This is a genomic window from Natrinema salifodinae, from assembly GCF_900110455.1.
Classification (GTDB): Archaea; Halobacteriota; Halobacteria; order Halobacteriales; family Natrialbaceae; genus Natrinema; species Natrinema salifodinae.
Genome location: NZ_FOIS01000001.1, coordinates 511,070 through 566,368 on the forward strand (window position 1 = coordinate 511,070; position 55,299 = coordinate 566,368).

Below are 55,299 nucleotides of genomic sequence, written 5' to 3' on the forward strand. Positions count from 1 at the left end.
GATGCACGCCAACTCCCTCGAACTCGGCGTCGTCCTCGTCATCCTGCCCGTGCTGCTGGGCGACCGGCAGGACCGGATCGGCGAGGAACTCGCCGACATCGCGGCACTCGTCGACGACGGCGCCGTCGAACCCGTCATCGACGAGCGGTTCGCCTTCGACGAGGTCGCGGAGGCCCACCGGCTCGGCGAGTCGGGCGACTTCCGCGGGAAGCTGCTGTTAGTCAACGAGTGAGCCGATCGCGGGACGGTTCCGATCCGGTCTCGCTCACTCCGACTCGATCTTGCCGACCGTGTGGATCTGATCGTACCGGACGCTCCCCTCGCCGACCGGTCGTCCGTCGATCTCGACGTACCCCGGCTCTATCCCCGTCACCTCGCCGGTGACGTCGACCGGATGGTCCTCGGTTCGCTCCTCGCTGCGGATCTCGACGACGTCGCCGATCTCGACGTGATCTTCGATGAGCCGCCTGGCCTGGTCCTCGTCGGCGTCCGGCGGAATGGTGATATCGGTCATCGCTCCGTCGGCGCTACCACGTCGACGCCAATAGAACCTCAGTCGGGAGACGCAACGTCACGCCCGCTCGTTGCCGCTCGTCGGCCCCGTCCGGCCCGTTCCGGACGACGGTTTTTGTGTGAACGGGCCGAAGTGCACCCAATGAAGATCATCAAGGACAGCGTCCACGACCACATCCAGGTCGACGGCGTCGCCCGCGACCTCCTCGATACCCCCGAGATGCAGCGGCTTCGGCGCATCAGCCAGCTCGGGACCGTCTCTCTCGTCTATCCGTCCGCCAACCACACCCGCTTCGAACACAGCCTCGGCGTCTACCACCTCGCCTGCGAGGCCCTCGACCACCTCAACGTCGAGGGTCGCCAAGCGGAGCGGGTCCACGCTGCGGCCGTCCTCCACGACGTCGGCCACGGCCCGTTCAGCCACAACCTCGAGTCGCTCACCCACCGCCGGACGGGCCGCTACCACGACGACGTCCACGACCTGCTCGCCGACGGCGCCGTCGGCGACGTGCTCCGCGAGCACGACCTCGACCCCAATGCGGTCGCGGACCTGGTCGCCGGCGAGGGCCGGTTCGGCCAACTGGTCTCGGGCGAACTCGACGTCGATCGGATGGACTACCTGGTGCGGGACGCCCACCACACCGGCGTTCCCTACGGGACGATCGATCACGGTCGCCTGGTCCGCGAACTGACGTTTGTCGACGGCGAACTGGTCCTCGCGGAGGGGAACGTCCAGACCGCCGAGAGCCTGCTGGTCGCGCGGGCGCTGATGAACCCGACCGTTTACAGCCACAGCGTCGCCCGGATTAGCAAGGCGATGCTCCGGCGGGCCGGCGAGCGGCTTCTGGACGCACCCGAGACGGGCGTCGACGCCGAGACCCTCCAGCGGATGGACGACTACGACCTGATCGTCGCCCTGCGATCCTGCGAGGCGACCGGCGAGTTCTCCCGGCGCCTGGACCAGCGGGATCTGTTCAAGCGGGCGGTCTGGGCCGAGATCGACGACGTGCCTGGCGGGATCATCGAGGCCGATCACGAAACGATCCGCGAATTCGAGCGCGAGATCGCCGACGAGGCAGACGTCGATCCCGAACACGTCATTCTCGACGTTCCGAGCCGCCCGTCGATGAAGGAGTCCACCACGCGCGTCGTGGTCAACGGCGAGATCCGCCGGCTAGGACAGCAGTCGGCGCTGGTCGAGGCGCTGCGGGCGGCCCAGTACTCCCAGTGGCGCCTGGGCGTCTACTCACCGCCCGAACTCCGCGATCGGGTCGGTCGGGCGGCCGTCGACGTGCTCGGCCTGAACATCGACGGCGCGCTGGTTCGCGAGGTCCGCGACGGGCTGGACGCGACCTTAGATCAGTTCGTGGACTGAGTCCGGCTCCGACTCCGCTCCGGGCCAGCCGACCCCGAACCGTTGAAGGAACTGCCCGCGAACTCCTCTGTATGGAGCGAACGGGAACGATTCTCCGCGGCCGCGAGTTCGAGCCCGTCGAGGGACGGGTCGTCATCGGCGACGACGGCCGGATCGAAGCCATCGAGGAAGCGTCGGTCGAGAGCGACGACATCATCGTCCCGGCGTTCGTCAACGCCCACACCCACATCGGCGACTCGATCGCCAAGGAGGCCGGCGGCGGCCTCTCGCTCGAGGAACTGGTCGCACCGCCGGACGGCCTGAAACACCGGCTGCTTCGCAGCGCCGACCGCGAGGAACTCGTGAGCGCCGTGGAGCGATCGCTGGGGTTCATGCAGCGGGCGGGAACCGCCGCCTGTCTGGACTTCCGCGAGGGCGACGTCGAGGGCGTTCGCATGCTCGAGGACGCCGCCGCGGGCCGCGAGATCGACGCACTCTCGTTCGCCCGTGGCTCCGTCGACGCGATGCACGCCGGCGACGGGTTCGGCGCCAGCGGCGCCAACGACGACGAATTCGGCGACGAGCGGGAAGCGACCCGCGAGGCCGGCAAACCCTTCGGCATCCACGCGGGTGAGGTCGACGCGAGCGACATCGACCCGGCGCTGGACCTCGAGCCGGACTTCCTCGTGCACATGGTCCACCCTGAACCGGACCACTTAGAGCGAGTCGCCGAACAGGCGGTGCCGATCGTCGTCTGTCCGCGCTCGAACCTGGTCACCGACGTCGGCCTCTCGCCCTACGAGGAACTCCACGAGCGGACGACCCTCGCGCTCGGTACGGACAACGTGATGCTCAACTCCCCGTCGATGTTCCGCGAGATGGAGTTCCTCGCGAAGCTCTCCGATCTCTCCGCCGCCGAAATCCTCCGGATGGCGACGGTCAACGGCGCCGAGCTGGCCGACCTCGACTACGGCCTGATCGAACCCGGCCGGGCGGCCCGCCTGGTCGTCCTCGACGGCGACTCGGACAACCTGGCCGGCGCGCGCGATCCGGTGCGGGCCGTGGTCCGACGCGCGGGCGTCGACGACGTTCGCGAGGTCGTCTACGGCTGAGCGGTCGGTCAGTCGAGCCGTTCGGACGTTTCCGCGTACTCTTTCGAGAGTTCGACGTAGCGGTCGGCGGTCGCCTTCAGGTCCGGATCGTCGATTTCGGCTTTCGGTTCCGCGGGCGCGCCGGTGACGAGCGTCGACGGCGGGACCGCGGTGTCTTCCGTGACGACGCTGCCGGCGGCGACGACCGCCTCCTCGCCGACGTGCGCGCCGTCGAGGACGACCGCGTTCATCCCGACCAGCGCGCGCTCGGCGACGGTCGCATCGTGGACGATGGCGCTGTGACCGACCGTCGAGTAGGGCTCGAGTTCAGCCTCCTCGTGGAGGACGGCGTTGTCCTGGACGTTCGCGCCCTCGCCGACGACGATCCGCCCGTGATCGCCGCGGAGCGTCGTGTTCGGCCAGACGCTGGCGTCGTCCTCGATGACCACGTCGCCGATGACGACCGCGGCCGGATCGACGTACGCGGAGTCGGCGACCTGCGGTTCCGTCCCATTGATCGAGCGTAACATACCACGTCCTGTTTCGAGATGTCCCTTCAAACTGCCCATCCGGGCAACTCGATCGCGGACGGTTCGGTCGGCGTCGTCTCCCCTCCCGATCGAACCGGCGTTTTCGTCGGGATCGACGGACGCGAGCGGGAATTCCGGGCTTCGTGTGTTACCAATCCCAATACACTTTGGCACCACGGCTAATGCGGGATCGCTGCTAACCGTCATATGGCGGTGCACCACCGTCCCTGCGGACGCCCGCGCACCGCCGTGTCATCCCCCCGGACCTTCCACGGTTCGGCACCCCTCTCCCCTTCGTTCCCGACGCTTCGCTTCCAGCCGCCTCGCCTCCGTAGCTCTACTTACTCGTCCGGTAATCGCTCGGAGAGCCGATCGAACCGCTCTTGGGCGGACTCCCGCCGCTCGCGTTCCTCGTCCTCGCGGTACGTCGCCTCGCGTAGCGTCCCCTCGTCTCGGTCGACGCGCACCTCGAAGACCGCCCCCTCGTGTCGTCCCTCGTCCGGTAGCGCGTCGACGTCGAGCGCGAGTTCGTCGACGACGTCCCCCGCTTCCTCGAGCAGGAGCACCGCCGTCTCGCCGTCGACGATGCGATCGAGGACCGCGGTGTGCGTCTCGGTCTCGGGCATGGTCATCGGGCCGCAGTACGGGCGGGAGCACCATCAATCGGTGGCCGATCGGTGTCGGTGCCGGCGTCGATCGACGCCCCTCCCCCTGACCGCGGCCGTTCGATCGTCGCCGGGGCGTCGAGCGCTGATTGGGCCTCGTACTTCCGCTCGAGCACGTCCTCGGGATCGGTCGACGCGTCCGTTTCCGTCTCGACGGCAACGTCGGTTCCGTCCGTCGCGAGGACGATATCGCCGTGGACGCCCGTCCAGTAGGTCTCGATCCCGCGGTCGGCGAAGGCCTCGAGAATCTCGTCGTGCGGGTGACCGTACTGGGACTCGAGCGCGCTCGAGATGACCGCGATTTCGGGGTCGACTCGCTCGAGGAACGCGTCGCTCGAGGACGTCGACGAGCCGTGGTGGCCCGCCTGGTAGGCGTCGGCCGCGAGGGCGTCACCGTGGTCGTCGACCAACCGCGCTTCCGTGCTCTGGTCGGCGTCGCCGGTCGTCAGGTAGGAGAACGCGCCGTACTCGAGCGCGAGGACGATCCCGTTCCCGTCGACGTCTTCGCCGTCTCCGTCTTCGGGCGGGTTCAGGATGCTCGCCTCGACGCTCTCGCTCTCGACCGGTAGGCTATCGCCCGACTCCACGCGGATCAGGTCGACGTCGTGCTCCTCGATCGCGTCGAGGTAGTCGTCGTACGTGGCACTCGTGTGCGCGACCCCGGAGTCGTAGGCCGCGCCGACCCCGTCGCCGTTCTCCTCAACGTACTCGATGACGGCCGGGTGGCCGCCGATGTGATCCGAGTGGCCGTGGGTCGCCACCAGGTGATCGATCCGATCGATGTCGTGTGCGTCGAGGTAGTCGATCACGGCCTGGCCGTCGTCTCGCCAGTCACCGGTGTCGATCAGGATCGTCTCGCCGTCGGGCGTGACCACGAGCGTCGAGTCGGCCTGGCCGACGTCGATGTGGTGGATCTCGAGGTCGCCGTTTCCGCCTGGTCCGTCCGCGTCGATATCTTCGCCGTCGTTCGTACCGGTACCGAAGCCGCCGGCACACCCTGCGAGGGCGACCAGGCCGGCGACGACGACGAGACACAGCGCTCGGCGCATTCGTATGCCGTTCGATGAGGGCGTGCGTTATGTGGGTTCGGACCGTCAGTATTTCGAGACAGTTCATTTCGATAACGTAGCTGTTCGAACCGGGAACGGAGTATCGGCGCGTGCACTGCTCGCGGTCGCGTTCGACGGATCTCGTATCACCTTGAAAAATGAGTTCGAATGCTATCGATACGCGTCGATTTCCGTCCGCTTCCGGGCGTTAGAACGCGTCGCCCTCGAAACTCGCGTCGGCGTGGAGGCTGTCCTTCAGCGCGTCGTGGACCTTGCAGAGTTCGAAGGCGCGCTCGATGATCTCCTTGCCGGTCTCGTCGTCGACGTCGGCCTCGACGCGGATGTCGAACTGGATCGACTCGAGTTTGTCGTCGTCGTTGAGTTCGCCGCCGGTCTCGATCTCGATCCGTCCGAGGTCGTCGGCGCCGCGCTGCTGGCCGCCGACGCGCAGTGCGGGGACGTAACAGGAGCCGTAGGCCGCCAGCAGCGTCTCGAGCGTGTCTGGGGCGTCCTCTCCGTTGGCGTCGATCGTCGTCTCGAAGTCGCGGATCTCGTTGGTGGCGCTGTACCCTTCGTCGGAGACGGTAGTGACTTGCTTCGCCATGGCAGTCGGGTGGTCCACGGGCGGCGCTGTAAACGTTGTTCTCGCAGCGGGGACGATTCGAACGGCTGACCGAAAATCGGCGGTCGAACGTGGTCGTCGGCGGCGCGGTTCGGCGATGCGCGACGCGAACGGGCCGCGAGCGCGGATGCCGCGCTCGGTTCAGGCCTCGAGTTCGAACGGCTCGTCGGCCTCGAGGGCGTGTACCTCGGCGTTGCTGCCGGTGCCCGCTACTTCGCTGGCGAAGTCCTCGGGGTCCTGCTCGATCGGCGGGAAGGTGTCGTAATGCTGCGGGAAGGCGTGATCGACGTCGAGCCAGTCGACGGCGATGGCGGCCTGCTGGGGCCCCATCGTGAAGTGGTCGCCGATCGGCACCGCGGCGGCGTCGGGTTCGAGGTACGGGCCGATGACCTCGCGCATCTCGGTCATGAGGCTGGTGTCCCCGGCGTGATAGAACGTCGTCGATTCCTCGTCGCTGACCTGCGTGGGCTTGGTGTCCGAGACGACGAAGCCGGCGGGCATCCCGCCGCTCTGGCCGTTCTCGGTCATGATCCCGTTCGTGTGGTCGGCGCGGACCATGCTGACGTACGCGTCGCCGCACTCGACGGTGCCGCCGAGGTTCATCCCCATGCCCCCGACGGCGTCGTCGAAGCCGAACTCGTCCTCGCAGTAGGAGACGAGCTCCGGCGTCGCGACGAGCGTCGCGTCCGAGAATGCCCCGGCGTCGGCGATGTGATCGGCGTGGCCGTGGGTCAACAGCACGTAGTCCGGCGCGTCGACGTCTTCGGGCTCGAGATCGGTCTTCGGATTGTCGAAGAATGGATCGATCAACAGCTCCGTCTCGCCTACGGTGACGTGCCACGTCGAGTGGCCGTGCCAGGTGAGTTCCATAGCGTGCGATGAGTTGGTGCGAATATGACTTAAAACTGGGCGGGCCGGCGACTTCGCGTTGCTGCGTCGCCGCGTCGTCCTCCGATCTTGGACCGGAACACGCACGACAATAGCCGATCGCGTTCCGTCGACGAACCGTACTAGCACCAACGCTTATACGTTCCCTTTCGCTACGCTCGAACGCCGCAGGCGAACTGACACACCACGCATGCGGTCCGGGATTGCACCCGGTTTTGCCACAGTACAGCGTGATTCCGGTGCGAGCGTCCACGATGACACCGACGTCTCGCCCCCTGATCTGCGATCTACCGCCGGGATCACGGCTCGTCGCCGCCATCACGTCCGGCGGCGATGCCGTGTCGTTTTTTATCCTCAGTGCGTACGGCGACTATGCTCGCACTCACGCTCGAGGAGTTCATGGTCGAGTTGAACGACGGCGCGATCAAGAACGTCGGCCCGAACAACAAGGCAGCAACGGTCAAACTGTTCGACGTCGACTCGGCCGAAGCCAGGGAGTTCGGGGACAAGCGCGTCAAACTCGTCTTCGAGGACGAGGAGGAGAACGAAATTCAGGTCTCGCTGTTCCCCGAAGACGTGCGCGCGCTCGTCGACGATATCGAAGAACTCGAGGAGGATTCGCCCGTTTTCGAGTGACTGCGCCGCGGTCGCGACGTTGCAGATGCAACGATCCGTGCGAACGCATTTCGACAACCGTTTTAGGGCGAAACCGCTTGGTCCGACTAGATGGGTAACTGTATCATCTGTGGCACTCCCGTCGACGGCGAGATCTGTGAGAGTCACGAGGAGGATGCCGTGTTCGAATTTCGCGGCACCGCTCCCTCACAGCTCACCCCCGGTCGCTACTACCGGGGAACCGTCGACGGCTACGCCGACTTCGGTGTCTTCATCGACATCGGAGACCACGTCACTGGCCTGTTGCACCGAAGCGAACTCGACCGCCGACTCGAGAGTCTCGACTGGGAACCGGGCGACGACGTCTTCGTCCAGGTGCTCGACGTTCGGGACAACGGCAACGTCGACCTCGGCTGGTCGATCCGCCAGCGCGAACGCGAGTTCCGCGGCAAGCTGATCGAGACGCCCGACGGCGAGTACCAGCCCGAGGAGTTCGAAGACGACGCGACCGACGAAGAGACGGCTGAGACGGAGACCGACGACCTCACCGACGATAGAGCCGAAGAAGCCGGCGAGTTGCAGGCGACCGCCGAGGAGACCGATCCCGAGTCGGAGACGGACGCCGAGCCCGCGACCGCGGAAGCGAGCGCCGTCGCGAGCAGCGGTTCCGTCGCGACCGAGACCGCGGCCGCGTCGGCCCCGGCGACCGACGACGCCGAACCCGAACCCGAGTCCGAGCCCGCGCTCAAGCGGACGACGGTCGACGCCATCGACAACCAGGTCGGTAGCGTCGTCCGGCTCGAGGGCGAGATCATCAGCGTCCGCCAGACCAGCGGTCCGACGGTCTTCGAACTGCGCGACGAGACCGGCACCGTCGAGTGCGCCGCCTTCGAGGAGGCCGGCGTCCGCGCCTACCCGGACGTCGACGTCGACGACATCGTCGCCCTCGAGGGCGAGGTCGAACGCCACCACGGCGACCTGCAGGTCGAGACGGAGTCGCTCGAGATCCTCGACGACGAGGAGCGCGGCACCATCGTCGACCGCCTCGAAAGCGCGATCGAACGCGAGGCCAGGCCGGCTGACGTCGAGGCGCTCGTCGAACACGACGCAGTCGCAGCCGTCGAAGACGGCGTCGCCGACGCGGCGACCGCGATCCGCCGGGCCGTCATGGAAGCCCGTCCGATCGTCGTCCGTCACGGCGCGACCGCCGACGGCTACGTCGCCGGCGCCGCCATCGAGCGGGCCGTACTCCCGCTGATCCGCGAGAAGCACACGCGCGAGGACGCGGAGTACCACTACTTCGAGCGCCGTCCGCTCGACGGCCGCGTCTACGACATGGACGCCGCGACCGACGACGTCACCTCGATGCTCGAGGCGCGCGACCGTCACGGCGAACAGCTCCCGCTCGTCGTCTTAGTCGACGCCGGCTCGACCGTCGAGTCCGTCGACGGCTACGACCTGCTCTCGCTGTACGGCGCCGACGCGCTCGTGATCGACGACAGCCGCGCCGACGACGAGATCACCGACGCGGTCGACGTCGCCGTCGCCCCGTCGCTCGCCGGCGCCGACGTCGCCGATGTCACCTCGACTGCGCTCGCGGCGAACGTCGCCGCCCACGTCAACGAGGACGTCCGCGACGATCTCGAACACCTCCCCGCGGTCAGCTACTGGGAGAACGCCCCCGAAGCGTACCTCGAACTCGCTCGCCAGGCCGGCTACGACGAGACCGGTGTCTCCGAGCGCCGCGAGGCCGTCGCGCTCGAGGCCTACTATCAGTCGTACAAGGACAAGCGCGAACTCGTCACGGACCTGCTGTTCGACGACGACGGCGACCTCGCTGCGCACGTCTCCGAGCAGTTCCGCGACAAACTCGAGACCGAACTCGAGACGGCTCGCGAGAACCTGACCACCCGGGAGGTCGGCGACGTCACCGTCTCCGTGCTCGACACGGACGCCTTCACCCACCGGTACAACTTCCCGACGACGATCCTGCTGCTGGACGCGCTCCACCGTCGCGAACGCGAGGATGCTGAGCCGTCTGTCATCACGCTCGGCATCGGCGACGACGAACTCCACGTCCGCACGACCGACCGCGTGAACGTGCGCGATCTCGGCGACGCGATCGCCGAGGCCGTGCCCAACGCCGGCGTCCGCGTCGTCGGCGGCCGCGACGGTCACGTCGAGTTCCTGCCGGGCGAACGCGACGCGGTTCGCGAAGCTGCGCTCGACGCACTCGGCGAGACGCTCGCGTAAGACTCGTTCTCCTCCGTCGTCCCACGCGCCGCGTAGCGGCGCCACCGTTTCGCTCGCGCGGTCGTTTCGCTCGAACGCCGACCGGCAACGTATATCTGTTTTCGAGCGGACACGACACACATGGACGGACGTGCGAGCGAGGGCGGGGGAGACGATCGCGAGCGGCCCGAGGACGATCCGCGGACTCGCCTCCGCGAGAACGCGACGAGCATCGCGTCGGTGCTCGTGACGGCGATCTGGCTCGGTGCGATGTTCACCGGACAGTCGTGGTGGCTCGCCGCGCTGCTTGTGGGGTACGTCGCCGTCGTGCCGGTAGTCGCGATGCTGTTCGGCGACGAGGACGACCGCAGCGAGTGGGTAGACGAGGATACGAACGCCACCCACACCGGACCGGCGGAGACGAACACGGGCGCAGACACCCGCGACGCCCTCGAGACCCTTCGCGAGCGGTACGCCGCCGGCAAGTTGACCGACGAGCAGTTCGAGCGCAAACTCGAGCGATTACTGAACACCGAGACGATCGAAGACGCCCGGACGTGGGCGCGAGATCGGGATCGGAATCGGGACCGCGACCGTGAGCAGGAGCAAGAGCAAGAGCGGGTCTCGGCCCGAGAACGGGACCTCGAATACGAACGCTGAGCGGTACGGAATGCGGAAACAGCACCGCGCTAGCGCTTAGTCGTCGGTCTCCTCGGCGCGTTCGGTTCGCTCGACCGCCGACGGATCCGGCCAGGTGACGCTCCCGAGGAAGGGGATGCCGATCTTCTCGGCAGCGCGGGCGATCATGTGCGCGCCGGTCGGAACGGTCAGGAAGAGGAAGCAGATCCCGATGAGCGCGGTCAGTCCCTCCTGACCGGGGCCGAAGTGGACGAACCCGGCCAGAAAGATCGCCGCCGTGCCGAGCGTCGTGGGCTTGCTCGTGGCGTGCATTCGGTTGTAGACGTTCGGCAGGCGAAGCAGACCGATGGTCCCGACGGTCAGGAAGAACGCGCCGACGACGATCAGCGCGATCACGACGGCGGTGTGTATCATTCGATCACCTCCCCTTCGGTGACGAACTTGGCGACGGCGACCGTCGCGATGAACCCGATGATTGCGAGCACCAGGCTGACCGTCATGAACAGGCCTCGGTCGGTCAGGAGCGCGAACAGGACCGCGATCGCGACGACGTTCGTCGCGATGGCGTCCAAGGCGACCACCCGGTCGGGGTTCGTCGGGCCGCGGATCACGCGGTAGCCACAGAGGACGCAGAGCGCGCTGACGAGGATCAGCCCGCCATGGATCGCCATCTCGAGGACCGCGGGGTCGCTCTCAGTCATCGTCGATACCTCCGGTTCCCGGTTCGCGGTCCGGCGCCCTGTCTCTTTCCCCGCCGGAGACGACGATTTCCGGCGGCGGGTCCGACGGCGAGGCGTCCTCGTTGAACATTTCGAGCGTGTAGTCCTCCCAGGTGCGAATCGGCTCGGCGATCGCCTCGGGATCGCGGCCGTTGACGCCGTGGACGTACAGGGCGTTGGTTTCGGCGTCGTAGTCCAGCGTCACCGTGCCCGGCGTGATCGTGATGCTGTTGGCGATGACGGTGATCGCGACGTCGGACTCGACGCGCAGCGGGACCAGGATCACCTCCGGCTCGATCGGCATCCCCGGCGAGAGCACGCGGTAGGCGACGTCGACGTTCGCCCGCAGGAGTTCCCGGATGAACGCGCCCAGGTAGAGCCCGGCGTAGGGCAGCGCCCGCAGTCCGCGGCCGAGATCGAAGTACTTGCCGTACAGCCGCCGGAAGACGAACGCGACCGGCAGCCCGACGACCAGGCCGCTGATGAGCCCGCCGGCGAGCGCCGACGGCGCGAGGGGCAGTCCGCGAACGAACACCCACAGCACGGCGAAGACGACCCCGACGACCGGCCAGGTCCGGACGCGCATCAGTGATCACCTCCGCTCTCGCTCGGATCGCTCAACTCGCTCTCCTCGAGGGGATCGACCGCGTCGACGTAGCCGTCGGTGTCGAGCGCGGCCTCGGCGGCCGCTTCCGCGAACTCGTAGACGAATTCGAACCCGATGCCGACCGTGAGAATCGCCGCCGCGAGGGCGACGAGGACGGCCACCTGAACGGAGTCGATCGCCGCCGTCTCCACGGCGGGCGTCCGCGCGCCCCAGAAGCTCCGGTTCCACATGCGGGTCGCGTAGGCGATCGTCAGCAGCGACCCGGCCAGCAGGAGCGCGATCACCCCGCCGGCCTCCGCGCGGGCCGCGGCGTCGAAGACGAGGAACTTGCCGAAGAATCCCGACAGCGGTGGAATCCCGACGAGCGCGAGCGAGCCGACGAACACCGCGATCGCCGTCGGCGGCGACCGGCCCGCCAGGCCGCCGAGGTCGGCGAAGCGACTCGTCCCCGTGGCCGACCTGACGGTCCCGACCGCGAGGAAGAGCAGGCCCTTCGCGAGCGTGTGGTTGAGCGCGTACACCAGCGCGGCGACGATCCCGAGCCGGCGCAGCGTCGGACTGGTCGTCATCGCCGCGATCGCGACGGGGAGGGCGATGAAGCCGACCTGACCGATGCTGGAGTAGGCGAACACGCCCTCCATGGAGTCGCGGCCGACGGCGCCGATCCCGCCGACGAGGATGCTGGCACCCCCCATGAGAAACAGCGCGGCGCCGACGAACGGTAGCGGCGAGTCGCCGGCGATCGGCCCCGGCAGGGAGACGCCGACCTGCGCCCCGGCGAAGACGGTAAAGGAGAGCCGGATGATGGCGTAGATTCCGACCTTCTTGGTCGCGCCGGCTAACAGGGCGGTGATCTGTGGCGGCGCGGCCCGGTAGGCCGTCGGGATCCAGAACTGGAAGGGGACCAGGCCGGCCTTGATCGCGAACACCGACAGAAGCAGGCCGAGCAGACCGACGACCGGGACGGGATCGAGCCCGTAGGCCGCCGGATCGGCGAGCCGCTGGGCCAGATCGGCCATGTTGAGCGTTCCCGTCGTGGCGTAGATCCCGCCGACGCCCAGCAGAAAGACGGCGCTGGCCAGCAGGTTGAGCGTGACGTACCAGAACGCGGCGCGGGTGTGTTGGGGTCCGCCGCTGTAGGCGACGAAGACGTAGCTCGCCATCAACATTACTTCGAACCAGACGAACAGGTTGAACAGATCGCCGGTGAGGAAGGCCCCCGTCACGCCCAGCGCCAGGAAGTGAAAGAGCGGGAAGTAGTAGCTGCGGCCCTCGCCGCCCGGGAGGTGGCGGGTCGAGAAGACCAGCGACGCGACCCCGAGGATCGCGACCATGGTCAGCATGAACGCCGACAGCCCGTCCGCGACCAGCGTGATGCCGAAGGGGGCCGGCCAGTCGCCGACCTGGTAGGTCGCGATCCCCGGCGCGTCGGGCGCGAGAACGACGTACCAGTCGATGGCCGCCACCGCGCCCGCGTAGGCCAGGCCGGCCGCGAGGCTCACGGCCGCCCGCGTTCGCGGTCGCCGGCCGAGCAACAGCGTGACGGCGGCCGCGACGAGCACGATCAGCATCGGCGCGATCACCAGCTGCGATTCCGTTCCGATCGGTACTGCCGTCATTCGTGATCACCCAGGTCCGTCACGTCCAGCGTGTCGTGTTCCTCGTAGACCCGATACGACAAGACGAGCGCGAACGCGGTCATTCCGAAGCCGATAACGATCGCGGTCAGGACCAGCGCCTGGACCAGCGGGTCGGCGGTCTCCGGGACGTGATCGCCGTGACCGGCCAGCACCGGCACCGATTCGGCGGTCGCCGGTGCGATCCCGCCCATGGCCAGCAGGTAAACGTTCGCCGCCTGGCTGATGATCGCCAGGCCCCAGACGACGCGGATAAGGTCCCGCCGGAGGAGCAGGAAGGTCCCGAGGGCGAACAGCGCGCCGACCGCGGCCGCGAGGACGATCGCCGTCATTCGGCACCCACCACCGAGAGGATCGTCAGCAGGCCGCCGACGACGACGCAGTAGACGCCGAAGTCGAAGGCAAGCGCGCTCGCGACCTCGAGGTGGTCGTAGATCGGGAGTCCCTCGAGGATGACGAACGTCTGGGAGAGGAACGGTCGGTCGAAGACCAGCGGTGCGAGCCCGCTGGCGACCGCGATCGCGAACCCGTAGGCGAACAGTCGGCGGTAGACCACGACGACGCGGTCCCGCGAGGGCTCCTTGCCGGGATCGACGTCGCGGCCCAGAACCCCGCGCTCGAGGAAATCGAGCCCGAAGGCCATGTAGATGACCGCGAACGCGGTTGTCGTGAGGACGCCGCCGATGAATCCGCCGCCAGGGAGGTTGTGCCCCTCGACGAACAGCGAGATCGCGACGACCAGAATGATCGGCACGATCACGCGAGCCGTCGTCCGCATGATGACCGTCGTCACTCGTCATCACCTCGCGGCTCTCCGTCGGTATCCCCGTCACCGTCTCGCTCCGTTGCCGGGCCGCCGTCGCTTCGGGTTCCAGTCGCTCCGTTCGGCCCGTCGCCGGCCGAGTCGGCACCTCGTGTGCCGGTTCGGTCGATCCCGCCGCGACCGCGCATGACGACCAGCGTCAGGATCGAGATCGCGGCGAGCGCGACCACGGCGAGTTCGCCGAGGGTGTCGAACCCGCGGAAGTCGACGAGCGTCACGTTGACGATGTTGGTCCCGCCCCCCTCGGGGACGGCCCGCTCGGCGTAGTAGCGGGCGATATTCGTGCTCCCGCCCGGGCGGGCGTCGGTCGTGACCAAAACCGTGATGAAGGCGGTCGCGCCGACCGCCAACGAGACGACGGCGTCGCGGACAACCCTCCCGAGCCCGATCTCGTAGTACTCGGGGATCTCTTCGATCACGAGCAGGAAGATGACGAGCACGAGCGTCTCGACGACGAGCTGGGTCAGCGCCAGGTCGGGCGCACTCGCCAGAATGTAGAAGATGGCGACCATGAATCCGAGGATCGAGAGGGTGAGGACGCCCGCGACGTGAGATTCTGAGAGAACGACCGCGAGCCCGCCGACGACGGCGACGAGCAACACGAGCGCAATGACGGGCGTGACGTCGAGGCCGAGATCGGTCGGGACGATGGCACCCGCCGCGACGAAGCCGGCGAGCGCGAGGGCGCAGGTCGCGCTGAGCGTCCAGGTCGCGTACGTCCGGAGCAGTCCGTTGTGCACCGTCGCGGCGAACTGCCGCCCCTCGTCGGTGAGCCCCTCGACGACGACGTCGTACCACCAGTTCGCGGCGACGGGCGGCACCGCTCGCGGGATCGCGCGGATGCCGTCGTGGAGCCGCCCGTAGGCCGGGAACGCGAGCACGCCGGCGCCGATCGCGACCGCGCTCATCCCCACCGCGGGCGAGTACGACGTCGGGATCCCGACGTGCATCTCGTGGGGATCGACCGCCGTCGCTTCGAGGCCGGCCTGAACGATCACGTCGACGGCCAGTTCGGGATCGACGCTGACGACCGCGGCGAGCAGCGCCAGCAACGCCGGCGGGACGAGCAGCGTTACCGGCGGCCGGTGAACGTGACCGAGTGCGTCAGGGCGGTCGCCGAAGAACAGCGAGAGGAACCGCAGCGAGTACAACACCGTAAAGATGCTCCCGAAGACGGCCACGGCGGGGTAGAGCCAGCCCAGAATCCCGATGTCGTGGTGGTGGCTCGCCTCGACGGCGGCCTCGAAGAGCAGTTCCTTCGAGTAAAAGCCGTTGAACGGCGGGATCCCGGCCATACTGAGCGCAACGACGGTGGTGATCGCCGCCGTCACCGGCAAATCGCGGCGCAATCCGCTGAGCTTCGCGATCTCGCGGGTGCCCGCCTCGTGGGCGACGATCCCGGCCACGAGGAACAGCGCGGCCTTAAACAGCGCGTGGTTGAGAAGGTGGAAGACACCGGTCTCAGCGCCGTAGACTGACGTAAAGCCGAAGCCTGCGATCATCAGTCCGAGGTGGCTCGCCGTCGAATAGGCGAGCAGTTCCTTGATGTCCGTCGATGCGACCGCCATGATCGCACAGATCGTCATCGTCGCCAGGCCGAGCGTCGCGAACAGGAGGAGCCACTCGGCCCCGACGAGCATCGGGCGGACGCGCCCGACGAAGTAGACGCCGACCTTGACCATCGTCGCGGAGTGGAGGAACGCGGAGACGGGTGTCGGGGCCGCCATCGCGTTCGGCAGCCAGAAGTGAACCGGGACCTGAGCGGACTTGGTGCCCGCGCCGACCGCGAGCAGGCCCAAGACCGGCAGGAACAGCCCCCGCTCGCGCAGCGCCGACTGCATCGCATCCGGGCGCTCGAGCATCGCGGCGAGATCGAACGCGGCCCCGGGACCGAGGACGTCGCCGGCGACGACCGATAGCAGGAGGAGGCCGACTAGCAGGAAGAGCCCGCCGCCGACGGTGATGAGCATGGCCATTCGGGCAGCGTACTGCGAGGAGTCGTCGGCGGTGTAGTAGCCGATTAACACGAACGAACAGAGGCTGGTGAGCTCCCAGAAGAGGAAGATCGCGATCAGGTCGGCGGCCAGCGCGACGCCGATGATCGAGCCCATGAAGGCGAGCAGGGCGGCGTAGTACCGGACCAGGCCGGACTGGCCGTGGAGGTACGCCGGCGAGTAGGTAAACACGAGCGCGCCGATGCCACTCGCCAGCAGCGCGAACAGCAGCGCCCAGCCGTCGACGTAGAACCGGAGTGCGATCTCGAGCGAGGGAATCCACTCGAGCGCGACGGTCCCCTCCTCTCCGTACTGGGTGGCAAGCAGTCCGAACGAGAGCAACGCGACGAGCGTCCCGGCGAAACCGGTTCCTTCGCCGAGGACGCGAAACAGTAGCGGCGTGAGGACTGCGGCGACGAACGGCAACGCGACCGCGGCGCCTACCGTCGCCAGGTCGGGAGACATTCGGTATGCCGATGGTAGGGTGAGAACATCCTTAAACGGTAACCCTTCGGACGGCGGCAATACGTGAGTAATCGACAGCGGGCGACCGATCGGCCGCGGACCGCACGCGGTGCGGCGGCGAGCGCGACCGGTCGACGCCGGTGGTAGCGGCGCCCGAGAGTCCGACACGCTTATTCGCGAACGGCGACGAATCACGTGTAGTGAGTACCGAGACGCCCGAACCGACCGAAACCGAAGCGTTCGAGCAGGTCTGCAAGACGCTCGTCGAGCGAATCGTCAACGACGAGATCGAGCGTGACGAGGTCGAGAAGGCCAAGCTCGAGGCCTGTTCGGAGCACTCGGCGCCGAAGGTGCCGAAGAACTCCGAACTGCTGGACTACGCGCCCGACGAGTACCGTGAGGACTTAGAAGCGGTGCTCCGGCGCAAGCCGGTCCGCACGGCCTCCGGCGTCTCCCCGGTCGCGATCATGACCTCGCCCGAGCGGTGTCCCCACGGGAAGTGCCTCTACTGTCCCGGCGGTCCCGACTCGGAGTTCTCCTCCTCGCAGAGTTACACGGGCGAGGAGCCCGCCGCCGCGCGGGGGGTCCAGAACGACTACGATCCCTACGGCCAGGTGACGCTGCGCCTAGAACAGTTGCGCCAGATCGGCCACCCCGTCGACAAGGTCGAACTCATCCTGATGGGCGGGACGATGACCGCTCGAAGCCACGACTACCAGGAGTGGTTCGTAAAGCGGGCCTTAGAGGCGATGAACGACTACGACGTCGACAAGGAACCCGAGCCGGCCGAGGGCGTCAGCTTCGCAGAGGAGCCCGAGGAGTACGAGTGGAAGTATCTCGAAGACGTCATCGCGGAGAACGAGACCGCAGACGTTCGCAACATCGGGACGACGTTCGAGACCAAGCCCGATTGGTGCGATCCGGAGCAGATCGACCGGATGCTCGACCTCGGCGGAACGAAGGTCGAGGTCGGCGTGCAGACGACCTACGAGCGGATCAACCGGGAGATGCACCGCGGCCACGGCGTCCAGGCCTCCGTCGAGGCCAACCAGCGGCTTCGCGATTCGGCGTTCAAGGTCGGCTTCCACATGATGCCCGGACAGCCCGGGATGTCCAAGGAGATGTGTCTGGAGGACTTCCGACGCATTTTCGAGGAGGAGCAGTGGAAGCCGGACTACCTGAAGATCTATCCGACGCTCATCGTCCGCGGCACGGCGACCTACGACTGGTGGCACAAGGGCGAGTACGAGCCCCTCGACAACGACGAGGCCGCTGATCTGGTCGCCGAGATCAAGGACATGATCCCCCGCTACACGCGACTCCAGCGGGTCCAGCGCGACATCCCCGCGGACTTCATCGACGCCGGCGTCTGGAAGTCGAACCTCCGCCAGCTCGCCCGACAGCGCATGGCCGACCACGGCTGGGAGTGCGACTGCATCCGCTGTCGCGAGGCCGGAATGAACGACGAGGAGCCCGAGGACGTCGAACTCGACGTGATGACCTACCAGGCCTGCGGCGGCACGGAACACTTCATCTCGTTCGAGGACTTCGACAAGGACCTGCTGGTCGGCTTCTGTCGGCTCCGGTTCCCGAACGATCCCGTTCGCCCGGAACTCGAAGATGCCGCGCTCGTCCGCGAACTCCACGTCTACGGCTCGGAGGTCGCGGTCGGCGGCGAAGGCGAGACCGACCAGCACCAACACCAGGGCTACGGCCGCCGCCTGATGGACCGCGCGGAGGAACTCGCCGCCGACGCCGGCTACGACAAGGTCAGCGTGATCTCCGGCATCGGCGCCCGGGAGTACTACCGGAACAAGCTCGGCTACCATCAGGACGGGCCGTACGTCAGCAAACGTCTCTGATTCGGCACGCCCGCTCGCCTCGGCCTTCGGTCGTGACGGAATCGTGTAGCTTCCAGTCTCCGATCCCCTCCCCACGGCCATCTTGGGAGTAGCCCGGGACGAAAATTAGACGTTGTTCGCAGCGGTATTCTGTCGCTCAGCGGCCATCGAACCTGCGATCGGCATCCTTCACTGAGCGACCTGCTTTGGTCGCCGTTCGAGACCCGTCAATTCAAGAGTAAGTGTTATGTTTCCGCCATCAAAATGAGGTATAAATGCCTCAGAAGGAATGTACTCACTGCCCGGTCACCGGTCAGACCGGAATGGAGGGGCGGTAGATGGGTTCGAAGAAGCGACGCGAACGAGCGACGGAGTCGTCGGAGACGAAGACGGAGACGGCGACCGAGTCGACGACGGTCCAGCGAACGAGTCACGGGGCGGCGGCACGCTCGACTGAGACGGCCGCGGGCTCGCAGGCACACGCGGTGAATAGCGGCCGGCCTGACGTGGTCGACGTCCACGGACCGAACCCGGACGAGTTGTACGGCGGGAACCCAATGGCAGCGTGCGACATCGGCGGGACTGCGCCGGCACCGACGCCCAGCGAATACAACGTCCAGCGCGCTCTCAATGGGACCGACACGACCAAAGACGAGGTCCCGGACACGGTTCTCGAAGTCCTCGGACAGGGTGGCAAACCGCTCGAGACACCGATCCAACGCGCCCTCGAAGAGGGTCTGGACGCGGATTTCTCGAACGTCCGCATCCACACGGGTGCGACCGCCGCCGAAGCTGCCGACACGATCGACGCGAAGGCGTTCACCTGCGGGAACGACATCGTCTTCAATGCCGGCGAATACGATCCGGAAAGCCCGGAAGGGCAGTTCCTGCTGGCCCACGAGTTGGCCCACGTCCGCCAGCAGACCGGTGCGGCGATCAGCATGATGCCGAAGTCGAATGCCGATCTCGAGATCGATCCCGATCCCCAATTAGAGCGCGAGGCCGACCAGGCGGCTGCGCAGGCAGTGTCCAGTGAGGACCCGCTAACCGTGAATCGGCTTGGGACGGACGTGCACATCCAGCGGATGCCGACCGAGGCGCAACTCGACCAGGCGCGTGCGGAAGTCGAAGAACGCTTCGGTACGAGCGTTTCTGCAAACCCCGAGAGCCTTGCCAAAGAGGTCGAGCGGCTCAGAGCAAACCAAGAAGAGATGATGGAGGTCCTCGTCGAAGCCAAACCAGGGGCAGCCACGGACGGGCCGGACGTCCTCGAGGCAGCGAGCAAAGGACTGGCCGGGGGAGTCACCGGTGCCGTCGTCGGATCGCTTCTCGGACCCGGTGGGACCGCAACTGGGTTCGCCGCCGGACTCGCGAGCAGCGTCGCTACGGACGTCTCGAAAGAGGGGACGGAGTGGCTGCTGGATAACAGTCCTGGCAGTTCCGCCCTCGAACTCGAAGCCAGAATCGAGTCGCTCGAAAAACGGCTCGCTGAATTACGAAACGAACAGCCCTGGCATGATACCAGTGGATTAGTCGAATTCTAATCATGAAGGCAGAAATAAAGAAGGAAACCGAAGACGGATTCGGTCTACTAGTTGTTGATAATAATCGGTCCGAACACAAAATCGGGATTAGATTTGACGGGAGGATTGACGGCCACCTCTGTGATGCTTATGCTGACGATCCGAATCACCGCACCGAAGAAGAGAACGAGCACAACAACCAGGCTCGCCGCTTCGCCAAATACTTCGTCTACGCCGAACGTGGCTACGACATCGTCGAACGCACGGAGAATCCGGATTCCATCGAGGCAGTCCGACAGGCGATTGCCGACCTGTCATCCGACGCTTTCGAGGAGTTTTTCGGTCCGATCCACCAGCAACTCCGGAGCCATCACGATGCGACCGTCGTGCGCCCCCGCGCTTTGCCCGCCGCCGTCCGGTATCCGGACGACGTGATCTACAAGCAGGATCTTTACCTCGGGAGAGACCCCCGCGAGAGTGCGTTCGCAGACACTGCGCGAACGATCGCCGCCGAGACCGGACTCGATCTCGACGACGCCATGCGGCCTCGAGTGCTCGCTGACATTCCATCCCATGACCTCGACCAGTGGCAGGAATTCACCGAGGAGTTGGCTGATGAGATCGACACGGACGCTGTAGACGCCGAACTACAACTCGAAGAGGGGGCCGTCTCGGGCATTCACGTCTCCTATCCGGACCGGAACGGAGAACTCGTTACCGATGACGCCGACGATCCACTCGACCGCCAGCCGGACGCCCGACTCGAACTAGTAACGGCCGATCCTGGGTCTCTCGACGACTTCAAAACGTACCTCGATCACCACCTCAAGTGCCAGGTGCGTGACTGCCTCGTCGGGATGGGCCTGGTCCCGCCCAAGAAGTACCGCGTGCTCGGTCCCGGCAAGTTCATCTACACCCGCCGATACAACCACTACGACATATATCCGGAACTGCACAGCAGTCGTACCGAACCAGAGCGACTGTTTGGGCGAGTGCGGCGCGCACAATCATATTTGTGGAAGCTGATATAAGGACGTTCGAAGACAGTCAAGAGAATTGATATCCTCCCGCCCAGAAGGGCGAGGAGTTCCGCGAGTACGTGGATCATCACCACCGATGTCAGGTGCAGGATTGCTTCGTTGGAATGGGCCTGGTTCCGCCAGAGCCCTATCGCGTCGTCGGCTTCGGGAAGTTCATCTACATCCGTCGATACGATCACTACGATCTTTACCTGCAGTTTCACTTGCGAGACGGGGACCACGAAGCTATCATTCGGTAGTCCGCTCCGGTGAGGACGATCCCGACAATGGAGAGGGGCCAGTTCCTGCCGGCGCACGAACTGCCACGGTCCCAGCAGACTGACGCGGCGACCAGTCACAAGCTATCGAGGGCTCGCTTTTCGTCCCCATCCGAACAGCATCAGTCGGAAGACACGAAAGACAGATAAAAGACCCCGCGCTGTGAATAGACAGATATGGACGTTCCGTACGACCTCACCTCGTACGTTCGGGTGTTGAAATTGGCGGAGACACCCACTACTGAGGAGTTCCTCCAGGTGTCGAAAATCGCTGGTGCGGGCATTTTGTTCGTCGGACTCATCGGGTTCCTCATCGGCGCAATCATGCTGTTCCTGACAGGTGGTGGCCTCTAATGGGCATCTACGCTGTCAAGACGACGGCGAGCCAGGAGCGCACCGTCGCGGACATGATCATCAACCGCGAGGAGCCGGAGATCCACGCGGCGCTCGCACCCGACTCGCTGACGTCGTACGTGATGGTCGAGGCGGACGGCGACGCCGTTCTGAACCGCGTCCTCGAAGATATTCCGCACGCGCGAAGCATCGTCCCCGGCGAGTCCGATATCTCCGAGGTCGAGCACTTCCTCTCGCCCAAGCCGGACGTCGAGGGGATCGCCGAGGGCGACATCGTCGAACTCATCGCCGGTCCGTTCAAGGGTGAGAAGGCGCAGGTCCAGCGCATCGACGAGGGCAAAGACCAGGTGACGGTCGAACTGTACGAGGCGACGGTCCCGATTCCCGTGACGGTGCGGGGCGATCAGATTCGCGTCCTCGACTCCGACGAACGGTAGAGCGTCGAGTCGCTCACCGCGCACGCTACGCGCGGCGAGCGCGTTTCTCCATAGTGGCGTCTTCTCGAACACTGGTGAGTCCGAATTCGGTCGCGCGGTTCGATGGACCGCTCCGCGCTACCGGACCGAGCGTGCGCCGTCTCCGCTGGCCCGGCTATTTACTGCACAATATCTATACAAAAATAAATACTATCCGTACGTCCGTGAAACGATCTCCCGTTCGCGTCACAGACGCGGATGATACCAATGCCATCGAACGGATATCCGAATTCGACGGCGAGGAACAGTGCTTCAACGGACGACGGCTCGGTCTCGAGACGGCGGCTGCTCGGAACCGCGGCGACGGCGGTCGTCACGGGCGCCGGGCTGAGCGCCGCGTCGGGCTCGGCCGCGGCCGAGCCCGACGAAATCATGGAGATCGACTTTCGAGACGGCGTCCCCGACGTCACTGACGCGCCGCAGAACGAAGCCGAAGTCGTGTTCAAGATCCACGGGTACACGAGTTCGTCGGCCAGCGTCGAGCGGGCCGCGACGTTCCGGGACACGGCCAGGGCGGTCGGCTACGACGGCGCCGTCACCGCGGTCACCTGGGACGACAGCGGCCTGCCGTCGTCGGCGATGCAGCGCGCCAGGGACACCGGCGACCCGTTCGCCGTCTGGCTAGCCGACTACACCGACGCGAACCCGTCGACGACGATCCGGCTGCTCGGCCACTCGATGGGCGGTATCGTCCAGTTGGAAACGCTCGCGGCCATCGACGGCGCGTTCACGGTCGCGACGGCCGATAGCATCGGCTCGTTCGCGGCGTCCGACGCGCCCTGCGGGGACGGCGCGTTCTTCGACGCCATTCGAGCCTCTGCCGGGACGGTCCACAACTACTACTCGACGAACGACGGCGTCGCTAGACTGGGGAGCGGCCCGGCAGACTGCGGCGGCTGGTTCGGTGACGGCACCACGCCGGACAACTACGACGACGTCGACGTGAGCGATTCGGTCTCGAATCACTCCGCTTACAGGGCGGAGACCGGCTGCGTGTCCGCGATCGTCGACAATTACTGACGGCGCGCCGTCCGGTTCGCTGACGGCAAGCGACCGGGTTTTACTCCTTCAATACGCGCTGATCGCCGGTCGGTGTCGGAAGCGGACGCCGCCAGGCGGGGACGCCGTGGGCGAGAGCGTGCGCGAATCGATCGTCGAGTTCGTGGAAAAAGACGGCGAGCGGAGAGTAGACGGGCCGGGCGCGCGGACGCCTACCGTTTCAGCTCCGCGGCGATCGTCTGCATGTCCGCGACCGATTCGATCTCGTCGAGCAGCTCTTCGCGTTCGCGGACTTCCTCGGAGCTGGCGCCGTAGGCGCGGACGTACTCGGCGCGGCTGTGTTCGGTGAAGGTGTGGCGGATCGCGAGGTACCCGTCGGGGACGACGGTGCCACAGACTTGACACTCGCGGCGCTGGTGATCCGTCGCCTGGTGGACGACGGCCGACTCGACGTCCTCGAAGACCGATCCGCAGCCGGCGATTCCGCATTCCCAGGCCATTTGATACCGACACTCGATCGGCCGCCCTAATGATCTTTTCGCAGCGACGCGTCTCGGCCGGCGCGGTGGGCGCCGACAGTCGTCGATTTCCAGGGCTAACGGCCGTTCGTCGCGATCGACCCGGAGCGGCCGGTCGTGCCGGTCGCCGACGTGATCGAGGCCGCCGTCGAGTAGCCACCAAATCAGAATTCATAACTCGACTGTACCGAAACTACCGCTCGTGACCGATGGAGACGGAGGCGGCGAAGCGCCGTTCCGAGTTGACTGCCACGTGAAGGTCCTCGACGACCGCATCGTCGAGCGGGCCAGGCGGGCCGGCCTCGACGCGATCGTCTACGCGCCCCACTTCACCCGCCTGCCGGAGATCCGCGAGCGAGCGGCGGCCTACTCCAGCGAGGACCTGCTGGTGATCCCCGCCCGCGAGGTCTTTACCGGCTCGTGGCACAACCGCAAGCACGTCCTCGCGTTGGGTCTCGACGAGCCCGTCCCCGATTTCATTCCGCTCGAGGCGGCGATGGCCGAGTTCGAGCGCCAGAACGCGACGGTGCTCGTGCCCCACCCCGAGTTCGCGACGGTGAGCCTCTCCGAAGCGGATATCCGTCAGTATGCGGATCTGATCGACGCCGTCGAGATCTTCAACCCGAAACACCTGCCGGCGAACAACCGCCGCGCGAGTGATATCGCCGAGACGCTCTCGATACCGCCGTTTACCTCGTCGTACGCTCACCTCCGGCGGTCCGTCGGCATCGCCTACACCGCCTTCGATGCGCCGATCGAGAACGAGGCCGACCTCGTCGCCGCGCTCGCCGACGGCGTCGCCCGTCGGGTCGTCTACGATAACGGCCTCGATCGAGTCCTGGCGACCTCGACCGAACTCGCCCACCTGATCTACGAGAATACCTGGGAGAAGGTCGACCGACTCTTCCTTTCGGGGACGGAGCCGACCCATCCGCAACACATCGCCTACGACGGCCGGTTCGACGACGTCGCGGTCTATTAGGGTCCTCGTGGCGGTTCGAACCTCGGTGGAAACGCGTCCCTCGTAGTCACGCGACTCTCGAGAGCGTCTCCGCGACCCGGTCCCAGTGACTGCCGCGCCAGAAGTACTGACCGCAGTCGCGGCAGACCCAGATCTCGGTTTCGGCCGGATCGGGTGCGTATTCGGGCGTCGATACGTCGGAATCGACGCGGTCGAGCGGCCCGTTACAGCGCCCGCAAAACGCGGGATCGGCCGCCAGCGAGAGGTCGACGCCCGCCGCAGCGAGTTCCGCGAGTTGCGCCTCGACGTCGCGGGATTCGAGCGAGATCGACGCCGCGGCTCGATCGGCGAGTTCGCCGTCCCTGGTGACGATCGTCCGGTCTTCGTTCCGGGCCGCGGCGAGCACCGCATCGTCGGCCTCGAGTCCGCGATCGCCGGCGTAGGCGGTGTCGTGGTTGCACATCCGCAGGTACGCGATCAGGCCGCCGCACATGACGTCGAGGAGGAGGCGCATAGTAGGTCGGTGGAGGTGGTGGTTGGAGGTGGTAACGGGACGCTCGGAACCGGATCCGTTCAGTGGAGGAACTCGCGGACGTCCTCGAGGTCCCAGGTGTTGATCACGTCCGACGGCTCGGCCCAGCCGCGGCGCGCGGTGTGGACGCCCCAGCGCATATACTCGAGCGTCGAGGGCTGGTGGGCGTCGGTGTTGATCGAGATCGGGGCGCCCGCCTCGACGGCCGCCTGGACGGCGCTGCCCCACAGGTCGAGCCGCCGGGGGTTGCTGTTGACCTCGAGGGCGGTGCCGTGTTCGGCGGCGGCCTTTCCGAGCGCGGTCGCGTCGAACTCGAGGCCGGAGCGCTCGTTGAGCAGCCGCCCGCTGGGGTGGCCCAGGATGTCGATCGCCGGATTCTCGACGGCGGTGACGAGCCGCTCGGTGGCCGTTTCCGCGTCCTGATCGAGCGCACTGTGGGTCGAGGCGACGATCACGTCCAACGCGTCGATCACTTCCTCGGAGAGGCCGATCTCGCCGTCGGCGTCGACGTTGGCCTCGATCCCGGCGAAGACCGCGATATCGGCCGCGGCGCCGACCTCGCGGATAGCTTCGACCTGCTCGAGGATCTCGGTATCGGATAGGCCCATCCCGCCGACGATACCGGGGCCCTCGGCGTGGTCGGCGACGCCGTAGTAGTCGTACCCCATGTCCGCGGCGGCCTCGACCATCGCCTCGATGTCGGTGTTGCCGTCGGACCACTCCGTGTGGCTGTGGAAGTCGCCGCGGATATCCTCGCGCGTGATGAGATCCGGCAGCTCGCCCTTTTCGGCGGCGGCGATCTCGCCGCGATCCGTTCGGAGTTCCGGCGGGATCCACGGCAGCCCGAGGGCCTCGTACATGCCCTCCTCGGTCTCGCCCGCGACGCGCTCGCCCACGCGCTGACCCGCCTCCTCGTCCTCGACGTCGCTGACGTCGAAGGCGCCGTACTCGTTTAACTTCATCCCGCGGTCGATCGCGTAGTTGCGTAGGGCGACGTTGTGGTCCTTGCTCCCCGTAAAGTACTGCAGGGCGGAGCCGAACTCCCCGGGGACGACCACGCGCAGGTCGACGCGACTCTCGCCGACGCGGACGCTGGCTTTCTCCGGCCCGGACTCGATCTCGTCGTCGACCGAGTCCCAGGCGACGAACGCCTCGACGACGTCCTCGCCCGCGTCGGTGGCCGCGAGCACGTCCACGTCGCCGATCGTCTCGCGCCACCGGCGGATCGAGCCCGCGACCTCGCAACGTTGGACCGCGTCGATCGATTCGAGGAACGCGAGCACGTCGTCGGCGAGCGGCCTGGCCTCGCCGAGTAGCTGGCGCTGGCCGACCGTGCGAGCGAACTCCAGATTGTCGAGGATGTTCTGTTCGGTCTTCGGGCCGAACCCCTTGACCTCCTGAACCTCGCCGGCCTCGGCGGCCGCCTCGAGATCGTCCAGCGTCTGGACCCCGAGTTCGCGATAGAGCTTGCCGGCGGTCTTGGGGCCGACGCCCTCGATGCGGGTGATGTCGGCGATGTCGATGGGGAGATTCTCGCGCAGCTCCTCGAGTTCGTCGATCCCGCCGGTCTCGACGTACTCGACGATCTTCGAGGCGATGGCGTCGCCGACGCCGTCGATCTCCTCGAGGACCGCCTCGTCGCCGGCCTCGACGCGATCGGCGATCGGCGACGGATGCGTGCGGACGTTCTCGGCCGCTCGCCGGTACGCCCGGGGTTTGTACTCGACGTCGTCGGCCTCGAGCAGGTCGGCGAACTCCTCGAAGCGGGCCGCGATCTCGGCGTTCGTCGCCATCAGCGCCCCCTCCGCGCGTTCGCGTCGTCGTCCTGGCCCAGCGCCTTCTGCAGGAAGGACATCCAGCGCTTGCGGTCGGCGGCCTGCTGGGCCTTCTGCTCGCGTTCGAGGTCCGTCGGCCCGAGGCTCTCTAAGGCGTTCAGCGCCCGGTCGATCCCGATAATGCTCTGGGCGAGTTCCTCGCCCTCCGACCGGGTGATCGCGCCCTCCTCGATCCGCTCGAGTCGGTCGAGTCGCTCGCGCCGCAGGTTCTTTTTCGCCTGCTCGACGCGCTCGCGCTCGCCTGGCGGGACCGTCTCGCGGCGCTTGATCTCGAAGACGAACGTCCGGAGGTCGATCTCCTCCCCCTGGACGGTGATCGTCTCCGGGATGTCCGCGCCGACGGTCGCGCCCTCGCGCTCGACGCGCTCGAGCAGTTGCTTGCGCTCGTACTCTTGCACATCGTGATATGGGGGGCGGGGACGCAAAAATGTACAGTCCGCCGGGGGTGCGTCGCGTCGAATGCGGACACTTCAAAACCCCAAACCCCTTAGCGGCTCCGCACATACCCCCGCGCAATGGCCAAGTGCGACGTGTGTGGGAAGGACGAAAACATGCCGTACAACTGTCGGCACTGCGGCGGCACCTACTGTGCCGACCACCGGCTTCCCGAGAACCACGACTGTTCGGGGCTCCAGAACTGGAACGACCCGCAGGGCGTCTTCGACAGCGGGTTCGACGACAGCGTCAACGGCGGGAGCACGTCGCGGGCCTCGAGCCTCGCCGACAAACTCCCGATCGACACCAGTCCGGGCGGACCGCTGGCGTACTTCCGCGGGAACATGGCCTACACGTTCCTCGCGCTGATGTGGCTGACGTTCTTTAGTCAGTTAGTCCTGGGTCAGTTCCTCAGTTACGAGGCCTACAACTCGATATTCGTTCTCAGACCGTACCATCCGGAGTACGTCTGGACGTGGTTCACATCGATCTTCGCACACGGCGGTTTCGGCCACATCGTCGGCAACAGCATCGTGTTATTCTTCTTCGGACCGCTCGTCGAGCGGTATGTCGGTTCGCGGAAATTCGCAATTTTGTTCCTCGTAAGCGGTGCACTCGCCGGTCTCGGACAGGTTTCCATCCAAATATTACAGGCCAGTACGGTGACGCCGTTTACGCCGGGCGTCGTCGGAGCTAGCGGTGCTGCACTCGCGGTTCTCGGCGTCCTCACGATTCTGAACCCCGGTCTCAAGGTCTACCTCTACTTCATTCTCCCCGTCCCGATCTGGGTTCTCACCGGCGGATACGCGGTGTTCAGCATCTTCTTCGTCAGTACCGGCGGCGGCGGTAACATCGCACATATGGCCCACCTGGTCGGCCTCGCCATCGGCTTAGCCTACGGCGAGTACGTCAAGCGCAACCGGAACGTCCGCGCGCCGAACCAGCTACAGTTCGGCGGTGGCGGTCCCGGCGGCCCTGGCGGCCCCGGCGGTCCGGGCGGTCGCCGCCGGTTCTGACGCCGGTCGTCCCGCGCCCCGCTCGTTTCTCCCTCCGTCCCACCGTCGCGATTCCCGATCCCGCAACCCCGCAACTGATTGTTTCGCGGCGCCTACCACGACCGACTCGATGAGTTCCCCTCGTCCAGATCTCGCACCCGACGCCGCCCTCTCGCGCGAGGAGATGGAAGCCCTCCAGCGCGAGATCGCCGACGCCGCCGTCTTCGCGGACGACTTTTCGTTCGATCCCGCCACCCTCTCGAACCCGCTCGCGACGACGTCGAGCGGCGGCGATCCCCCGGTCGTCGTCGGCGTCGACCAATCGTTTCTCACGAACGAGGCCGGCGATCAGGACCGCGCCTTGAGCGCCGTCGTCGCCCTTCAAGGCGGCGAGGTCGTCGAGCGCGTCCACGCGGTGACGCCGCTCGAGATCCCCTACATCCCCGGGCTCCTCTCCTTCCGCGAGGGCCGCCCCATCCTCGCGGCGCTCGACGAATTGTCCGTCGAACCGGACCTGATCCTGTTCGACGGCAGCGGCCGCATCCACTTTCGCCAGGCCGGCATCGCGACGCACATGGGCGTCGTCCGGGACGTGCCGAGCATCGGCGTCGCAAAGAGCCTGCTCTGCGGGACCCCGCGGGGGAACACCGAGAACCTCCCCGCGGGCTCGACGGTCGCCGTCGAATCGAACTCGCGGGTCGACGCCCCCGACGGCACCCTGCTGGGCTATGCCGTCCAGACGCGCCAGTACGACTCGCCGGACCGGTACATCAACCCGCTGTACGTCAGCCCCGGCCACCGCGTCGGTCCCGAAACCGCCGCCGACGTCGCCCTCGAGCTCGCCTCGTCGTACAAGCTTCCCGACCCGGTCCGCCTAGCGGACACGTACGCGGACGAAGCCAAGCGGAGCCTCGACGAGTAGTTCGGCCACGTTCTAGCGGCCGATTATTCGACTCGCGATTCTCCCATCGATCAAAAAATTACGATGAGCGCGACAAACCGTCGATACTTAGGTATCGTCTCCCGAACCGGTCACGTATGGCCACCGCTGAGGACGTCGATGGGACAGCCGATGACGGGCCGGACGGCACCGTCGTCGACGACGCGGACGATCTCGAGGCGACAACTACGACCGACGAGGACCGGTACACGCGCAAAAAGTCGGTCCTCATCACCGGCTGCTCGTCCGGAATCGGCCGCGCGACCGCCCGCGCGTTTCTCGACGAGGACTGGCTGGTCGTCGCGACGGCGCGAAACGTCGACGACATCGCGGATCTCGCCGACGCCGGCTGCAAGACCCTCGAGTTGGACGTCACCGATCCCGATCAGGTCGCGTCGGTCGTCGAGCGGACGGTCGACATCGCCGGCTCGATCGACTGCGTCGTCAACAACGCCGGCTACGCCCAGATGGGGCCGCTCGAGGACGTTCCGACGGTCGACCTCCACCGGCAGTTCGACGTCAACGTCTACGGGCCCCACCGGCTGACCCGCGCCGCCGTACCGCACATGCGCGCCCAGAGCGAGGGCCGGATCATCAACGTCTCGAGCGTCGCCGGGCGCATCTCGTTCCCCGGCTCCGGCGCGTACTCGGGCTCGAAACACGCCCTCGAAGCGATGAGCGACTCGCTGCGCGCCGAGGTCGACGAGTTCGACATCGACGTCGTGCTGATCGAGCCTGGCCCGGTCGAGACGGACTTCACCGAGCGCGTCGACGAGGAACTGCCCGAGGAAGAGCGGACGCCGGCCTACGAGTCACTGTACGAACTCTACGACGAGGCCCAGTTAATCGGCGGCGGGAGCGGCGGTCCCTTCGCCTCCGAACCGGAAGACGTCGCGGCGGCGATCGTCGAGTCCGCGACCAGTCCCGAACCGCCGGCGCGGTATCCGGTCGGACCGCTCGCCCAGTACGGGCTCTACGCGCGATACCTGCCGGACCGGATCCGCGACGCGGTCTACGGCCTCCTCCGGAAGTTAGTGTAGTCGGTTTCGAAGCGGCGGCCGACGTCGCGGCCGCCTCCCTGTTCTCTCTCGCCCTTATCGGTCGTCCTCGCCGTACCGCTTCGCGGCCGACTCGAAGCCGAGTTCTTCCTGCTCTCGGCCCCGTCGCGCTTCGAGCGCCGCGATCGCGTCGGGGTCCGGCGCGGCGTCATCGGTGATCCGCGCCCAGGAGTTGTGAACCTTGGCGTGACACCACCGACAGAGGTAGATCGAGATTTCGTGGGAGAGGGTCTCCCCGTCGCGCGCATACGAGAGATGGTGCTCCTCGAGCAGCGGCCGCTCGTCGTCGTGGGCCATCCGCTTTTCCGCGAGCCCGCAGCGGACGCACTCGCGGTCCCGGTTGCGCGAGCGGAAGTGCGGACAGTCGGCCCACGACCAGTCCGATTCGGGATCAACCACGGGACACTCGTACTCTTCGTTCGCGCGCTCGCGGGCGAACTCGGGGTCGTGCTCGTAGTGGTCGAAGGCGTACCGGCACTGCCCCTCGCCGGTGAGGTGGTCGCAGACGCCGGCGAACTCGTAGGGGTCGTCGACGCCGACGGAAGTCCCCTGCGGCGTTTTCTCCATCGTCGGTCGCCCGTCTTTGGGCCACCGACCAGTTGAATCTAGCGCCCCATCGCTGCGCCCGCTTCACCAGATTGAAAAATTAAATGTAAGGTCATAATAATCGTATGGCATGACTCGACGGAATCCGGACAACCCCGCTCCGGTCAAAACCGCCGCGATCGTTGTCGCCGGCTGGATCGCCCTCGAGTTCGCCCTCCGCCGCGGTGGCGTCCGCGCCGCCGCTGCCGCCGGCGTCGACCCGCGCCTGGCGGACGCCATCGTTCTCGCCGTCGGGCTCCTGCTCATCGCCGCGGCCCTCACGCGGTACGCGCTCGCGCGAGGCCAGGCCCGCGAGACGTGGGGCTGGGACTGGACGCTCCGCAACCTCGGTTCGGGCTTCTCGCCGGCGCTGCTCAGGTCGACGCGGCCCTGTTCGGGCTCGACGAGAGCGGCGCGGCGGTGAGCGAGGGGCTGGGCTCGGCGGTCGAGGGGATGCCCGTGCTCGCGATCGTCTTCCTCGCGGGCAACGGACTCCTCGTCCCGATCGCCGAGGAGCAGGTCTGGCGGGGGATCGTCCAGTCGGATCTGGTCGACGGCTGGGGCGCGCTCGCCGGGGTCGCGGTCACGGCGGTCCTGTTCGCCTGCAAGCACGTGATCGTGGACCTCTCGATCGTGCGGCTCACGACGCTGCTGACGCTGGGACTGCTCTTCGGCGTCGTACGCCACCGGTGGGGAACCGCGAGCAGCGCGGTCACCCACGTCCTGCTCAACACGGTCTCGACGGCCGCTCTTATCGCGGTGGCGCTCGGTTGAGCGGCGGCCGTCGAGGCCGTGAGGGACGAAGCGGCAGGCCGGCACGCGAGGACGACGCCAGGCGCCCGAAAGCGGCGAGAAGGTTTTTGCCGTCGTCGACTCGAGTCGACGCCATGCGACTCGTCCATGAGCCGGCCGGCGACGGGCCGTCGGATGCCGATTCCGATGCCGAGACCGAGACCGATTCCGGCGACGTCGACCGCACGACGCTGGCGACGACCGTCGACCTCGCGGATTCGCTGGTGAGCCAGGCGCGCGGGCTCATGTTCCGGCGTTCGGTCCCGGACGACTACGCGCTCGCCTTCCGGTTCGACTCGGTCGCGACGCGGGATCTCCACATGCTGTTCGTCCGCTTCCCTATCGACGCGGTCTGGGTCGTCGACGGCGTCGTCCGGCGCGTCGAACGGCTCCGTCCGTGGCGGAGCTTCGCTCGCGATCGGGCCGATCTGATCGTCGAACTGCCGGCCGGTGCCGCGGCTGCTGTCGAACCAGGCGACCGGTTGCACCTCGCGGACGACCGAGTCGCGGCCGATTGAGGTCCGAAACCGCAGGGCTGCGACGTCGAATCGAACGCGGTGACGACGGCCCGATATCACCGCCAGTACTCCCGAACCGGCGGCTTTAAGTCAGCGTGTTACGATGTGGCGAGATACAATGGCACGAGATTCCGTCTCCACGCCACGCGACGAGGATAGAGGAAGTCGGGGCGACCCGGCTGGGCGTGAAATTCTCCGACGAACGTAACCACACTTCCGCATCACCACTCTTGCCCGTAACTCATTCCGCCGAACAGACGATCGTATCGGACCGTGACGTTAAACTACTTGACACGACGCTTCGCGACGGCGAGCAAGCGCCAGGCGTCTCGCTCTCGCCCGACGAGAAGGTCGAGATCGCCCGCGCCCTCGAACGCGCGGGCGTCGCCGTCATCGAAGCCGGCAGCGCCTGTACCGGCGCGGGTGAGCGACGGGCCATCTCGCGGGTGACCGACCTCGATCTGGACGCCTGCGTCACCAGTTTTTGTCGCGGGATGCAGACCGACGTCGATCTGGCGCTCGACTGCGACGTCGATGGGGTTCACGTCGTCGTCCCCGCGAGCGACCGCCACATCGAGGACAAGGTCGGTACCTCCCACGAGGACAACCTGGCGACGACCGCCGAACTCGTCGAGTACGCCACGGATCACGACCTCTGGGTCGAAGTCATCGGCGAGGACGGCTCCCGGGCCGACCTCGACTACCTCGAGGAGCTGATGGGTACCGCCCTCGACGCCGGCGCCGACCGGATCTGCTTCGCCGACACCGTCGGCCACACCGGACCCGAGCGCACCGCCGACGCGGTCGCCAGGCTCGCCGACCTGGGCCCGGTCAGCGCTCATACCCACGACGACCTGGGCCTAGGCGTGACCAACGCGCTCGCGGCCGTCGCCGCGGGCGCCGACATGGTCCACTGTACAGTCAACGGGCTCGGCGAGCGGGCCGGCAACGTCTCCTTAGAGGAGGTCGCGATCGCGCTCTCGCACGTCTACGACGTCGAGACGCTCGAACTCGAGGAGCTGTACGATCTGGCACAGATCGTCTCGCGGGTGACGGGCGTCCAGCTCCCGCCGAACAAGGCCGTCATCGGCGAGAACGCCTTCACTCACGAGAGCGGCATCCACACGGACGGGACGCTCAAGGACGACAAGATGTACGAGCCTTACGCGCCCGAGACCGTCGGCCGCGAACGGCGGCTCGCGCTCGGGAAACACACCGGCCGCGCGGGCGTCGCGGCCACGCTCGAGGAACACGGCGTCGAGGCCGACGACGACGAGATCGCCGAGATCGCCGAGCGCGTGACCGAACTCGGCGACCGCGGCCGACGGGTCACCGACGCCGACCTGCTGGCCGTCGCCGAGGACGTCACCGGCGAGGACCGCGACCGCGTGGTCGACCTGCTCGATCTCACCGCCACCAGCGGCGGGGCCGTCCCGACGGCGAGCATCCGGCTCGAGGTCGACGGCGAGGAACGCGTCGCCAGCGGGACCGGCTCGGGCCCTGTCGACGCCGCGGTCTCGGCCGTTCGCGAAGCGCTCGGCTCGCGGGCCGACGCCGAGCTCGAGTCCTACCACGTCGACGCGGTCACGGGCGGCACCGACGCCGTCGTCACCGTCGAAGTGACGATGGTCCGCAACGACCGCTCGGTAACCGTGGCCCGCAGCGAGGCCGACATCACCCGCGCGAGCGTGACGGCGATGGTCGACGCGCTCGACCGGCTGCTCGCCGCCGACCGCGAGTCGCTCGCGCCGGCCGACGACTGACGATCGCCGATCGCTTTCGGTTCCGCTTCTCCCGCGATCCGTCCGGACGATTACCGTCACCGCTCAGTGCACGGGTCTCTCCGGAATCCGCTGGTTTAGGCGTGATAGCGGCTGATGACGTCCCACGGGTCGTACACGTAGACGGCCGCCAGGGCCAGGGCCGTAACGACGACGAACAGCCGCGCGACCGCGTCGACCGACGTCGGGAGCCCGGGTTCGAGCGTGATCGCCATCAGCGCCGCGACCCCGATCCACAGGGCGGCGGCGACCAGACGCTGCCGGAAGTTCATAGTCGATCGTTCGGTGTGCATCGCTTGAATACGTGTGGATTCCCGAGTCCGGATTTCGCGGATCTGACCGGCGAGAGAGCCGCTGCCGCGTCGAATCGTGTCTAATGGTCAATAGGAATGGTAATTCTAACCAGACATAGCCACTAGTTTCTGGGGGACGGCGTCGGGATCGGCGGCTCCGGCGAACGCGGTCCCTTCTCGGCCCGGTCGGTCACCGTTGCAGGCGGCGAACGGACCGCGCGCCGTTCTCGACAGCACAAATGTCAGTATTCTGGCCATAACAATTCCCGGGAACTCGTGACTGTTCGGATACGATGGCGGATAACCACCAGCAAGATCGATCGGATCAGACCAGTGGAGATAGCACGCGGCGTTCGTACATGAGTCGACTCGGGGCACTGGGTCTCGGTGCTGCCATTACCGGTGCGGCCGCGTCGAGTTCGCAGGGGGTCGACGTCGCCGCGGCACAAAGCGAGGACGGGCGCGGAATCGCCGTCAGCGACTCGGGAACGACGGTCGACGACGACGTGACGCAGTTAGACTTCGGAGGAGAGCTCTCGGTCGCCGACGCGGGCGGAGACACCGTCAGTATCCAGAGCGACACGAATCCCAACGTCGTCAACGTTCGCGACGACCTGGGCGTCGAACCCGAGGCGGACGACCTGTGGGGTGCGATCGAAGATCACTACACCTCGTTCGCACCGACGAACCGGAACCACTGCTACGAAATTCCGGCGGGAACGTGGTACGTCGAGACCGACAACGTTCACTTCGACGCCCACGAGTTTCTGGGGATCGTCGGCGATCCGTTCGCGACGCTCAAGGTGACCGATCAGGGCGTCGACCGGCTGATGACGGTCGGGACCATCGACGACTCGCTTCCGCACGCACAGCGCACGGTGATGCGAGACCTCCAGGTCGACATTCGCGGCGACTACGACGCCGGTATCTGTCGGTGGTACACCTACAAGTACGGTCGAATCGAGAACATCTCGATGCGCGGCCGCCGTGACAGGCGCAACCCCGACTTCGGTGGCGATCGACACACAATCATGGTCGATGGTCGGCAACCCACGACGACGAACATCATCAGCGGGTGCCACCTCAACAACGGCGACACCCACTACGACCGGGACACCCAGGTCGGGCACGCGATCCCGTTCAGTTCGGAACCGTACAACCGGGGAACGAACATCTGGGAGGGGTGTCAGGTGACGGGATACATCGATAACGGGCTCTACGTGTCGACCAACGCCGGCCGAAACATCATAACAGGCTGTCACGTCCGCAACTGCGCCGGCGCGGGCATCCGCATCGGTGCCAACGATTACGTCCAGAACTGCCGCGTCACCATGACCGAACATCCGGGATACCCCTGGTCCGGCCTCTGGGTCGAGAACGGCGGCGGCCAGATCGTCGACGGACTCACCATCCACAACACGGTCGAGAAGAACACCGAGATTGTCCGCCTGACGAACGACGGGCCGGCGCGCATAAGCGGGGTGCACATCACCGACGAGGGGGGCGACGGACGCGCGATCCGCGTCGCCGATAACGACGAGACGCGGACGGTGTTCGAAGGGTGTACGATCACCGATCGAACCAGTCCGAGCGTCTCGGACTACGCGGTCTACGTGCGCTCGTCGAACGTCGTCTTCAAGGACTGCGAGTACGATCTCAAATCGCAGACCGATCAGGACCGACACGGCTTCTTCGTCAGTAGAGGGGGTACCGACGTCGATCGACTCGTCCTCCACAACAGCCATATCGACGCCGACGGCGCGAGCCTCCGGTTCAGTGAGAGCGGTCGGGACCACAACATCGAGAACGCGGTGTTCGACGGCATCGTGATGAGCGATCCCGATACCACACTCGAGGACGTGCTCTGGGTCGGTAACCGCCATCGCGGGAACACCTACTTCCGGGGCGACCGACCCGGGTGGCAGGGCGACTTCAACTTCGGGTTCGATCTCTGACGATCGGTCGCCTGGCGAGCACCGACGACGAGTTCTCCCACTCGACGGTTAGTCGTCTCGGAACCCGAATCCGACGGTCTGGTCGTCGAGAACCTCCTGGCGCCTGTCGACCATCCCGACGTCCTCGTAGGAGGTCGGACCGGGAACCTGCTCGGCGTCGGGACCCGGCTCGTTGCCGAGATAGGTGACGTTCGGATTCGTTCCGATGTCCGCGAGGAGTTCGAACTCCGATTCGGGACCGTCGATGAACCCCTCGAACCGCTCCTGGGCGAGCTCTTCGTCGGGGCCCTGAAACTCCTCGTCGTCGCCCGGTTCTTCGGCGAGTTCGAGCCGAACGAGGGCGTCCTGGGCTTCGAGATTGACCTGCTCTTCGAGGGCACTCACGACGTCGAGGACCGTCTGCTCCTTGTCCGGCAAGCTATCGCCTGGCGGCGGGTCCTGCTCGTAGTCCTCCTGCGTGATCTCGACGGCCTTCGCGAGGGCGATCGACTCCTCGGAGAGCCCGTTGACGTTCTCGATGGCTGCGTCGAGGTCCGCGTCGTTGCCAAGCGAGGACTCGAGCTCGTCCTGCGACGGCAGTTGCGACTCCATTTGGATGACCGTCCGCGCCCTGCTCGGGTTCTCCTGGTAGCGCTGCGGGTCGCTCGCGGGGTTGTTCTTGTCGCCGAACTGGATCACGTTCGGCGGGCAGGCCTGCTCGCAGGCGGTCGTGCCGACCAGCGACTCGCCGTGTTCGCCGTCCTGACGGACCGGGTCGAAGACGCACTTCGACATGACGCCCCGGGGCGCGCGTCGACTCACCGGCCGTTCGCGGTCGTCGTATCTGGACTCCTGATCGAGTTCGTCCAGGTCGACGTCGGGTTCGTCCCACTGGAAGTAGTTGACGCCGTAGGGACAGGCAACCTGGCAGTACCGGCAGCCGATACAGACCTCGTAGTCGGTGAGGACGATTCCGTCCTCGTTGCGGGTGTGACGGGCCGTCGTCGGACAAACCTTCTCACAGGGGGCGTCAGTACAGTGCTGACACGGTCGGACGAGGTAGTTGAAGTCGCGGACGCTGTCGAACTCGTCCGGTTCGGGAGACTCGACCTGTCCGTCTTCGAACGCGAGGACGTACATCCAGTTCGCGCCCTCGTCCCAGTTGTGCTCCTGGTTACAGGCGGTAACACAGGAGAGACAGCCGTCACAGTGCTCGAGGTCGATTGTCATTCCCCACTGCGTTCCCGATTCGGGCTCTTGGCTTTCCGACGTCTCTTCAGCGGCCATGTTCGGGGCCTCGTCGCCGCCCTGAGTCTCGGCCGTCCCCCAGGCGCTGAGACCGACGAATCCGGCACCCGCACCCGCCTTCTTGAGCATGTCCCGACGGGACTCGTCGTCCCCGAGGCCCGAGAGCATCGCTCCCAGTCCGCCCTCGTCGTCGCCGTCGTCCGGACTGGCGATCGGCCGCTCGTCCTCGCCGAACTCCTCCATCACCTCTTCGTGGTATCGCTCGTGGAACGCCTCCTCCGAGAGTTCCCCCTTGGTGACGCGCATGGCATCGCGCGCCATATCCATCCCGAGGTCCGTGTCGTACTCCGTCTCGTCGAGTAGATCCTCGAGATCGTCTTGCCACGCCTCGCCGAGCGGATGGAACGTCTCGTCGTCGGCGGGCTCGTCCGATTTGTCAGCAGTCATCACACCACCCTGGCCAGTCTGTCGAAGCTCGAGTCACGTTCATTGCGGTCGTGTCCCAATTCGTACCACAAGAATTCGCATAGTGACCGCGCCTGCGAATGACGGGCCGCCCCCTCGGCGATTCGGGAATTGGGTCCGCGCGAAAACGGTCCTGAAATTTCCGCGGCGGACGGTTATATTCGCTCCATCGCCGGACTATCGATGCCGACCCGCCTGCGCCCGCGGCACCGGTTCAACGCTCGCGGTTTCGATTCGGTGCTTGCGTTCGGCGACGCAGATATCGAACTGTTCAACCGAAATTCCCGAACCCGGTTTGAACCACCGAGTCACGTTACACCGCTCCGCGACGCTCGTCGGTTTGTGTCGCGAAGAAGCGCCGAGAGGGAGATTTGAACCACGCCCGAGAACCTGCGCTTCGCGCAGAACCTCGGTCTAATTCAAATCATCGTTTGCATTCTTACGGCACAGACGACTCGCTTCGCTCATCGTTTTGTGTCGTGAAGAAGCGCCGAGAGGGAGATTTGAACTCCCGAGTCCGTGAGGACAGCAGATTTCGAATCTGCCGCCTTGGCCGGGCTAGGCTATCTCGGCTCACCCGTACGTACCCGGGAGAGGTTTTTACCGGTTTCGATTTTTCTCCACCTCGTGACTGATTCACTCTCACTGGCGACGGCGGTTACCGGCGGTCGCCGACCCGATCCGAACCGATGGATCGCTCCGGTTAGCCCGTGTTCTTCATGCCGGCCGCGATTCCCTTGACCGTCAGCCGCAGCGTCCGTTCCTCGATGTCGGTCCGGTGGGTCTGGTTCAGCAGGTAGACCTGAAGGGTGTTCAGCGGGTCGACGTACGGGTTCCGGCGCTCGAGGTTTTCCCCGAGCCAGTCGCGGGTATGAAGCTGGTCACGTTGACCGATCTCCGTGATCAGTTCGGCCGCGCGCTCGTACTCGTCGGTCACCCGCGGGAAGAACTGCTCGCGCAGATCCGGCTCCGCCAGGTCGGCGTACTGCTCGGCGATTTCGAGTTCGGTCCGGGACAGCGAGAGCGCGGCGTTGTCCAGGGTCGTTCGGAAGAATGGCCACTCCTCGTACATCGCCTGGAGGGTCTCGATCGAGCCGCCCGCATCGAGGTAGGCCTCGATTCCGGAGGCGAGGGCGTACCAACCGGGGAGGATACACCGCGATTGCGTCCAGGAGAACACCCACGGGATCGCCCGGAGATCCTCGACGGTGCGCTCGCCCGACCGCGAGGCCGGCCGCGAGCCCAGATTGAGATCTTCGATGACGGTGATCGGCGTCGCTTGCTCGAAGTACTGGACGAACCCGTCGCTCTCTAAGAGGTCGCGGTACTCCTGCCGAGCGGCGTCGGCCATCGTCTCCATGGCGTCGATCCACTCCTCGTGGACCTCCTCTTCGGGCTGATCCATCGCGTACAGGCGCGCGCGCAACTGTGCGTTGACCATCTGCTCGATGTTGCGCTCGGCGATCCGCGGGTTGGCGTACTTCTCGGCGATCGCTTCCCCCTGCTCGGTAAACTTCACCTGGCCGGTCACGGTGCTGTTCGGAAGCGCCAGCAGCGCTTCGTTCATCGGGCCGCCGCCCCGCGAAATCGAGCCGCCGCGGCCGTGGAACAGCCGCATGGTCACGTCGTGGTCATCGCAGATCTCGCCCAGCCGGCGCTGGTTCTTGTACAGCGACCAGTTCGCGGCGAGGAAGCCGTTCTCTTTGTTCGAGTCCGAGTACCCCAGCATGATCTCCTGGGTGCGCCCGCGCGCTTCCAGCGCCTGGCCGTAGGCCTCGTTCTCGAACAGCGTGCCCATGATTCGGCGCGCGCCCGACAGCGCGTACTCGGTCTCGAGCAGCGGGACGATATCGATCCCGCTGTGTTCGGGCAACGAGACGACGCCCGCCTGGTCGGCCAGGAACAGCACCTCGAGGACGTGGCTGGGTTCTTCGGTCATCGAGATGCAGTAGGTGTCGATCGCGTGGACGCCGTACTCGCTTTGCCACGCCGCGAGGTTGTCGAACAGCCGGAGGACGCGCGCGGAGTCGTCCGACAGGTCTTCGGTCTCGGCGAGGTCGATCACGGGTTCGTCCTGAAGGACGGCGTCGGTCAGCCACTCGGCGCGTTCGTCCTCGGACATCGCGTGATAGTCGACGCCTTCCTGCTCGAGGGCTTCGGCAATGGCATCGGTGTGTTTCTGCTGGTGATCGCGGAGGTCGAGACTGGCCAGCGAGAAGCCGAAGGTCGCGACCTGGCGGCGGATCGGATCGACGTGGGCGTCGACGACGCTCTCGGCGCCGTTCTGGCGGAGGCTCTCGGCGATCGCCTCGAGATCGGCGAGCAGGTCGTCGACGTCGTCGTAGCCGCCAGGCCGGACGTCGCCGACGCGGTCGAGCCGTTCGCGCATGAGCTTGAGCTTCTGGCGGTAGGGCTCGTCGGGGTAGCGTTCCTCGGCGGTGCGGGCGCTGCCGGGCAGGCGCTCGCGGTCCTCCTCGAGCGAGGCCTGGAACGCGGAGCCTGGGTCGATCCGGCTGCCGTCCTGACTCAAGACGCCCGAGAGGCGCTTGAGTTGCTCGCGGTACTTCTCGAGAACGACCGAGCGCTGGCGCTCGAGCGTATTCGCGGTGACTTCAGGGGTCACGAAGGGGTTCCCGTCCCGGTCGCTGCCGGCCCACGACCGGAACTCGAAGAGCTTCGGGATCTCGAGGCTGCCGTCGATTTCCTCGTCGATGGCGTCGGCGAGTTCGTCGTAGACTTCGCCGACGACGTCGAACAGCGTGTTCTCGAGGTACCACTGGACGTTGCGCGCTTCGTCTTCGGGCTCGGGCTGGCGGTTGCGCACCTGCGGGGTCTGCCAGAGGCTCGTCACTTCGGCGTCGATATCCCGCCAGATCTGGCCTTTTTCTTTCTCGGTCAGCAGCCGCTCGTCCAGCGTTTCGAGCTCCGTCGAGATGGTTCGGAGCTTCGACTTGACGGTCTTTCGCCTGGCCTCGGTGGGGTGGGCGGTAAACGTCGGCTCGATCAACACGTCGTCCAAGACCTGGCGGACGGTCTCGAGATCCTTCTCGCCGAGTTCGTCGGCGGCGGTCTCGAGGCTGTCCTCGAGGGTTCCGTCCTGGGAGTCGGTGCGGATGGTGCGGACGCGCTCGCGTTCCTCCGCGAGGTTGATCAACTCGAAGTAGGTGGTGAAGGATCGCGCGACGATCCGCTGGTTGTGGGGCGAGAGCCCTTCGAGTTCGGTGATCAGCGGTTCGCGGGAGTCGAGTTCGCCCGACCGGTAGTCGATGGCGGCCTGGCGAGCGGATTCGACCGTCTCGAAGCCCTTGCGAGAGGTTTGGGCTTCGATGACGTCTCCGAGCAACTCGCCGAGTTCCCGGACGTCCTGTCGGACGTCCCTGTTGTGAAGTCGCATGTGTCGTGGATGTGCGTGCCACGATAAAAATCCCCCGCAGAAGCACTGACGACCACATTCATCGTCTTCCGTGATAGTTATTGATGAGCGAGCCCGATCGAGAACCGACCGTTTCGACCCGGCACTTATCTTCAGAATTCCCGTTTCTCTGGAACCTCATACGGAATAATTTACTACAAATGTAAATCATATCTCTATCGTCGTCTTCTCGCTGTTTATGTACTCGTCGCTGCGACATTCAATTCGACTTGACGCATGGGACGAATTCGCGCGGCGGGGAGAGTCGCGCGCCTGATGCGCGCTCAGCTAGGAGCAGTTCTACTGCTTCCGGGTCCCCGTTCTATTCGACCGACCCGACCAGAATAGCTAAGAGCGTATGGGTGGCAATGTATTGCCATGGTGATTCGGTAATGTCGCGGCATGATGCTGTCTCGAACGAGACGCTCGAAACGCGGTACGACGAGTACATGATGCCGATCTGGAAGTCGCTGAACGTCCCGCTCCGGCGCGCGTCCGACTGTACCGTCGAGGACTTCGACGGGAACGAGTATCTCGACGTTTTCTCCGGGATTTCGGTCACGAACGTCGGACACCGGAACGACGCGGTCGTCGACGCAGCGAAAGCCCAACTCGACGAGTTCGTTCACGGTTGTTCGTACGTCCACCCGAATCGACCGGTCGCCGACCTGGCCGAGCGAATTGCCGAGATCACCCCGGGCGATCTCCGAAAGAGCTTCTTCTGCAATTCCGGCACGGAGGCCGTCGAAGGCGCGATCAAACTCGCTCGAAAGTATACGGGGAGCAAGGAAGTGGTCGCCCTCGAGATGGGATTCCACGGGCGCACGCTCGGCAGCCTGGCGCTCACCGGGAACCACACCTACAAACGCGAGATGGGTCCCGCGATAAACGACGCGGTCCACGCGCCCGCTCCCTACCGCTATCGTTGGGGTGCCGACGCCGATTCGGAAGCCGCGTTCGCGGACCGCGCGGCGGCCGAGATCGAACACGTCATCGGGACGCACACGAGCGACGATCTCGCCGCGATCGTCGTCGAACCGGTCATGGGCGAAGGTGGTATCGTAGTGCCACCGAAGGGGTGGCTCGAGCGGGTCGCAGAGATCGCCCACGACCACGACGCGCTCCTGATCGCCGACGAGGTCCAGACGGGATACGGGCGGACCGGCTCGATGTTCGCCACCGAGCACTTCGACGCGACCCCCGATATCCTCACGCAGGCCAAGGGGATCGCGAACGGGCTTCCCCTCGGCGCGTTCACGGCGTCGCCGGAGATCGCCGACGCCTTCGAGTCCGGCGACCACCTCTCGACGTTCGGTGGCAACCCGGTCGCCTGCGCCGCCGCGCTCGCGACGATCGACGAACTCGAGGGTGGAATCGTCGCCGAGACAGCCGAGAAAGGCGCCTGGCTCGACGACGAACTCGCGGCGCTCGAGGACGACTTCGACGTCGTCGGCGACACCCGCGGACTCGGGCTCATGCAGGGCATCGAGCTCGTCGATCCGACCGAGACCGGGCCCCGGGGCGCCGCCCCGGCGCCCGCGAAGGCGCTCGCGGCGACCGTCGGCGACGAACTCCGCGATCGCGGGATCATCGTGGGCGTCGGCGGCTACTACAAGAACGTGGTGCGGTTCCAGCCGCCGCTGACGATCACGACCGACCAGCTCGACCGGACGCTCGGGGAACTCCGCGCCGTCCTCGAGGAGGTGACGGCCGATGCGTGACGAGCGTAATCAGTCTCGCGCCGGCGCGTTCAGAGAGCGTCACGCGGGCGCCGGCGTCGAACTCGCCTACGCCGGTCACCAGACGTTCCTCAAGGGTGACCCGCGGGACGTCGACGATCTCGACGACGTCGACGTCGCGGTCCTCGGCGCGCCCCTCGACGCCGCCGCGAGCAACAGGCCAGGCGCCCGCTACGGGCCGGCGGCGATCCGGAAGGCGAGCGCCTGGTGGGCGTACCTCTCGGGGTACAAGGGCGGGCTGACGAACATGAACACGCGCGCTCAGGTCGACTTCAGCGACGTGACGGTCGCCGACTGCGGGGACGTCCCGGTCTTCCCGCAGGATCAGGAGACGTCCGCTGAGAGCATCACCGCCCACGTCGCGACCGCGGCCGAGCAGGCGTTTCCGGTGCTGCTCGGCGGCGATCACTACTGTACGTATCCCTCCTATCGCGGCTTCGCCGAGGCGATCGACGCCGACAGCGTCGGGCTCGTCCAGATCGACGCGCACACGGATACCGCCGACGAGAGCCCGGTCCTCGGCGAGCACTTCCACGGCTCGTCCACCAGGCTGATCGCGGAGTCCGACTACGGCGACTACGAGACCGTCAGCCAGATCGGGATCCGCGGGTACGAGTCGCCCGGGTTCTTCGAGTTCGCCGAGGAGAGCGGCCTGAACCTCTATACGATGCGAGACGTCCACGAGCGCGGGATCCGCGACGTCGTCGCCGACGCGATCGAGCGGGCGGCCGACGGCACCGACGCGGTTTACGTGACGTTCGACATCGACTCGGTCGATCCGAGCGTCGCGCCGGGGACGGGGACGCCGGAACCCGCCGGGCTCAGCAGCCGCCAGGCGCTCACCGTTATGGAACTGCTCGGGACGCACGACGCGGTCGGCGCCGCTGATCTCATGGAAGTCGCTCCCGAGTACGATCCCACGCAGTCGACCCAGACGCTGGCGGCGTACCTCCTCGTCACGCTCATCGAGCGGCAGTTCGCCGAGTGACGCGAGACGCTACGGTCGCCGCGTCTGCACGGCGGCGACGGGTTCGAACCGCGAGCGAGGGACCAGGCCGGACAGCGTTTCCCACGACTCGGCGTACCCGTCGGCGACGAGCAGCGAGAGAACGAGTTCGCCGACCGCGCCGTAGGTCATCGACGCGAACCCCCAGCCCGGTTTCTCGGTCGGGAACGGGCCGTCCTCGCGCGGTTTCCGAACGTCGAAGACGCCGCCGAGTCGCTCGCGGGTTTCGATCGCCAGATCGACGGCCTCGTCGTATCGGGTAAGCGGGAACTCGCGGTTGTCGACGACGAACAGGGCGGGCACGGCGCTGTCGTCGAACGCGGGCCGAACCGCGGTTCGGCCGGCTTCGATCAGGAGGCTGACGACGTCGACCGTCGATCCAGCGCCGCTGATCGCATCCGTATACCGGAGGATCGCGCCACCGTTGTCGGGATCGAACGATCCCTCGTGGGGAAACGCATCGGGATCGCGGCCCGGAGAGTACTCGACGATGCCGGCCGTCCGGAGGTCGGCATTGATACCTCGCGAGAGTAACACCCCGTCGAGCGTGATGCTCGAGGGCGCGGAGAGCCGGACCAGGTCGGGCGATTCGGAGTCGGCGTCGACCAACGACGCGTCTTCGACCGCGATCCGGATCGGGCCGAGCGGCGTCTCGGCCAGCGGTTCGATCGCGTCCAGTGCGGCGTCGAGTTCCGCTCGCCGAACAGTGACCGAAGCGGCGATGATCTCACCGGTATCCTCGAACGGATCGTAGGTCACCCGGCCGGTCAGCGTCCTGATCCGCTCGCGGACCTGTTCGAGGCGGGCGCTGACGTGTCCGCGTTCGAGTTCCGACCGCCCTTTCGCGGTCAACCGGCGTCCTTTCCCGGGGATCTTCTCGGTGTGACCGGCTTCGTCCAGGTCCGAGAGCATCAGCCGGACGGTGCGTCCCTTAATGGAATACCCGTGCCGGTTGAGCAGATCGACCAGGCGGATGCTGCCGATGGGTTCGTGGCCGTCGATGAGGCGGAGGAGATCGTACGCCCGACGGTCGAGATTTTCGGGCATGGCCCTACCGCTATCCTATAGTCCAATAAACGTGTCCGTTATCGGTGCGCTCCGTTCGACCATTTTTGCTGTGAGTTTCTCTCTCATGAGAACTACTATATACTATAATGCGGCAACCCATTTCCATGGTAGTGTCGACCATTGACACTGGCGTGCTGGCGCTCTACATGCTCGGCTTGCTGGCCGTCGGCTACTGGGGGTACCGGAAATCGGACACGCTCGACGACTATCTCGTCGCGGGCCGCAGTATTCCGATCTGGATGTACGTGCCGGTCATGTCCGCCGTCATCCTCGGCGGTGCCTCGACGATCGGTGGCGGCGGGCTCGGTTACCAACACGGCGTTTCCGGTGCCTGGCTCGTCATCATGCTCGGCCTCGGGACGGTCGCGCTCGGCGTTCTGATTTCGACGAACCTCGCCAATCTCAAGGCCTACTCGCTCGGCGAGGTCCTCGAGCGCCGGTTCGACCGGTACTCCGGAACGATCGGCGCCGTCATCGCCGGCATTTACGCGCTCACGCTCGCGATCACCCAGACGATCGCGATCGGGAAGGTACTGAGCGTCCTGTTCGGCTTCGAACAGAATACGATGATCCTGGCGGCGGGGATCATCGTCATCAGCTACACCATGCTGGGCGGCATGCTCTCGGTGACGATCACCGACTTCGTGCAGTGGTGTATCATGACCGTCGGCATCTTCTTCCTCGCGCTCCCGCTCGGACTCGACGCCGTCGGCGGCGTCTCGGGGCTGACGGCCGAACTGGAGCCCTCGTACTTCGACGTCACTGCCATCGGGTGGCAGACGATTGCCAGCTACTTCCTGCTGTACGTCCTCGGGATCATGATCGGACAGGACGTGTGGCAGCGGGTCTTCACCGCCGACGATCCCGAGACCGCTCGCAAAGGGACGATCGCCGCGGGCTCGTTCGCGATCGTCTACGGGATCGCGACCGCCGTCCTCGGCGCGATCGCGGTCGTCCTCCTGCCGAACCTCTCGGATCCCGAACTCGCGCTCCCGCAACTGATCTTGGAAATCGTTCCGGTCGGGCTCTCGGGGCTCATCCTCGCGGGGTTCGTGTCCGCGATGATGTCGACCGCTGACTCGGCGCTTCTCGCGTCGAGTACCCTGTTCACCAACGACGTCTACAAGCGGTTCGTCGCTCCCGACGCGTCCGACGAGACCTACGCTCGCGTCTCGCGAGCGCTCATCCTCGTTCTCGGCGTTCTCATGATCTACGCCGCGATCGCGATCGGAAACGTCGTTCAGGCGTTATCGCTCACCTACGCGCTGCTCAGCGGGAGTATCTTCGTCCCGATCTTCGCCGCCTTCTTCTGGACGGGCGCGACGTGGCAGGGCGCGCTCTCGTCGATCTTCGTCAGCGCGGCCGTCGTGATCGCGACCATCTGGATGCACGGGTTCGCGTCGAACCTCCCGATCATCTACGGACTGCTCACCAGCGCGGTCACCTTCACGACGGTGAGCCTGCTGACCGGCCCGCCCGCGCGAGAGAAGGTCCGCACCTGGTCCGAGAAGCTCGATTCCGGCCCCTCGACGGAGTAACCGAGCGATCGAGTTCGCGCGTGCACTCGTCGGGTCGATCGGCGGTCCGCTGCTCCGAGATGCCGATTCCCGACGACCGCACTCACTCTCGAAGGTTGTCGACGCGCGCGTAGCCGGCCGCCCGCCAGCCGGCGACGACGGCGCCGAGCGTCCCGATGCCGACCGCGATCAGGAACCCGACCCCGTAGAGGAGCGGCGGCGTTCGGAGCAAGTTCTCGAACCCGACGACGGAGGCGGCCAGGCGATCGAGCGCCGCGGCGAACGCCGGGGTCGCGGCGAGACCGAGGGCGCCGCCGAGCATGCCAAGGACGAACCCCTGACCGCCGACGAGGCCCGCGAGCAGGCCGCGCGAGAGCCCGATCGCTCGCAGCGCCGCGAGCCGCTCGCGCTGGTGGGCGGCCACGAGCGCGAGCGTGTTCACCGTCAGCGCGACCCCGGCGAGCACCGCCAGCGCGACGAGCGTCACCCCGCTGGCGAGGACGAGCAAGTACTCACGCAGCATCGACTCGAGTTGCTCCTCGTTCGTCCGGACGTCGTACTCGGGATACGACCGCTGGAGGGCCTCGCTGACGGCCGCCGGGTCGGCGTCGGCCGCCGTGGTTACGGTCACGTACGTCGCCCGATCGGGGCCCGTCGTGCCGGTGACCGCCTGGAGCTCCCCGAGCGGCAGCGTCACCGTTGCCGTCCCGAGGAACTGCGAGTACGTCGACGAGATGCCGACGACCTCGAATTCGCGGTCCGGGGCGGTGGTCGGGCTCGTGCCGACGTAGACGGTATCCCCGACGCCGACGTCGAACCGCTCGGCCGTCTCGGGATCGACGACGATCTCGCGGCTCATCGGCCCCTCGTAGGTGCCGTCGGCGTAGTGGCTCTCCCCCGACGAGAACCCGTCGCCCGCTTCGATCGAGTGGCCGCGGTGCTCGCTCGGCACCCCGACGCCCGTCACGAGTTCGAGTTCGTCGGGCTCCGTCCCGACGTAGATTCCGTGAAACGCCAGCGGCGAGGCCGCCTCGACGTCGTCGCGAGCCTCCATCTCGTCGGCGAGTCCGTGGGCGTCGGTGATCGGGTTCTCGATGCCGCCGGTCGCCGTCAGTTCGACGGACTCTCCCGCGACCCAGACGTCCTGGCCGGACCGGTCGAATCGGTCCTCGCCGGTCTGGATGACGCCCAGCCCGAGACTTCCCAGGAGCGTGACGGCCAGGACGGCCAGGCCGATCGCGAGGACGACGAGCGCGGTCCGCCCGCGCTCGTGGCGCACTTGCTCGATCGTGAGGCGGGCGACCGCGCCGAATTTAGCGAGTTTCCCGCCCATGTTACCGCCCCAGTTCGGCGACGACGTTCGTTCGTGCGACGAGGTAGAGCGGGTACGGAAGCGCGAGCACGCCGGCGATCAGCGCCACTCCGACGGCGTAGGGCGCGAGGACCGGCCGGAGCGCCGCGATCGGTTCCGGGGCGACGGTCGCCGTCGCCACGCGGTTCGTCACTGCGATCCCGACGACGCCGAGGCCGACCCCGGCCAGCGCGCCCGCCAGCGTCAGCCCGAGCGTCGTCAGCGCGACGACGGCCAGGCGCGAGCGAAGCGAGAAGCCGACCGCCGCGAGCGCGGCGATCGTCCGCCGGTCCCGCTCGATCGTCAGCGCCGCCGCGGTCGCGACGAACAGCGAACAGATCGCGACCGCGACGACCAGCGCCACCAGGCTCGTCGCGAGCGCGAGGTCGTCGCTTCGAATCGACGCCACCCCGCCGTCGCCGCCGGCCCGGACCGTCGCGTTCGGATACGCGTCTTCGGCCGCCGCCTCGACCGTTCCCGTCGACGCGTCCGAACCGGCTTCGACGAGCACCTGGTCGGCGAGGTCGCCGTCGTCGGCGCCGGTCAGCGTCTGGAGTTCGCTCAAGTGGACCACGACCAGCGGTAGCTCGCCGGCTAGATCGGTGGTTTCGGTGTCGTCGACGGCGGTCACCGTTACGGTTCGGACGCCGGCGGGGGTTCGAGATCGGTTTTCGTCCGCTTCGTCCTCCGCCTGCCGTTGCTGTCCCCCCGCCCCCGACAGTTGCGACCGCGGACTTCCGATCGCGATGTCGTCCGCCGCCGTCGCGTTGAGGTCGTTCGCGACGGCGTCCGTCACGACGATTTCGTCCGTCCGCGGGCCGTCGAACGACCCGTTCGCGAAGTGCGGATCGCCCGGCTCGAGTCCGGCCGTCGAGACGCCTTCGATCTCGGTCGGTTTGGCCGGCGGCACGACGCCCAGCGCGAGCGCGGTTTCGGTCTCCCCGTCGGCGGTCCGGAGCCGCACGAGCTCCGTGAGGATCGGCGTCGCGTGCGCAACGTCGTCGCGGTCGTCGATCGTCGCCGTCCGCCCGTGGGTGTCCCCGAGGCGCGGCCCCTCGACGTCGATCACCGACGAGAGCGTGCCGCCGCCCTCGGGGACGACGCGGATCTCGGATTCGTCGGTCGTCGACTCGCCCGCCAGGCCGACCGCAATCCCGGTGACGACGAGCAACAGTGCGATCGTGAGCGCGACCAGCGAGACCGTCACCCCGGTCCGTCTCGGATGCCGGCGCAGTCGCGCGGCCAGGCGGTCGAGCGAGAGCCGGCAGAGGCCGAGCCACTGCTGGCGGCGGCTGCCGCGGCCGTGTTCTCTCCCTCGCTCGCGATCGCGGGTCTCGGGTTCGTCAGCCATCGCTCGTCCCGCTCGTTACCGTTCCGTCGAGCAGTCGAAGCACGCGATCGGTCACCGCGACCGCCCGCTCGTCGTGGGTCGCGATCAGGACCGTCCGGTCGTCCGCGACGTCGACGAGGAGGTCGAGCACCCGTTCGCCGGTCGCCGTGTCGAGTTCGCCGGTCGGTTCGTCGGCCAACACGAGGTCGGGATCGGTCACCAGCGCCCGCGCGATCGCGACGCGCTGTCGCTCGCCGCCGCTGAGTTCGCTCGGTCGGTGGTCCGCGCGATCGGCCAGGCCGACCCGTTCGAGCAGGTCGGTCGCTCGCCGCCGTCGCACTCGGCGGGCCACCCCGCGTTCGATCAGCGGGAGGGCGACATTGGTGCGCGCGGTCAGCGACGGGAGCAGGTGAAACTCCTGAAAGACGAATCCGACGCGATCGCGCCGCAGTGCGGTCCGTTCGCTCGCCGAGAGTCGCGTGAGATCCGTGCCGAGCACGTCGACGGTCCCCGCGGTCGGCTCGAGCAGTCCGCCGACGACGTGGAGGGCCGTCGACTTCCCGCTCCCGCTTGGTCCGACGAATCCGACGACCTCGCCGGCACGGGCCGTAAACGAGGCGTCGCGGAGCGCGGTGACCGATCGGGAGGGGTCGGACCGCAACCGCCCGGAACGGTCGCCGTACTCGTGAGTGACGTCCTCGCAGCGAACGGTGACGGGGGCGGACGCGTTCGTGCCCGCATCCGCGTTCGCTCGAGCCGCGTCCGCCGCAGTCGCCGGCTCGTTCGCGTTCGGTGGTGGATCGGCCGCCATGCGTTGGGTTCGGTCCGGATGCCAGACGGCGCGCAATCAGTGTTTGGATTTCGTTACCGATCGCTATAAGGCGGCGGGTCGGTTTCCGAAAACGAAACCGTCGCCGGCGCCGTTTCGCGCAGCGCAACTGTCGACGCGCGGTCGATTGTCGGCGACCGTGAACGGACGGGAGGAGCGAAACGGCCGTCGGAACCGTCCCGATCCGGCCGATTCGACGGAAGCGGCCGGATTGCGTTTCGACGCGTGTCAACGGTCGCTACGTTTAGGTGCTCCTGTGTAGGCGGTTGGAACGAATGCCAACCCAGCGTCGGATGCGCTTCGTCCGCGGCCACGTCGCGTGGATGGTCGCGACGCTCCTCGCGCTCGTCCTGCTCGATGCCGTCTCCTACGAGTTGTTTTTCGTCCTGTCGCTGATCGGACTGCTCGTCGTCACCGAGCTGACGGCGCCGTTTAACGTCGCGCCGACTTGGCGGCGCCGACTGCGCTGGCCGATCCTGCTCGGCCTGGCCGGCTTCGCGATCATCGTCGCGCGCCGGATCGTCGAGATCCTGCGGCCCGAGGTGGTGCCGGTATGAGCTGGCACGCGGGGCTGCTCGGCGACGGCGATGTCGACTGGCCGCGGGTCCTGTTGCTCGCGCTCGCGGCTACCGTGGTCCTCACGGTCGGAGCCGTCGCCGCGACGTCGTCGGCCTCGTTCGGGCCGTACAATCCCACGTGGGACGGCTCCTCGGAGTTCCGCGAGGACGTGCAGGCCGCTCCGGGCGTCGAGCACCATCTGATCCGCGACGCCGCCGAGTACGAGGAGCTGCCGGCGAACGACACGGTCGCGTTCGTCGTCGCGCCGGACGAGCCCTACGAGGACGAAGATGCTGCGCGCGTCCGCGAGTTCGTCGCCGAGGGCGGGACGCTCGTCGTCCTCGAGAACCGCGACGGGGCGAGCAACGAGTTACTGGCCGACGTCGGCGCCGAGGCGAGGGCGGACGGCCGACTCCTGCGGGACGAACAACACCACTTCCGCGGCCCGACGATGCCGGTCGCCGCGGACGTCGGGAACCACACGCTCGCGACCGGCATCGAGCAACTGACGTTCAACTACGCGACCGCCGTCGATCCCGGAAACGCGACGGTGCTGGTCGCGACCAGCGAGTTCGCGTACCTCGGGAGCGAGGACGACGGACTGGACGCGGGCGACGAACTCCGTTCGTATCCGGTCGCCACGGCCGAGAACGTCAGCAACGGGCAGGTAGTCGTCGTCGGCGATCCGAGCGTCACGATCAACGCGATGTACGACGAGCCGGACAACGCCGCGTTCGTCCGCGGACTCTACGACGACGCCGATCACGTCGTCGTCGACCGCTCCCACGGCGACGACGTGCCGCCGCTGACCGCCGCGGTCCTGACGGTCCGGGACTCGCCGTGGCTCCAACTCCTCGTCGGGACCGCAGGCATCGGCCTGGTCGCGGTCCTCTCGCGGGTGCGCGTCCGGTCCGTTCTCGAGACCGTCCGGGCCGTGCTGCCCGCGCGATTCCGGTCGGTCGAGGGACGCAGTGGCGGCGGCGGGAGTGAATCGAGCCGTCTCGGGCTCTCCGAGCACGATCGCGTCGAATACCTCCGCCGACGCCACCCTGAGTGGGATGATGATCAGGTAAAACGAATGGCAACAGCGTTTAACAATCACCGTATGGAAGAGGACGGCTACGAATGAGTAGCGACGATGATCCGGTCGACGAACCGAGCGCCGATCCGAGCGCCGTCTACGACCTGCTGCGCGCCGAGATCGACCGCGTCTTGATCGGTAACGATGAGGCAGTCGAGTACCTGGCGATCTCGCTGATAACTCGCGGCCACCTCCTGCTCGAGGGGGTTCCGGGGATCGCGAAGACGACGCTTGCGAACCTCTTCGCGCGGACGACCGGCCTCGAGTACAATCGCATCCAGCTGACGCCCGATACCCTGCCGGCCGACATCACCGGCACGCACATCTACCGACAGAGCACGGAGACGTTCGAACTGCAGCGCGGCCCCGTCTTCGCCAACCTCGTCGTCGCCGACGAGATCAACCGCGCGACGCCGAAGACCCAGAGCGCGCTACTCGAGGCGATGGAGGAACGGCGCGTGACCATCGAGGGCGAGACGCTCTCCCTGCCCGACCCCTTCATGGTCGTCGCGACCCAGAACCCGATCGAGGCCGAGGGCGTCTTCCAGCTCCCGGAGGCCCAGCGCGATCGCTTCCAGTTCAAGCTCACGCTCGATCTCCCCGATCGGAGCGACGAACGGGAGCTGCTCGACCGCTTCGACAGCGATCCGGACCTCGGCCCCGGCGACGTCGATCAGGTCATCAGGCCGCGGGAGCTCGTCGACGCGCGCGAGACCGTCCGCGAGGTCCACGTCGCCCCGCCGGTCAAGGAGTACGTGCTCGACCTGGTCGCCGCGACGCGGGACCACGCGGACGTCTCCCACGGCGCCTCGCCGCGCGCGACGCTCGCCTTCCTCAACGGCTCGAAAGCCCGCGCCGCGATCCGCGGCCGCGACTACGTGATCCCCGACGATGTGAAGTCGATGGCCGAGCCGGTGTTGCGCCACCGCCTGGTGATGAGCACGGACGCTGACCTCAGTAACGTCGATCCGACCGACGTCGTCGCGGACATCGTCGACACGATCGAGCCGCCAGGCGCCGACGCGAGCGACGCGCCCGAGGCGCCGATGGCGAGCGACGGCGGGAACGAGTCCGTCGAGAAGCGGTAATCGGCTGCGGACCCCGAACCGCGCGACGGGTCCGTCTCGTCTTCCGCTCCGAAATCGATCTCCGGCAGCGGATAGTAACGCGGTTGCGTTAGTCAGAAACCCTGGTGAAACGCTCGTTACGAACGGGGGAGTGACTGAACGGGTTATCCCTCGTATGCGATTCGTTCGACGGCGACCACTACTCTGTAGACGAGATAGGCGAGGTACAGATTCACGGCCAGCAATACGCCGAGAATCGTTTCTGAGGTCAAAACACCGTATGCAATACTCGGAACGATCAAAAACATCAGAATCGTTCCGTGGATAATGGGGAGACTCACCCACGACGAATCAGCGGCCATAGCGGATAGATTCAATTATAATCTCAAATAATTTTTGTTTCGATTAGCCTCGTTCGCGTTCGATACGGATGCTTTACGAACGATCTGACCGACCCCGATTCGGAATCACTACTGAATACCGGACCCGGAGTACCTACTGCTCTGGCGACGACTCGTCGTCGCCCGTCCCGCTCGCTTCGGTCTCGTCGACGGCGGTCGCATTCGCGTCGATCGTCCCCGCGTCTTCCTCGACTCCTCGATCGTCCCAGCGACACGTAACGAGCCACTCGGCCTGCTCGTCGCCTGGCGCGATCGAGAGTCGGACCGGTCGGTCGAGGCCGGCCGCGACGCCGACCGCGAGGAACGAGGCGATCGGGTGGTCGAAGCGGTCGACGTCGCCGAACGCGCTGTCGCCGACGGCGACGGTGACCCGTCCGTCGGCCGGGTCGGCGTCCGGATCGGCGCGCGCGGCGAGTTCGAACTGTTCGACGAGTCCGTCGGCGAGCTGGGTCGCGAGCTGTCCCGGATCGGTCGCGAGGGGGTCCGTGAGCGTCCGTTCGAATTCTTCGAACAGCGTCGCGCCGGTGGGTTCGAGGACGAGCCCGCGGTGGTCGCGATCGGTCGCGATCGGTCCGTCGAGCTCCTCGCGGGCGGGAAGCGGGCGGTCGTCGGTCGCCCGCTGGGGGACGTACAGCCGCGCCCCCGCCCCCGCGTCGGCCGGCAGGTAGACGCGGTCGTCGCCCAGCCCGAGTTCGTCGGCGATCGCCGCCTGGTTGGTCGCCGTCGCGGCGTAGATGCGTTCGCCGACGTCCGCGGCGACGAACGCCCCGGGCGTCAGGTAGTAGGTCAGAACGCCGCCGAACAGCCCCGTCGCGGCGAGCGCGAATAGGACCGCTCGCCCGTCGGGGAACGGGACCGCCGCGAGGGCGGCGAGGACCCCGATGAGCGCGAGTCCGGCCGCCGTGCGTCGGTACTGCGCCCGGCGGACGCGGGCGTACTCGGTGCGCAGTCGACGGTTCTCCGCCTCGAGGAGTTCCGCTCGCGCCGCGAGCTCGACCAGGTCGTCGTCGCCGTCGGCGGGTCCGTCCGCTGTGGCTCCGTCGTTCGCGGTAGCGTCGTCGGTCTCCGGATCGATCCGTCGCTCGTCGCTGGCGTTGCGCGTACTCATGTCGTACTCGTGTCCGTCGTGTCCGTCATCTCGCCGGGGTCGGCGTCGAGGGTCGTCTCACCGGAGGTGTCGGGAGTCGATGCGGCTCCGTCCGTCGGCGCCCCGTTACCGTCGGCGTCAGGGACCAGGCCGAGGCGCACGAGTTCGAGTCGGTGGAGTCCGTACGCCCCGAGCGCGAGGAGCGCGAGGGCGGTCGCGGCGGCCAGCCAGGGCGGCTGCCAGCGGGCGACGAGCCACGCGCTGCCCGCGATCGACAGCGCGCTCGTGACCGCGACGAGCGCGACCCGGCCTGGGCTCGCCGTCCGGCGGAGCGGCGCGAGCACCGCAGCCGCGAACGCGGCTTCGACAATCGCGAGCGAGATCAGATCGATCCCGTCGGGGAACCACGCGAGGAGGGCGACGTGGCCGATCGCGATCGCATACGGGACGCCGAGGCCGTACCCGACGAGCGCCGTCGCGGCTCCCGCGGCCGCACCGACCGGGCCGGCGACCGCGCCGAAGGCGGCGACGAGCGCGAGGAGCGCGACGCCGGTCGGCCAACCCCGGCCGGTCGTCGCCGGAACCGCGTCGATGCGACCGCTCACGCGCGATCACCTCCGGCTCCGGCCTCGGCCCTCGACTCGGTTCCGGACCGACCCGCTTCCAAGACGGCCGAGAGCCGATCGGTCGGCGCGACCTCCAGAGCCGTCACGCCGTCCATCCGCGCGAGGTCCCGGCGGAACTCCTCGAACGCGACGTAGCGCTCGTAGGCCCGTTCGACGTCCGCCAGGCCGGCCGGCTCGTAGAGGACCGACGGCGCGAGCAGGACCGTGACGGCGGTTCCGCTCTGTCGGGCGAGTCTGACCGTCTCGCGGAGCTCCGTCGGCCGCGAGTCGTCGGTGCAGATGACGGTCCAGACCCCGTTTCGCGTCGCCGTCATCGCGGTGTTGACCGCGCCGTACAGCGGGTCCTCGGCCATCCGCTGCCGGTAGACCTGCCGATCGGCGTAGAACGGGCGCAACGCGTCCGT

The 55,299-nt window shown here is 66.9% G+C and carries 56 protein-coding genes and 1 tRNA gene (2 of these 57 only partly in view); 27 read left to right on the forward strand and 30 right to left on the reverse strand.

All coding sequences use genetic code 11. The features are described from left to right. Window positions 1–232, forward strand: the 3' portion of a protein-coding gene (locus BMY29_RS02330; RefSeq protein WP_049992061.1) for a zinc-binding dehydrogenase. Its footprint begins 773 nt before the window's first position; only the last 232 of its 1,005 coding nucleotides appear in the window; the start codon falls outside the window, past its left edge; it ends in the stop codon at window positions 230–232. 33 nt (window positions 233–265) lie between these two features. Here BMY29_RS02330 and BMY29_RS02335 read toward each other — a convergent pair whose 3' ends face one another. Beyond that, on the reverse strand, window positions 266–514 hold the full coding sequence (locus tag BMY29_RS02335; RefSeq protein ID WP_049992060.1) for a hypothetical protein: 249 nt from the start codon (window positions 512–514) through the stop codon (window positions 266–268). A 141-nt stretch (window positions 515–655) separates the two neighbouring features. On the opposite strand from BMY29_RS02335, the gene BMY29_RS02340 reads away from it, so the two are divergent. Together BMY29_RS02340 and BMY29_RS02345 are read left to right on the forward strand one after the other, a co-directional pair. Next, window positions 656–1,888 (forward strand): HD domain-containing protein, encoded by a 1,233-nt coding sequence (locus BMY29_RS02340; protein WP_049992059.1) that lies wholly within the window; start codon window positions 656–658, stop codon window positions 1,886–1,888. 71 nt (window positions 1,889–1,959) lie between these two features. After that, window positions 1,960–2,979 carry an amidohydrolase family protein gene (locus tag BMY29_RS02345; RefSeq protein WP_049992058.1) on the forward strand — a complete coding sequence of 340 codons (1,020 nt, stop codon included), beginning with the start codon at window positions 1,960–1,962 and terminating at the stop codon, window positions 2,977–2,979. Window positions 2,980–2,987: 8 nt separating this feature from the next. On the opposite strand, the gene BMY29_RS02350 is transcribed toward BMY29_RS02345, so the two are convergent. From BMY29_RS02350 to BMY29_RS02370, 5 genes are all read right to left on the reverse strand, one after another. Then, window positions 2,988–3,488 (reverse strand): gamma carbonic anhydrase family protein, encoded by a 501-nt coding sequence (locus tag BMY29_RS02350; RefSeq protein ID WP_049992057.1) that lies wholly within the window; start codon window positions 3,486–3,488, stop codon window positions 2,988–2,990. A 341-nt stretch (window positions 3,489–3,829) separates the two neighbouring features. Next, complete coding sequence (locus BMY29_RS02355) at window positions 3,830–4,114, reverse strand: DUF3006 family protein (protein ID WP_049992066.1); 285 nt, start codon at window positions 4,112–4,114, stop codon at window positions 3,830–3,832. A 2-nt stretch (window positions 4,115–4,116) separates the two neighbouring features. Further along, entirely contained in the window at window positions 4,117–5,202 is a 1,086-nt protein-coding gene (locus BMY29_RS02360) for a ComEC/Rec2 family competence protein (protein ID WP_049992056.1), read from the reverse strand. A 208-nt stretch (window positions 5,203–5,410) separates the two neighbouring features. After that, on the reverse strand, window positions 5,411–5,806 hold the full coding sequence (locus BMY29_RS02365; protein ID WP_049992055.1) for an OsmC family protein: 396 nt from the start codon (window positions 5,804–5,806) through the stop codon (window positions 5,411–5,413). 159 nt (window positions 5,807–5,965) lie between these two features. After that, window positions 5,966–6,694, reverse strand: a complete 729-nt coding sequence (locus BMY29_RS02370; protein WP_049992054.1) for a metal-dependent hydrolase — start codon at window positions 6,692–6,694, stop codon at window positions 5,966–5,968. A 390-nt stretch (window positions 6,695–7,084) separates the two neighbouring features. Between BMY29_RS02370 and BMY29_RS02375 the strand changes: the two genes are divergently transcribed. The 3 genes from BMY29_RS02375 to BMY29_RS02385 all read left to right on the forward strand — a co-directional run bounded on the left by BMY29_RS02375 (window position 7,085) and on the right by BMY29_RS02385 (window position 10,219). Then, window positions 7,085–7,348: a hypothetical protein gene (locus BMY29_RS02375; protein ID WP_049992053.1), complete on the forward strand. Its 264-nt coding sequence runs from the start codon at window positions 7,085–7,087 to the stop codon at window positions 7,346–7,348. A 90-nt stretch (window positions 7,349–7,438) separates the two neighbouring features. Beyond that, window positions 7,439–9,580, forward strand: coding sequence for a DHH family phosphoesterase (locus tag BMY29_RS02380; RefSeq protein ID WP_049992052.1), 2,142 nt, complete (start codon window positions 7,439–7,441; stop codon window positions 9,578–9,580). Between the two features lie 120 nt (window positions 9,581–9,700). Beyond that, complete coding sequence (locus tag BMY29_RS02385; RefSeq protein ID WP_049992051.1) at window positions 9,701–10,219, forward strand: SHOCT domain-containing protein; 519 nt, start codon at window positions 9,701–9,703, stop codon at window positions 10,217–10,219. 36 nt (window positions 10,220–10,255) lie between these two features. On the opposite strand, the gene mnhG is transcribed toward BMY29_RS02385, so the two are convergent. Genes mnhG through mbhE form a run of 7 tightly spaced genes read right to left on the reverse strand, consistent with a single transcriptional unit; the run spans window position 10,256 to window position 16,443 of the window. Then, entirely contained in the window at window positions 10,256–10,612 is a 357-nt protein-coding gene (gene mnhG, locus BMY29_RS02390; protein ID WP_049992050.1) for a monovalent cation/H(+) antiporter subunit G, read from the reverse strand. Continuing rightward, on the reverse strand, window positions 10,609–10,899 hold the full coding sequence (locus tag BMY29_RS02395) for a cation:proton antiporter (RefSeq protein WP_049992049.1): 291 nt from the start codon (window positions 10,897–10,899) through the stop codon (window positions 10,609–10,611). Before BMY29_RS02395 ends, mnhG begins: the two co-directional genes overlap by 4 nt. Next, entirely contained in the window at window positions 10,892–11,503 is a 612-nt protein-coding gene (locus BMY29_RS02400; RefSeq protein WP_049992048.1) for a Na+/H+ antiporter subunit E, read from the reverse strand. The genes BMY29_RS02395 and BMY29_RS02400 overlap by 8 nt, the downstream gene beginning before the upstream one ends. Beyond that, a complete protein-coding gene (locus BMY29_RS02405; RefSeq protein ID WP_049992047.1) occupies window positions 11,503–13,143 on the reverse strand; it encodes a complex I subunit 5 family protein in 1,641 nt (546 codons plus the stop codon). Before BMY29_RS02405 ends, BMY29_RS02400 begins: the two co-directional genes overlap by 1 nt. Beyond that, a complete protein-coding gene (locus BMY29_RS02410; RefSeq protein ID WP_049992046.1) occupies window positions 13,140–13,493 on the reverse strand; it encodes a sodium:proton antiporter in 354 nt (117 codons plus the stop codon). The genes BMY29_RS02405 and BMY29_RS02410 overlap by 4 nt, the downstream gene beginning before the upstream one ends. Continuing rightward, on the reverse strand, window positions 13,490–13,954 hold the full coding sequence (locus tag BMY29_RS02415; RefSeq protein ID WP_049992045.1) for an MnhB domain-containing protein: 465 nt from the start codon (window positions 13,952–13,954) through the stop codon (window positions 13,490–13,492). Before BMY29_RS02415 ends, BMY29_RS02410 begins: the two co-directional genes overlap by 4 nt. Further along, window positions 13,951–16,443: a hydrogen gas-evolving membrane-bound hydrogenase subunit E gene (mbhE, locus tag BMY29_RS02420; protein ID WP_049992044.1), complete on the reverse strand. Its 2,493-nt coding sequence runs from the start codon at window positions 16,441–16,443 to the stop codon at window positions 13,951–13,953. Before mbhE ends, BMY29_RS02415 begins: the two co-directional genes overlap by 4 nt. A gap of 200 nt (window positions 16,444–16,643) precedes the next feature. On the opposite strand from mbhE, the gene BMY29_RS02425 reads away from it, so the two are divergent. The 6 genes from BMY29_RS02425 (at window position 16,644) to BMY29_RS02450 (ending at window position 22,954) form a co-directional block, all read left to right on the forward strand. Beyond that, window positions 16,644–18,305 (forward strand): tRNA uridine(34) 5-carboxymethylaminomethyl modification radical SAM/GNAT enzyme Elp3, encoded by a 1,662-nt coding sequence (locus BMY29_RS02425; RefSeq protein ID WP_049992043.1) that lies wholly within the window; start codon window positions 16,644–16,646, stop codon window positions 18,303–18,305. Between the two features lie 536 nt (window positions 18,306–18,841). After that, window positions 18,842–19,828, forward strand: a complete 987-nt coding sequence (locus BMY29_RS21365) for an eCIS core domain-containing protein (RefSeq protein ID WP_074854643.1) — start codon at window positions 18,842–18,844, stop codon at window positions 19,826–19,828. A gap of 2 nt (window positions 19,829–19,830) precedes the next feature. Continuing rightward, window positions 19,831–20,838, forward strand: a complete 1,008-nt coding sequence (locus BMY29_RS02435) for a DUF7958 family protein (RefSeq protein ID WP_049991851.1) — start codon at window positions 19,831–19,833, stop codon at window positions 20,836–20,838. Between the two features lie 443 nt (window positions 20,839–21,281). Then, window positions 21,282–21,458: a protein translocase SEC61 complex subunit gamma gene (locus tag BMY29_RS02440; RefSeq protein WP_049991852.1), complete on the forward strand. Its 177-nt coding sequence runs from the start codon at window positions 21,282–21,284 to the stop codon at window positions 21,456–21,458. Then, window positions 21,458–21,895 carry a transcription elongation factor Spt5 gene (locus tag BMY29_RS02445; protein ID WP_049991853.1) on the forward strand — a complete coding sequence of 146 codons (438 nt, stop codon included), beginning with the start codon at window positions 21,458–21,460 and terminating at the stop codon, window positions 21,893–21,895. Before BMY29_RS02440 ends, BMY29_RS02445 begins: the two co-directional genes overlap by 1 nt. Window positions 21,896–22,141: 246 nt before the next feature. After that, entirely contained in the window at window positions 22,142–22,954 is an 813-nt protein-coding gene (locus BMY29_RS02450; protein WP_049991854.1) for a lipase family protein, read from the forward strand. 191 nt (window positions 22,955–23,145) lie between these two features. Here the strand turns inward: BMY29_RS02450 and BMY29_RS02455 are convergent, their stop codons facing one another. Next, window positions 23,146–23,433 (reverse strand): DUF7565 family protein, encoded by a 288-nt coding sequence (locus BMY29_RS02455; RefSeq protein ID WP_049991855.1) that lies wholly within the window; start codon window positions 23,431–23,433, stop codon window positions 23,146–23,148. 220 nt (window positions 23,434–23,653) lie between these two features. Here BMY29_RS02455 and BMY29_RS02460 point away from each other — a divergent pair, with 220 nt between their 5' ends. Next, window positions 23,654–24,433 carry a PHP-associated domain-containing protein gene (locus tag BMY29_RS02460; RefSeq protein ID WP_049991856.1) on the forward strand — a complete coding sequence of 260 codons (780 nt, stop codon included), beginning with the start codon at window positions 23,654–23,656 and terminating at the stop codon, window positions 24,431–24,433. Window positions 24,434–24,479: 46 nt separating this feature from the next. Here BMY29_RS02460 and BMY29_RS02465 read toward each other — a convergent pair whose 3' ends face one another. Genes BMY29_RS02465 through BMY29_RS02475 form a run of 3 tightly spaced genes read right to left on the reverse strand, consistent with a single transcriptional unit; the run spans window position 24,480 to window position 27,177 of the window. Next, window positions 24,480–24,926 carry a Mut7-C RNAse domain-containing protein gene (locus BMY29_RS02465; RefSeq protein WP_049991857.1) on the reverse strand — a complete coding sequence of 149 codons (447 nt, stop codon included), beginning with the start codon at window positions 24,924–24,926 and terminating at the stop codon, window positions 24,480–24,482. A 59-nt stretch (window positions 24,927–24,985) separates the two neighbouring features. Next, window positions 24,986–26,737 carry a DNA polymerase/3'-5' exonuclease PolX gene (polX, locus tag BMY29_RS02470; protein WP_049991858.1) on the reverse strand — a complete coding sequence of 584 codons (1,752 nt, stop codon included), beginning with the start codon at window positions 26,735–26,737 and terminating at the stop codon, window positions 24,986–24,988. Continuing rightward, complete coding sequence (locus BMY29_RS02475; RefSeq protein WP_049991859.1) at window positions 26,737–27,177, reverse strand: DUF5788 family protein; 441 nt, start codon at window positions 27,175–27,177, stop codon at window positions 26,737–26,739. Before BMY29_RS02475 ends, polX begins: the two co-directional genes overlap by 1 nt. 117 nt (window positions 27,178–27,294) lie before the next feature. On the opposite strand from BMY29_RS02475, the gene BMY29_RS02480 reads away from it, so the two are divergent. From BMY29_RS02480 to BMY29_RS02490, 3 genes are all read left to right on the forward strand, one after another. After that, window positions 27,295–28,230, forward strand: coding sequence for a rhomboid family intramembrane serine protease (locus BMY29_RS02480; protein WP_074854611.1), 936 nt, complete (start codon window positions 27,295–27,297; stop codon window positions 28,228–28,230). A gap of 109 nt (window positions 28,231–28,339) precedes the next feature. Then, window positions 28,340–29,131, forward strand: a complete 792-nt coding sequence (locus BMY29_RS02485; RefSeq protein ID WP_049991860.1) for an endonuclease V — start codon at window positions 28,340–28,342, stop codon at window positions 29,129–29,131. A 116-nt stretch (window positions 29,132–29,247) separates the two neighbouring features. Further along, window positions 29,248–30,189, forward strand: a complete 942-nt coding sequence (locus tag BMY29_RS02490) for an SDR family oxidoreductase (RefSeq protein WP_049991861.1) — start codon at window positions 29,248–29,250, stop codon at window positions 30,187–30,189. A 54-nt stretch (window positions 30,190–30,243) separates the two neighbouring features. Here the strand turns inward: BMY29_RS02490 and BMY29_RS02495 are convergent, their stop codons facing one another. Beyond that, window positions 30,244–30,774 (reverse strand): DUF7097 family protein, encoded by a 531-nt coding sequence (locus BMY29_RS02495; protein ID WP_049991862.1) that lies wholly within the window; start codon window positions 30,772–30,774, stop codon window positions 30,244–30,246. Window positions 30,775–30,883: 109 nt separating this feature from the next. Between BMY29_RS02495 and BMY29_RS21370 the strand changes: the two genes are divergently transcribed. From BMY29_RS21370 to BMY29_RS02510, 4 genes are all read left to right on the forward strand, one after another. Beyond that, entirely contained in the window at window positions 30,884–31,216 is a 333-nt protein-coding gene (locus BMY29_RS21370) for a hypothetical protein (protein WP_241471324.1), read from the forward strand. After that, window positions 31,213–31,566: a CPBP family intramembrane glutamic endopeptidase gene (locus BMY29_RS21375; protein ID WP_241471325.1), complete on the forward strand. Its 354-nt coding sequence runs from the start codon at window positions 31,213–31,215 to the stop codon at window positions 31,564–31,566. Before BMY29_RS21370 ends, BMY29_RS21375 begins: the two co-directional genes overlap by 4 nt. Window positions 31,567–31,679: 113 nt before the next feature. Continuing rightward, the gene (locus BMY29_RS02505; RefSeq protein WP_049991863.1) at window positions 31,680–32,102 is read left to right on the forward strand and encodes a DUF192 domain-containing protein; all 423 of its coding nucleotides are present in this window, start codon (window positions 31,680–31,682) and stop codon (window positions 32,100–32,102) included. A gap of 230 nt (window positions 32,103–32,332) precedes the next feature. Further along, complete coding sequence (locus BMY29_RS02510) at window positions 32,333–33,865, forward strand: (R)-citramalate synthase (RefSeq protein WP_049991864.1); 1,533 nt, start codon at window positions 32,333–32,335, stop codon at window positions 33,863–33,865. A 95-nt stretch (window positions 33,866–33,960) separates the two neighbouring features. Here the strand turns inward: BMY29_RS02510 and BMY29_RS02515 are convergent, their stop codons facing one another. After that, a complete protein-coding gene (locus BMY29_RS02515) occupies window positions 33,961–34,155 on the reverse strand; it encodes a hypothetical protein (protein WP_049991865.1) in 195 nt (64 codons plus the stop codon). A 380-nt stretch (window positions 34,156–34,535) separates the two neighbouring features. On the opposite strand from BMY29_RS02515, the gene BMY29_RS02520 reads away from it, so the two are divergent. Continuing rightward, window positions 34,536–36,131, forward strand: a complete 1,596-nt coding sequence (locus BMY29_RS02520; protein ID WP_049991866.1) for a right-handed parallel beta-helix repeat-containing protein — start codon at window positions 34,536–34,538, stop codon at window positions 36,129–36,131. A gap of 48 nt (window positions 36,132–36,179) precedes the next feature. On the opposite strand, the gene BMY29_RS02525 is transcribed toward BMY29_RS02520, so the two are convergent. From BMY29_RS02525 to ppc, 3 genes are all read right to left on the reverse strand, one after another. Next, window positions 36,180–37,805, reverse strand: coding sequence for a 4Fe-4S ferredoxin N-terminal domain-containing protein (locus BMY29_RS02525; protein WP_049991867.1), 1,626 nt, complete (start codon window positions 37,803–37,805; stop codon window positions 36,180–36,182). 506 nt (window positions 37,806–38,311) lie between these two features. Beyond that, window positions 38,312–38,396: transfer RNA gene (locus BMY29_RS02530), tRNA-Ser, on the reverse strand. A 130-nt stretch (window positions 38,397–38,526) separates the two neighbouring features. Next, on the reverse strand, window positions 38,527–41,217 hold the full coding sequence (gene ppc / locus BMY29_RS02535) for a phosphoenolpyruvate carboxylase (RefSeq protein ID WP_049991868.1): 2,691 nt from the start codon (window positions 41,215–41,217) through the stop codon (window positions 38,527–38,529). Between the two features lie 410 nt (window positions 41,218–41,627). Between ppc and BMY29_RS02540 the strand changes: the two genes are divergently transcribed. Together BMY29_RS02540 and speB are read left to right on the forward strand one after the other, a co-directional pair. Then, complete coding sequence (locus tag BMY29_RS02540; RefSeq protein ID WP_049991869.1) at window positions 41,628–42,956, forward strand: aspartate aminotransferase family protein; 1,329 nt, start codon at window positions 41,628–41,630, stop codon at window positions 42,954–42,956. Next, the gene (speB, locus tag BMY29_RS02545) at window positions 42,949–43,962 is read left to right on the forward strand and encodes an agmatinase (RefSeq protein WP_049991870.1); all 1,014 of its coding nucleotides are present in this window, start codon (window positions 42,949–42,951) and stop codon (window positions 43,960–43,962) included. Before BMY29_RS02540 ends, speB begins: the two co-directional genes overlap by 8 nt. A 9-nt stretch (window positions 43,963–43,971) precedes the next feature. Here the strand turns inward: speB and BMY29_RS02550 are convergent, their stop codons facing one another. Next, window positions 43,972–45,027, reverse strand: a complete 1,056-nt coding sequence (locus BMY29_RS02550; protein ID WP_049991871.1) for an NrpR regulatory domain-containing protein — start codon at window positions 45,025–45,027, stop codon at window positions 43,972–43,974. Window positions 45,028–45,152: 125 nt separating this feature from the next. Between BMY29_RS02550 and BMY29_RS02555 the strand changes: the two genes are divergently transcribed. Next, complete coding sequence (locus BMY29_RS02555; RefSeq protein ID WP_049991872.1) at window positions 45,153–46,586, forward strand: sodium:solute symporter family protein; 1,434 nt, start codon at window positions 45,153–45,155, stop codon at window positions 46,584–46,586. Between the two features lie 82 nt (window positions 46,587–46,668). Here the strand turns inward: BMY29_RS02555 and BMY29_RS02560 are convergent, their stop codons facing one another. Genes BMY29_RS02560 through BMY29_RS02570 form a run of 3 tightly spaced genes read right to left on the reverse strand, consistent with a single transcriptional unit; the run spans window position 46,669 to window position 50,057 of the window. Continuing rightward, complete coding sequence (locus BMY29_RS02560; RefSeq protein WP_049991873.1) at window positions 46,669–47,898, reverse strand: ABC transporter permease; 1,230 nt, start codon at window positions 47,896–47,898, stop codon at window positions 46,669–46,671. Window position 47,899: 1 nt separating this feature from the next. Beyond that, entirely contained in the window at window positions 47,900–49,267 is a 1,368-nt protein-coding gene (locus BMY29_RS02565; RefSeq protein WP_074854612.1) for an ABC transporter permease, read from the reverse strand. Next, window positions 49,260–50,057, reverse strand: a complete 798-nt coding sequence (locus BMY29_RS02570) for an ABC transporter ATP-binding protein (protein ID WP_049991874.1) — start codon at window positions 50,055–50,057, stop codon at window positions 49,260–49,262. The genes BMY29_RS02565 and BMY29_RS02570 overlap by 8 nt, the downstream gene beginning before the upstream one ends. A 311-nt stretch (window positions 50,058–50,368) precedes the next feature. Here BMY29_RS02570 and BMY29_RS02575 point away from each other — a divergent pair, with 311 nt between their 5' ends. Genes BMY29_RS02575 through BMY29_RS02585 form a run of 3 tightly spaced genes read left to right on the forward strand, consistent with a single transcriptional unit; the run spans window position 50,369 to window position 52,802 of the window. Then, a complete protein-coding gene (locus tag BMY29_RS02575) occupies window positions 50,369–50,632 on the forward strand; it encodes a DUF8044 family membrane protein (RefSeq protein WP_049991875.1) in 264 nt (87 codons plus the stop codon). After that, window positions 50,629–51,762: a DUF4350 domain-containing protein gene (locus BMY29_RS02580; RefSeq protein ID WP_049991876.1), complete on the forward strand. Its 1,134-nt coding sequence runs from the start codon at window positions 50,629–50,631 to the stop codon at window positions 51,760–51,762. Before BMY29_RS02575 ends, BMY29_RS02580 begins: the two co-directional genes overlap by 4 nt. Next, window positions 51,759–52,802: an AAA family ATPase gene (locus tag BMY29_RS02585; RefSeq protein ID WP_049991877.1), complete on the forward strand. Its 1,044-nt coding sequence runs from the start codon at window positions 51,759–51,761 to the stop codon at window positions 52,800–52,802. The genes BMY29_RS02580 and BMY29_RS02585 overlap by 4 nt, the downstream gene beginning before the upstream one ends. 143 nt (window positions 52,803–52,945) lie before the next feature. On the opposite strand, the gene BMY29_RS20490 is transcribed toward BMY29_RS02585, so the two are convergent. From BMY29_RS20490 to BMY29_RS02600, 4 genes are all read right to left on the reverse strand, one after another. Then, window positions 52,946–53,143 carry a DUF8066 domain-containing protein gene (locus BMY29_RS20490; protein WP_143067642.1) on the reverse strand — a complete coding sequence of 66 codons (198 nt, stop codon included), beginning with the start codon at window positions 53,141–53,143 and terminating at the stop codon, window positions 52,946–52,948. Window positions 53,144–53,276: 133 nt separating this feature from the next. After that, the gene (locus BMY29_RS02590) at window positions 53,277–54,290 is read right to left on the reverse strand and encodes a DUF7982 domain-containing protein (protein WP_049991878.1); all 1,014 of its coding nucleotides are present in this window, start codon (window positions 54,288–54,290) and stop codon (window positions 53,277–53,279) included. Further along, complete coding sequence (locus BMY29_RS02595; protein WP_074854613.1) at window positions 54,287–54,874, reverse strand: DUF8163 family membrane protein; 588 nt, start codon at window positions 54,872–54,874, stop codon at window positions 54,287–54,289. Before BMY29_RS02595 ends, BMY29_RS02590 begins: the two co-directional genes overlap by 4 nt. Further along, window positions 54,871–55,299: the final stretch of a DUF58 domain-containing protein gene (locus BMY29_RS02600; protein WP_049991879.1), read on the reverse strand. 1,158 nt of this gene lie beyond the right edge of the window; only the last 429 of its 1,587 coding nucleotides appear in the window; its start codon lies off the right edge, out of view; the stop codon is at window positions 54,871–54,873. The genes BMY29_RS02595 and BMY29_RS02600 overlap by 4 nt, the downstream gene beginning before the upstream one ends.

Bases quoted from the DNA above. Each gene is read 5' to 3' on its own strand.
- BMY29_RS02335 (WP_049992060.1), bottom strand. From the start codon at position 514: ATGACCGATATCACCATTCCGCCGGACGCCGACGAGGACCAGGCCAGG.
- BMY29_RS02340 (WP_049992059.1), top strand. From the start codon at position 656: ATGAAGATCATCAAGGACAGCGTCCACGACCACATCCAGGTCGACGGC.
- BMY29_RS02345 (WP_049992058.1), top strand. From the start codon at position 1,960: ATGGAGCGAACGGGAACGATTCTCCGCGGCCGCGAGTTCGAGCCCGTC.
- BMY29_RS02350 (WP_049992057.1), bottom strand. From the start codon at position 3,488: ATGTTACGCTCGATCAATGGGACGGAACCGCAGGTCGCCGACTCCGCG.
- BMY29_RS02355 (WP_049992066.1), bottom strand. From the start codon at position 4,114: ATGCCCGAGACCGAGACGCACACCGCGGTCCTCGATCGCATCGTCGAC.
- BMY29_RS02360 (WP_049992056.1), bottom strand. From the start codon at position 5,202: ATGCGCCGAGCGCTGTGTCTCGTCGTCGTCGCCGGCCTGGTCGCCCTC.
- BMY29_RS02365 (WP_049992055.1), bottom strand. From the start codon at position 5,806: ATGGCGAAGCAAGTCACTACCGTCTCCGACGAAGGGTACAGCGCCACC.
- BMY29_RS02370 (WP_049992054.1), bottom strand. From the start codon at position 6,694: ATGGAACTCACCTGGCACGGCCACTCGACGTGGCACGTCACCGTAGGC.
- BMY29_RS02375 (WP_049992053.1), top strand. From the start codon at position 7,085: ATGCTCGCACTCACGCTCGAGGAGTTCATGGTCGAGTTGAACGACGGC.
- BMY29_RS02380 (WP_049992052.1), top strand. From the start codon at position 7,439: ATGGGTAACTGTATCATCTGTGGCACTCCCGTCGACGGCGAGATCTGT.
- BMY29_RS02385 (WP_049992051.1), top strand. From the start codon at position 9,701: ATGGACGGACGTGCGAGCGAGGGCGGGGGAGACGATCGCGAGCGGCCC.
- mnhG (WP_049992050.1), bottom strand. From the start codon at position 10,612: ATGATACACACCGCCGTCGTGATCGCGCTGATCGTCGTCGGCGCGTTC.
- BMY29_RS02395 (WP_049992049.1), bottom strand. From the start codon at position 10,899: ATGACTGAGAGCGACCCCGCGGTCCTCGAGATGGCGATCCATGGCGGG.
- BMY29_RS02400 (WP_049992048.1), bottom strand. From the start codon at position 11,503: ATGCGCGTCCGGACCTGGCCGGTCGTCGGGGTCGTCTTCGCCGTGCTG.
- BMY29_RS02405 (WP_049992047.1), bottom strand. From the start codon at position 13,143: ATGACGGCAGTACCGATCGGAACGGAATCGCAGCTGGTGATCGCGCCG.
- BMY29_RS02410 (WP_049992046.1), bottom strand. From the start codon at position 13,493: ATGACGGCGATCGTCCTCGCGGCCGCGGTCGGCGCGCTGTTCGCCCTC.
- mbhE (WP_049992044.1), bottom strand. From the start codon at position 16,443: ATGTCTCCCGACCTGGCGACGGTAGGCGCCGCGGTCGCGTTGCCGTTC.
- BMY29_RS21365 (WP_074854643.1), top strand. From the start codon at position 18,842: ATGGCAGCGTGCGACATCGGCGGGACTGCGCCGGCACCGACGCCCAGC.
- BMY29_RS02435 (WP_049991851.1), top strand. From the start codon at position 19,831: ATGAAGGCAGAAATAAAGAAGGAAACCGAAGACGGATTCGGTCTACTA.
- BMY29_RS02440 (WP_049991852.1), top strand. From the start codon at position 21,282: ATGGACGTTCCGTACGACCTCACCTCGTACGTTCGGGTGTTGAAATTG.
- BMY29_RS02445 (WP_049991853.1), top strand. From the start codon at position 21,458: ATGGGCATCTACGCTGTCAAGACGACGGCGAGCCAGGAGCGCACCGTC.
- BMY29_RS02450 (WP_049991854.1), top strand. From the start codon at position 22,142: ATGCCATCGAACGGATATCCGAATTCGACGGCGAGGAACAGTGCTTCA.
- BMY29_RS02455 (WP_049991855.1), bottom strand. From the start codon at position 23,433: ATGGCCTGGGAATGCGGAATCGCCGGCTGCGGATCGGTCTTCGAGGAC.
- BMY29_RS02465 (WP_049991857.1), bottom strand. From the start codon at position 24,926: ATGCGCCTCCTCCTCGACGTCATGTGCGGCGGCCTGATCGCGTACCTG.
- polX (WP_049991858.1), bottom strand. From the start codon at position 26,737: ATGGCGACGAACGCCGAGATCGCGGCCCGCTTCGAGGAGTTCGCCGAC.
- BMY29_RS02480 (WP_074854611.1), top strand. From the start codon at position 27,295: ATGGCCAAGTGCGACGTGTGTGGGAAGGACGAAAACATGCCGTACAAC.
- BMY29_RS02485 (WP_049991860.1), top strand. From the start codon at position 28,340: ATGAGTTCCCCTCGTCCAGATCTCGCACCCGACGCCGCCCTCTCGCGC.
- BMY29_RS02490 (WP_049991861.1), top strand. From the start codon at position 29,248: ATGGCCACCGCTGAGGACGTCGATGGGACAGCCGATGACGGGCCGGAC.
- BMY29_RS02495 (WP_049991862.1), bottom strand. From the start codon at position 30,774: ATGGAGAAAACGCCGCAGGGGACTTCCGTCGGCGTCGACGACCCCTAC.
- BMY29_RS21370 (WP_241471324.1), top strand. From the start codon at position 30,884: ATGACTCGACGGAATCCGGACAACCCCGCTCCGGTCAAAACCGCCGCG.
- BMY29_RS02505 (WP_049991863.1), top strand. From the start codon at position 31,680: ATGCGACTCGTCCATGAGCCGGCCGGCGACGGGCCGTCGGATGCCGAT.
- BMY29_RS02515 (WP_049991865.1), bottom strand. From the start codon at position 34,155: ATGAACTTCCGGCAGCGTCTGGTCGCCGCCGCCCTGTGGATCGGGGTC.
- BMY29_RS02520 (WP_049991866.1), top strand. From the start codon at position 34,536: ATGAGTCGACTCGGGGCACTGGGTCTCGGTGCTGCCATTACCGGTGCG.
- BMY29_RS02525 (WP_049991867.1), bottom strand. From the start codon at position 37,805: ATGACTGCTGACAAATCGGACGAGCCCGCCGACGACGAGACGTTCCAT.
- ppc (WP_049991868.1), bottom strand. From the start codon at position 41,217: ATGCGACTTCACAACAGGGACGTCCGACAGGACGTCCGGGAACTCGGC.
- BMY29_RS02540 (WP_049991869.1), top strand. From the start codon at position 41,628: ATGTCGCGGCATGATGCTGTCTCGAACGAGACGCTCGAAACGCGGTAC.
- speB (WP_049991870.1), top strand. From the start codon at position 42,949: ATGCGTGACGAGCGTAATCAGTCTCGCGCCGGCGCGTTCAGAGAGCGT.
- BMY29_RS02550 (WP_049991871.1), bottom strand. From the start codon at position 45,027: ATGCCCGAAAATCTCGACCGTCGGGCGTACGATCTCCTCCGCCTCATC.
- BMY29_RS02555 (WP_049991872.1), top strand. From the start codon at position 45,153: ATGGTAGTGTCGACCATTGACACTGGCGTGCTGGCGCTCTACATGCTC.
- BMY29_RS02560 (WP_049991873.1), bottom strand. From the start codon at position 47,898: ATGGGCGGGAAACTCGCTAAATTCGGCGCGGTCGCCCGCCTCACGATC.
- BMY29_RS02565 (WP_074854612.1), bottom strand. From the start codon at position 49,267: ATGGCTGACGAACCCGAGACCCGCGATCGCGAGCGAGGGAGAGAACAC.
- BMY29_RS02570 (WP_049991874.1), bottom strand. From the start codon at position 50,057: ATGGCGGCCGATCCACCACCGAACGCGAACGAGCCGGCGACTGCGGCG.
- BMY29_RS02575 (WP_049991875.1), top strand. From the start codon at position 50,369: ATGCGCTTCGTCCGCGGCCACGTCGCGTGGATGGTCGCGACGCTCCTC.
- BMY29_RS02580 (WP_049991876.1), top strand. From the start codon at position 50,629: ATGAGCTGGCACGCGGGGCTGCTCGGCGACGGCGATGTCGACTGGCCG.
- BMY29_RS02585 (WP_049991877.1), top strand. From the start codon at position 51,759: ATGAGTAGCGACGATGATCCGGTCGACGAACCGAGCGCCGATCCGAGC.
- BMY29_RS20490 (WP_143067642.1), bottom strand. From the start codon at position 53,143: ATGGCCGCTGATTCGTCGTGGGTGAGTCTCCCCATTATCCACGGAACG.
- BMY29_RS02590 (WP_049991878.1), bottom strand. From the start codon at position 54,290: ATGAGTACGCGCAACGCCAGCGACGAGCGACGGATCGATCCGGAGACC.